The organism is Chryseobacterium sp. IHB B 17019 (assembly GCF_001456155.1).
In the GTDB taxonomy this organism is placed as follows: domain Bacteria; phylum Bacteroidota; class Bacteroidia; order Flavobacteriales; family Weeksellaceae; genus Chryseobacterium.
This window is the reverse complement of sequence record NZ_CP013293.1, coordinates 807402-865072: the sequence shown is the minus strand read 5'-3', so window position 1 is coordinate 865072 and position 57671 is coordinate 807402. Positions and strand designations below refer to the sequence as shown.

Here is a 57671-nt window from a genome sequence, read left to right as displayed (position 1 = left end):
GAACTGCCGAGGAAGAAGAGCAGATCAAGAACGAAACCAAAGCCACCATCAGATGTATTCCTTTGGATGATGATATTGAAGAAGGCGTTTCTTTAATTTCAAGAAAACCATCAACAAGAAGAGTTTTATTTGCTAAGGCTTACTAAAATTCCACTTAATATAATTGATAAATCTTTAAAAATTCTCGTGATTTTTAAAGATTTTTTTTTGAAATTAACATTTAAAGATAATTTTGTTTAAATTTATACAACATTAATCTCAAAATAATTTATTATGTCTTTAAATGTCATTGATTTAATTAAAGGCCAGCTAGGCCCTGCTTTGGTCACTCAGGCTGCATCTCAGTACGGAGAAAGTGAGTCCGGAATTTCGAAAGCAATTGGAGGACTATTACCCGCTGTAGTGGGAGGATTGGCAAACAATTCAAACAACCAGGGTGTCCTGAATGCTATTACAACAGCTTCCTCAAGCGGAATTCTGGGAAACCTGATGGGAGATTCTTCCAACAACACATGGATTTCCGGTTTATTGACCTCTCTTTTTGGAGATAAAGTGAGCGGAGTGGTAAATGCTATTGCAACGTATGCAGGCATCAGCAACAATTCTTCAAGCTCTTTGCTTAATCTGGTTACAGGCGCTACTGTAGGAACTATCGGGAAATACGCTGCTGATAATAATCTGGATCAATCCGGGATTTCAAAACTTCTGGATGACCAAAAAGGGATTGTTTCATCATTGTTACCTGCCGGACTTTCTTTGGCTTCTTTGAATGTAGGAGACTGGGCGGCAAGGTATAAATTCGACAATGATAATGACCAGATCAAAACCCCTTCTCAGGAAGAACCGGCCATAGAAGTTACCAGAAGTACAACGCCTACCGGAACTTTCCCGGACAGAAATACCAATGACGGCGGAGGCTCAATCTGGAAATGGCTTCTTCCGCTTTTACTGTTAATTGCAGCGGCTTATTTCCTTTGGAAGCAATGCGATAAAAATAAAGCAACAACAGTATCGTCTACTACTGATTCTACGGATGTTATCCGCGATACGGCTGCTGCGGTTTCGCCAACAGACACCGCTTCAATGTCAACTTCAGCAACTTCCGGAAAAGTGGATGAAAATATTGATTTAAACGGTACAACCCTTAAAGGCTACAAAGGAGGAATGGAGGATCAGATGATTAATTTCATGAAATCCGGAGCTTATACCAATGCTACCAATGATGATGCCTTAAAAAATCAATGGTTTGATTTTGATCATGTTAATTTTAAAATTGGTAGCGGAAATCAATTGGAAGCAGGTTCGGAAGGACAGCTTCAGAATTTAGTAGCAATTTTAAAAGCTTATCCTGATGCAAAAATAAAAATCGGAGGTTATACAGACAAAACAGGTGATGAAGCCAAGAATGTAAAACTTTCTGCCGACAGAGCCAATTACATCAAAAACTGGCTGGATAAACAAGGAGTTGGCGGACAAGTTCTTGGAGCAGAAGGATACGGAAGCCAGTTTGCAAAAGTAGACGCAACCGCTTCTGATACCGAAAGAGCGAGCGACAGAAAAATGTCTGTAAGATTTGCAAAATAATCTTTCAAATTTAAATAAATACAATCCCGGAAATAATTTTTCGGGATTTTTTGTGTCTTGATTTTTCTGTTTACATTTATTTAATTAAATTTGTTAGTCATTTCTAACATTTATGAATTTAAATTTAAAGCCCGCTTGGCGAAAAGAAAAAACATCACATTCCTTATCTGAGGTTTATTCTTCAATAAAAATCCCCAAAAACGCAAGCTTTTGGAGGAAATATTTAGCATTTGCAGGTCCGGGGCTGATGGTTGCTGTCGGCTATATGGATCCTGGAAATTGGGCGACTGATATTGCCGGAGGTGCTCAGTTTGGGTATGCCTTGCTTTCAGTTATTTTAATTTCAAATGTTTTTGCGATGGTTTTGCAGCATTTATCTGTAAAATTGGGAGTTGTTGCAGAAAGAGATCTGGCACAGGCCTGCAGGGATCATTTTAGCCCTACAACTAACTATATTCTTTGGTTCTTTTGTGAAATTGCCATTGCCGCCTGTGATCTGGCGGAAGTCATTGGTTCTGCGATTGCCCTTAATCTTCTATTCCATATTCCTCTCACGTGGGGAATTGTCATCACAACAGTTGATGTGCTAATTATTCTTCTTCTGCAAGCTAAAGGTTTCCGGTGGATAGAAAGTATTGTCGGTGGATTGATTTTCATCATTTTGGCTTGTTTTATATATGAAATTATCATTTCCCAACCGGCTTTTAATGAAATTTTAGGTGGATTAGTTCCACAAAAAGAAATTATTCAGAATCCTGCGATGCTTTATATTGCCATCGGGATTTTGGGTGCAACAGTAATGCCCCACAACCTATATCTCCACAGCAGTATTGTCCAGACCAGGGATTATACGCGTGACAGAGAGGGAAAGAAAGAAGCGATAAAATTTGCAACTTTAGACAGTACCGTATCTTTGATGCTGGCTTTTTTCATTAATGGAGCTATTTTAATACTTGCCGCTGCTACTTTCCATACTACAGGAAACAAGCACGTTGCTGATATTCACGACGCGTACAAAATGCTGACCCCGATTTTAGGTGCTTCTATGGCAAGTATTGCGTTTGCGATTGCATTACTGGCTTCGGGGCAAAATTCTACCCTCACAGGAACTCTTGCCGGACAAATTGTAATGGAAGGCTTTTTAAATATTAGGTTAAAACCTTGGCTAAGACGGTTAATTACCCGATTAATTGCTGTAATTCCAGCCTTAATTGTCGCCATAATTTACGGCGAAAAAGGAACGACTGATCTATTGGTTTTAAGTCAGGTAATTTTATCAATGCAATTGAGTTTTGCGGTTGTTCCTCTGGTAATGTTTACAAGTGATAAAGCGAAAATGGGTGAATTCGTGAATAAGTCATTTTTGAAAATCTGCGTTTGGATTATTTCATTCGTTATTATTATTTTAAATCTTTACCTTTTGTATCAGACGTTTTTTGGGGAATGATTTAGATTAATTTTAAATTTGGATTTTAGATTATTCATTGCGAACAGACCAGAGGTCTGCAATAAAATTCAGAAGCGACAAAGCAATCCTTTGCTAGAATTAATTCAAGTAATTCATTATTGAAAACCTGAGATTGCTTTGTCGCTTCGCTCCTCGCAATGACTGAAAGGAACACGATTTCTATGGTGGTTGAGGTTCTCGAAGCCACCAATCCTACTACCCTAGCCCCGATTGTAGCATTTGTCTGAGCTCATTTTCTGGGATTTCTGGGCGGCGGCTTTGCCGCCGCCCAGAAATCCCAGAAAATAGCGAGTGCGAAAAGCGGGAAATAGCTCCTAAAAAAATTAACGATCCATCTAATAATTAATCCTTAAATTCTGACTAAATGTCACGGTTTTTTCTTTGGCAGAGTCTTTGTCAAAGAATAATGAAAATAAATATTGAATTATGGAAAATCAGGATATTAACGAAGAAAGCATCAATAATCAGGAAGATACAAACATTCAGAACGAAGCTATATCAGAAGACAATGTGACAGCAAAACCAACTGCAGAGGAACTTTTGGCAGAAGAAAAAGACCGTTACATAAGATTATACGCAGAATTCGAAAACTATAAAAAAAGAACTTCAAAAGAGAAAATGGAGTTTTTCCAATATGCCAATCAGGACATGATGATCTCAATGCTTGGTGTGTTGGATGATTTTGAAAGAGCTTTAAAAGAAATCGCTAAAAACGGTAATCCAACTGACCTTCAAGGTGTTGAGTTGATTTATCAGAAATTCAAAAACAGATTAACTGAAAAGGGCTTAAAAGCAATGGAAGTAAAGGCCGGAGACAGCTTCAACGTTGACTTCCACGAGGCTATTACTCAGATTCCTGCGCCTTCAGAAGATTTGAAAGGGAAAATCGTAGATGTAATCGAAACGGGATATACTTTAGGTGATAAGGTGATCCGTTTTGCAAAAGTAGTTACAGGAAATTAAATTAATAAATGATAAATGATGAGTGATAATTGATGATCAACTTCACTTATTAAATTAAAATATCTTTTATCATTTATCAATAATCAATTATAAAACGACATGTCAAAAAGAGATTATTACGAAGTTCTTGAAATCAGCAAATCTGCATCAGCCGACGAAATAAAGAAAGCGTACCGTAAAATGGCTATCAAATATCACCCTGATAAAAATCCGGGAGATAAGGAAGCTGAAGATAGATTCAAAGAAGCGGCAGAAGCTTACGAAGTTTTGAGTGACGAGCAAAAACGTGCTAGATACGATCAGTTCGGTCACGCAGGAGTTGGCGGAAACGGCGGCTTTGGAGGCGGTGGCTTCGGTGGCGGAATGAACATGGAAGATATTTTCAGTCAGTTCGGGGATATTTTCGGTGGTGGATTCGGCGGTTTTGGTGGCGGCGGAGGTCGTCAGCAGGTGAAAGGTTCTAATTTGAGAATCAGAATCAAGCTGAACCTTGAAGAAATGGTCAACGGAACACAAAAAACCATCAAAGTAAGAAAAATGAAGATGGCGGAAGGTGCCACTTCAAAAACCTGCCCTACCTGTGGGGGTTCCGGAGTTCAAATGAAAGTGATGAACACGATGTTTGGCCAGATGCAGACTCAGACGACTTGTGGAACTTGTCAGGGAATAGGAAAAGTTGCAGATAAAATACCGGCTGGAGCCAATGCTCAGGGTCTTGTAAAGGATGAGGAAGAAATATCAATCAATATTCCGGCAGGTGCAAGAGACGGAATTCAGCTTAATGTAAGAGGAAAGGGTAATGATGCTCCTTTTGGAGGTATTCCGGGGGATCTTTTGGTCATCATCGAAGAGGAAGTTGACAAAGTAATTAAAAGAGAAGGCGATAATCTTCATCAGGAATTGTATATTTCGTTTGCTGAAGCTGCTTTGGGAACGAAAAAAGAGGTTCCGACCGTTGGAGGAAAAGTGAAAATCACCGTTGATCCTGGAACTCAATCCGGAAAAATTTTAAGACTGGCAGGAAAAGGTCTTCCAAGTATTGACAGCTACGGAAAAGGCGATATGTTCATCCATATCAATGTATGGACTCCACAAAAGCTTACGAAAGAACAAAAAGATTTCTTCGAAAAGCAAATGGAAAGCGGAGAAATGATCGCAGAACCTTCCGGGAAAGAAAAAACTTTCTTTGATAAGGTGAAAGATCTATTCAATTAAAATATATTTAAAGGGACTTTTTTAAGTCTCTTTTTTTTTGCATAGATTAAAATGAGAGAGGTGGCTTCAATAATCAAAGCCGCCTCTCTCATTTTAATATAATCTTATTACTTTTTCTTCACCAAAGAAACAACCCCTTTTCCCATAGTGAAAAGCAAAACAGCACCTAATCCTCCTACAAGACCAAGAATAATTTCTTTTAAAATAGTCAGAATCTCATTAGAAGACCATGAAGGTAAAACATGGTGTAGAAATTCTATTCTATGGGCAAAAATACCTCCGGCTACCATGATCAAGGCAATTGTACCGATAATCCCCAAAGCCTTAATAACAATAGGCAAAGCCTTCACCAAAAAATGTCCAAGCTTTCCAAAGAATCCTTTATCATTACTTTTTTTAATTAATTTAAATCCTGCATCATCCATTCTTACGATCAAAGCAACAATTCCGTAAACACCTACAGTCGCAATGAATGCCACCAGGCTCGTTACCAAAATCTGTGTAATGAAAGGGTGATTTTCTTCCAAAACCGTCCCCAAAGCAATGATTACAATTTCAATTGATAAAATAAAATCTGTGGTAATGGCCGATTTTATTTTTGATTTTTCTATATCTTCGTCGCTTTTTTCGTCTTCTATAATTTCTTCCACCACTTCATGACCTTCTTTTTCGCGGTGAAAAAGGAATTCAATAATTTTTTCAACACCCTCAAAAGCCAGATACAATCCTCCCAGAATCAATACGTAATTAATTGCCGGAGAATACAGCCAGTTGAGCAAAAATACAACAGGCAGAATGATCAATTTGTTGATGAATGAGCCCTTTGTGATCGCCCACAAAACCGGAATTTCCCGTGAAGAAAGAAACCCCGTTGCCTTTTCAGCATTTACAGCCAGATCGTCCCCTAAAATTCCTGCTGTTTTTTGGGTAGCTATTTTACTCGTTACAGCCACATCATCCATCAAAGCTGCGATATCATCCAAAATTGCAAAGAAACCAGATGCCATATTTTAATGTTTTTTAATGATTGTTAAAGAGCAAAAATAATTATTTAATTTGGTTAATAATATGATTAAACCGGGTTTATTTAAATTAATTCTTGCTAAAATTTAATCAAATATGATTCTTGTATCTTTTACTCAAAATAATACCGTTTCTACAACAAGTCAAAGACGGAAATAGCTGTGTAATATCATTTTTTTAACTTTAGATTTTAAATTAAATTTCTGTAATTTTATTCTATGAAAAAGCTGATTCTTAAATACCATTTCTTCGTTTTAGGATTGATTGGCTTTGTTTTAAATTCCTGCAATTCGAAATTCAGGGTTTGGGTAGGAACAAATAATGATCAGAAAATCTACAACTTAAAATACGGCGAGCATAAAAAACAGAAAATGGATGTTTTTCTTCCGTCAAGCTACGCTGAAAACTCTCCCGTAATCTTAATTTTACACGGCGGCGGCTGGAAATACGGACGTAAAGAACACATGATCCAGATTCAAAAAATGCTTTTTAAGAATAATATTCCGAGCATCAATATGAATTACAGGCTGGTTTCAAAATCCAAGAAAATTACTTATCGAGAGCAATTGGAAGATATCAATTCCGCTATTTTGAAATTCAATTCCCTGGCTCAAAAAGCTGAGCTTGAACCCAACAATTATATTCTTCTTGGTGAAAGTGCTGGTGGACACCTTGCTTTATTATATGGCTATCAGAATCCCGATCAGATTAAAAAAATAATCTCATTGAGCGGCCCGACAGATTTTTATTCACCGGAATACTTGAATTCTTTTTACTCTAAATATTCTTCTCCAACCGTTCAAAAAGTGGTGGGAGAGAAATTTCATCGCAAGAATTTGTCTGAGGAATTTAAAAAAGCAAGCCCAATCGCTAATATTTCTAATGTCCCTACACTGCTTTTTCAGGGAAATCAGGATTTCCTCGTGAATCAACGTCAGGGATTAGCATTAGACTCGGCCTTAAAAGCGAGAGATATTCCGCATAAGTTAATCTTTATGGAAAATACAGGCCACGCACCGAGGTTTTTCAGCAAAAGAAAAAGAGACAGTATTATTTATCCTAATATTTTAAATTGGATTAAGTTTTAGAAGCTAGAAATTAGAAGTTAGTTGTTGCGTTTGTCATTCTGACGAAGGAAGAATCTCTTTATTCAACAAGACCATCAATAAGAAATCATTTATTACTTAAACAAAAAAATAACCCGCTTCAAAAGCAGGTTATGAGTATAATTTGTAATTAAATCTTATTTGTTTTCTTCTTCGTCTTCATCAAAATTGTGATTTTCATATTTTGAAAAATCCTGTTTTTTCCCGAATAAGAATTTGAAGATTATCGGCAAAGTGGTTACTAAAACAATTACGATAATGATTAATTCTAGCTTTTTCTTTAAATCAATACCAAACTGCTCAATGAATAATTTATCAAGATAATGTCCTGCAAAAATCAACAAGAATGACCATAAAACAGCACCAATAATATTATCCCTCAAGAAATCTTTTTTATCCATCTTCACAATTCCCGCAACAATTGGTGTAAAAGTCCTTACAACAGGTAAAAATCTCGCCATAATAATCGCCAACGCACCATTTTTCTCAAAGAAATCATGAGCCTGATACAGGTATTTTTTCTTGAAAAGCATTGTATCCTGTTTTTTATATAATGCACCTCCGGTTTTTCTTCCGAAATAATAACCTACCTCATTTCCAATAATAGCAGCCACAGCTACCGCCGAAGCTAAAATAAACGTATCAAGAAAATCGCTCCCCGTGGAGCCAAAAGTCTCTTTGATGATATCAACAGCATAAATTCCAGAAACGAAAAGTAAAGAGTCTCCCGGTAAAAAAAATCCTATAAAAAGTCCTGTTTCCGCGAAAATAATAAACAAAATAAGCCAAAATCCTCCAAGTTTAATATAAAATTCCGGATTTAATAAATCTTTCCAACTATTGAAATCTTCCATACGTTTTGATAAGTAACAAAAATAGGATTAATAAACGTCAAATGGAAATATATTATAAGATTTTAACTAAATTTAATCATCCCCTTTACAAGTCCAAATCATCATCTGAAACCGCTGTCCCGTCCGCCATCAGAAACGCTTTCAGGAATGGCGTGATATTTCCGTTCATCACAGCATCAACATCCGAAGTTTCGTATCCGGAACGCACATCTTTCACCAATTTATACGGATGCATCACATAGTTTCTGATCTGGCTTCCCCACTCGATCTTCATCTTATTGGCTTCGATCTCGTTACGCGCTTTCAGACGCTCTTCCAACTCCATTTCATAAAGCCTCGAACGAAGCAACTGCATGGCTTTTTCCTTATTCTGAAGCTGTGAACGGGATTCCGAGTTTTCAATGATAATTCCGGTCGGCGCGTGACGAAGACGAACCGCCGTTTCAACTTTGTTTACGTTCTGACCTCCCGCTCCTGAAGACCTCATCGTTTCAAACGAGATATCTGCAGGATTGATATTGATTTCGATGGTATCATCTACCAAAGGATAGACGTACACTGAAACGAAGCTTGTATGGCGCTTTGCATTAGAATCAAAAGGAGAAATTCTTACAAGCCTGTGAACTCCATTTTCACCTCTCAGGTACCCAAAGGCAAATTCTCCCTCGATTTCCAGCGTAACGGTTTTTACACCTGCAACATCGCCTTCCTGGTAGTTCAGTTCACGGATTTTATAACCTTGCTTTTCCGCCCACATGGTGTACATTCTCATCAGCATGGAAGCCCAGTCGCAACTTTCCGTACCACCTGCTCCAGCTGTAATCTGAAGCACAGCAGAAAGTTCATCACCTTCGTTAGAAAGCATGTTCTTGAATTCTAGATCTTCGATTTTTTCCACTAATTGAGGGAAAGCTGTATCTAATTCTTTCTCAGAATCAGGATCTTCTTTGGCAAAATCTGCTAAAACCTGCAGGTCTTCAAACTGAGTATCGATTTCGTCATACGCTTCCACCCATTTTTTCTTGGAACGAAGCTGTTTCAGGAATGCTTCAGCGGTTTTGGGATTATCCCAAAATTCCGGTGCAGCCGTTTTTTCATCATCATTAGATATTTCTATCTTCTTTTTGTCGATCTGAAGATATTTATGTAAATCATCAATTCTGGATTGAATTTCTTTTATCTGGTCGTTGTTGATCACGAATTTTTATTTTTGCAAAAATAAGGAATTTTATTTCCAAAAGATTTCTGAGCACTTAGATTGTTTTAATTTAAAATAAACATCAAATAACAATTTCAATTAAAAATCAAACTTTATTTTCCCCGTCATTATGCGGAAAACCAATTACTCTTCTCGGTTCTTCCACCACTCTGTAAGTATCCAGCTCGGTTTTCAGTGCTTTAATCCTCATTTGAAACTGATCAAAATTATTAACAATAACATCTCTCAAAAATACCGAAATCTGATCCAGATATTCTTCGGTAAGTTTTCCTTTTGCATCTCTTAATGCTTTATTCAGAAGGCTTTGACTGATTTCTAAATTTTCGTTTTTTGTTTTTTGATAAATGTCTTTAATTCTCTTTTTTAAACTTTGTGTAAAATCAATAATCATTGTATTGCTGAAAACCTTCATCTGGGAAGAGATTTCGTTCCAGAAAGGAATTTTATCGGCTTTGTTCTTTTTGAGAATTTTATACAACAATGAATCTTCTTCAAGCCCTTTCGTTATTGCATATAAAATAATTTCCGAACGTTCGGAAGCATTCGGTGGAAAAACCGGAATTACAACATCAAACCTTCCCGGAGCAAGAATTTCCTCATCAATTTCCGCAATGGATTTTGCCGATCCTACCATCAGTACATCTTCTTTTTCAAACTTACTGATGTAATGGAGAAGAATTTCCTGAGTTTCAAGATTACAGGAAGCAACATCTGTTTCAGCTTTTCTTTCCATCATTATTTCATCAAAATCATCGAGGAAAAGCAGTACTTTTTCGTCCCGCATCATGGTCACCAGAAAATCATTAAAATTGGTCTTATTTCCGTCTACAAAAGAAGTTCCCAGATAATGTTTTTTTACTTCTTTGAATTTATAGTTGATAATTTCCGCAATTTTATTGGCCCAGAAAATTTTACCGCTTCCCGGAGGCCCGTACAAAACGATTCCGGCAGGCTTGTTGATCCCCCAATCCTTGATCTGTTGCGGATTTAAGAAAGGTTCCAGCACACTTGATATATAGAAGAACAAGTCTCTGTACCCAATAAAATCCCTATGTTGAAGGCTCGTTTTCTGTCCAAAATAATTATAGACAAATTGATAATTTCCACCCAGTCTGTTATCAATTCCGTAGCTTGAAATTGATGATTTGAAAAATCCGTTATCAAAAATATTAGGGTTGATTTCCTTAATTGCCTTTTCTACCTTTTCCTTTGGCTGATGAATGGTTTCCGCAATCTGCTCCAAGGTTTTGGTCTTGTCGAGATCTTTTTCGTAAAGTCTTAAAAAATCTACATTTTCGCGGGCAAATTTTTCAAAATCTTTTTTAATCTCAAAATCTGTACTGATACAAACGCCCAGCTCAAGATCAAAATCCTGGATAAATTGTTTTATAGCTTCGGCAGAAACATTAAGTTCTTTCGCCAGTTCAATTAACTTCATAATTACCGATTAATTCAATCAAATTTAGCATTTTTAAATAGTAAATTTTATTGATCTATGATATAATTTGTAACATTTTGTAAATTACATACACTACTACTATGTAAAACAAATTACATGGAAAAAATTTTGTCAGTAAAGAATTTGACTAAAAAATTCAAGAGAATTGCTGTAAACAACATCTCCTTTGATGTAGAAAAAGGTAATGTTTACGGACTTCTGGGACCAAACGGAAGCGGAAAGTCCACCACTTTCGGGATGTTGCTTTCAACCATTAATCCTACCAGTGGCGAATGGTACTGGTTTGGAAAAAGAGGCACCGATCCGGACACCTTAAAAAGAATCGGGGCCATTATTGAGCAGCCGAACTTTTATCCTTATTTAAGCGCAGAAACCAATCTGAAGATTGTAGCCGAAATCAAAGGAACGCCTCAAGCAAGAATTGACGAAGTTTTGAAAACAGTCGGGTTGTTGGAAAGAAAAAAAGATCCTTTCAAAACCTATTCATTAGGGATGAAACAACGTCTTGCCATCGCATCGGCCTTGCTTAACAACCCTGAAGTTCTGATTCTGGACGAGCCTACCAACGGCCTTGATCCTGAAGGAATCATCCAGATCCGGGACATCATTAATAGTATTGCAAAACAAGGAATTACTATCATTATTGCAAGCCACCTTTTGGACGAGATCGAAAAGATCTGCAGCCATGTGATTGTTTTAAAAGAAGGGAATTCCATCTATTCCGGAAGGGTGGATGAAATGACTGCTAACAATGGTTATTTTGAATTAAAAGCAGATAACAACACCCTGCTTCTGAGCGCTTTGGAAGAACTTCAATGGTTTAATTCCATTAATAAGGATGGTGAGATTATCAAAGCCCAGATTCGTGACGACGCTTCGATTTCAGCTTCTGCTTTAAACCAAAAACTGGCTGAAAAAGGTATTTTCCTGTCTCATTTGACCAAGAAAAAAGAATCGCTTGAAACTCAATTCCTTGAACTTGTAAAAAACACAAAATAATCATGATTAAATTATTAAAACTAGAATACTACAAAAATCTGAACTACAGACCGTTCAAGATTTTCACGACCCTTTATTTTGCCATCCTGATCGCATTACTGTTTATCGGTCTGGTTGATTTTGATCTAGGTGGCTCAACAATTAATCTGAAAGAGCAAGGAATATATAATTTTCCGGAAATCTGGAATTTCACGACATGGATTGTTGCTATATTGAAAATTTTCTTAGGATTAATCATTGTCTTCTCGATTTCACAGGAATTCAGCAACCGAATGTTTAAGCAGAATACAATTGATGGATTGAGCAGAAAAGAATTTATCAGTTCAAAATTACTAACAATAAGCATTTTCACGATTGTTTCTACGATAATTGTATTTGGGATCACGATGTTTTTAGGATATCAATATTCGGATACAACGGAATCTGCAAAGGTTTTTGAAGAAATTTTCTTCATCGGAAATTATTTTGTGAAGCTGTTTACTTTCTTTTGTTTCCTGATGTTTCTTTCTATTTTACTGAGAAAATCGGTTTTTGTATTTCTTGCTCTTTTCGTTTTCTGGATTGTTGAAGGTATTTTAACAGCCGTAGAAACCTTCACAAAAGTAAGCGGAATGCAGGGTCCACAGAGAAATGAGGTGCTTCAGAACGATTTTTTCATCACCCATCTTTTACCATTAGAAAGTATGTCCAGCCTTATCCCAAACCCGATGATGAGACTGAATATGCTAAAAATGTTTGGGAAATATGAATTCCACTACCCTACGGAAAGCATGATTGCGTGTCTTGTTTGGTGTGCAATTTTCATATTCGGATCGTATTGGATTTTGAGAAAAAGAGATTGGTAAGGTTTAGAATTGAAAGATTTAAGGATTTAAATATTAAAATTTAAGTGGTTCGGTTTCGGATCACTTTTTTTATTAATTTTATCTAAATGATATCACTGAAAAAAATATATTACGTTCCGGGATTGATAAGTGCTTTATTGATTCCTGTTTTGTTTTGGTATTATATAAGTCCGCATATTGATAAAACGAGTTATAACTTAATTGATATTGGGCTTCCGGCAAAGTTAGTACAGGATAAAAATAATCTTAATTTTACTTTTGAGTCATTAAGAGACTGGAAATATAAAAAGATAAAAGTAGATCCTGCCAAAGCAAAGGAAAACTCAAGACTATATGTTTCCGAAGTAAAAGCTCTTCAAAAAAGAAATGAAAAAAATACAGGAATAGAATTTATTCTTACAAATAAAAACACTTTCGGAGATTTGTATCTTTATTAAATGACATGGCAATTGCAAGACAAGAAACTTACACTATTGATTTAGAAAAGACAGGCCACTTATTTGCTACTATAAACTATATAGATCCAAATGCTAAAGAAGAAAAATTTGGATGCCTTTTGTGTGATGATGTAATTGTCACCTTTGAAGAACCTACTCTGAGAGACAAAATTTATGCTTTTATCAATGGACAATATTATCAAACGTTTTTTGAAGATATTTCTAACCTTCCGAAGGGAACTTTTATAATTATCTTTGGATTTCTCTTATTTTTAAATATATCCATGTTGAGCATTAAAGAAAGGTTCCTATTAAATTAAAAACAAAAAAAAGACTGCCTTTCGACAGTCCTTCAATCACTTTCACATCTACATTATTTCTTCTCTGTTTCGAGTAAAGAAATATATTCTCCGTAACCCTTATCTTTCATTTCTGCTTTCGGGATAAATTTCAGCGATGCGCTATTGATACAGTAACGAAGTCCGCCTTTATCCTCCGGTCCGTCATTGAAAACATGTCCCAAATGTGCATCTCCCGTTTTACTTCTCACTTCAACCCGTGTCATTCCGTGGGATTTGTCCAATTTTTCATCAACTACTTTTTTTGTAATCGGCTTAGAAAAGCTTGGCCATCCACAACCGGATTCAAACTTATCTGTTGAAATAAATAATGGTTCGCCCGTTGTAATATCTACATAAATTCCTTCACGGGTTTCGTCCCAATATTCATTCTGGAAGGGTTTTTCCGTACCGTTTTCCTGGGTTACATTGTATTGTTCGGCAGTTAATTTTTCTTTCAAAACTTTTTTGTCCGGCTTTTGGAATTTTGTTTCCTTTTTTGGAAGCGGGTTTGCATTTCTTGCCATTTCAAAAAGTCCCGGCTCGATGTGACAATAACCGCCCGGATTTTTATCCAGATAATCCTGGTGATAGTCTTCCGCTTTATAGAAATTTTTCAAAGGAATTGTTTCTACAACAACCGGTTTGCTGTAATTTTTAGCCAGTTTTTCAACTTCCGTTTTTACAATAGCTTCCGTTTCCTTATCGGTGGAATAAATTCCTGTTCTGTACTGGTCGCCTCTGTCGTTCCCCTGTTTGTTTAAGCTCGTAGGGTCGATTGTTTTAAAATAAAGGTTAATCAACAGTTTTAAATCCACTTGTTCAGGATCATATTTCACTTTTACGGTTTCCGCAAAACCTGTTGAATGACTTACAACTTCCTCATACGTAGGATTTTGCTTGTTTCCGTTGGCATATCCAACTTCTGTTCCCACAACACCACGAACCTGTTGAAAAAAGTGCTCTGTTCCCCAAAAACATCCCCCTGCAAAATAAATTTCTTTTACATTTTTAGTATCCATATTGGTCTCATTTTCTTTTTTTATTGATGTGGATTTTGACTTTGCATCTCCACAGCTTGTCGCAAAAACTGCTATTCCCAGAAACATTCCGAGTAATATTAGTATATTTTTCATTTTTATCTTTTTATTCATTTTTTTCATTTAAAATCATTAATCCAAATCCTAAAAGCATCAGATCTTTTAAGATGAAAAAATCTGTGATGGGCACTCCATCTACTATTTTCCAAACTCCGGGAGTTGTAAACAGGTAGCTCAGTGTGACCAGAAAAGTGATGATCATCCCGATTCCGGCAAACTTCTTTAGTGATGCAAATTTCACACTAAATAGTAAAAGTAAAGCAATGATAATTTCTATCACTCCGATAGCATTTGACACAGTCTGAATACTGAGAGTTTTATATATCCAAAAAGTAAGAAAGTGGTTTTCTACTAAAGGTTTTATTGCTGCAGCTTCTGTGGGCGTGAATTTGAAAATTCCGATCCAGAGTAAAATAAGTGCCGCCCCGAAAAGTGAAGTGTAATAACCGAGCTTATAAGTCGGGCTCCGTTGGCTGGTCATTGGTGTAGTTCCGTTCATATTTTAAGATTTTGAATTGATACTTTATTATTTTCAAAAGTATAGTCGGAACCATTTCAAAATCCTGACACAATTTTTATTTAATATCTAAATTTCCGAGTATTTTATTTTTAAACCCCTGAATTTCAGAATCATTAACAGTTTGTTTTTCTTGTTCCTGATAAAATTTTCTTTTTAAAATATCATCAAGAATTTCGAGTTTTTCTTTATACGCCCTGCACCATTTACAGATTTTTAAATGCAGGTTAAGTTTCCAGTTCTCTTTCGGAGAAATGTTTTCGGCATTTCGTTTTTCCATGAGTAAAGTAGCTTCACTGCATGGTAAAAATATAATATGTATAATTTTTTTTAACATTTCAATCATTATAACTTTGCAAACCAGTTAAATTCCAGACATTCTCTCAATTGCATTCTGCTTCGCTGTAAGATCTTCCAAAGATTAGTCGTAGAAATATTTAATTCCTGACTCACTTCCGGTGCTTTTTTTTCTTCAAGATAATACATTTTCATGGGGATTTTCCATCTGGAGGGCAAATCCTCAATACAATCTTCCAATGTTTTATTAAAATCTTTATCATCCAGAAGCTCGGTTTCTTTGCTTGAAGCATCCCAATCATTCAGAACATTATTATTTTTCCACGAACCGGTTTCGTCAAAAAAATGATCGAGGTTTATTTGGGGGTCAGATTTATATTTTCTACGGTAAAAATCGGCAACTTTTCTGTTTAGAATTGTCATCAGCCAAGTCAAAGGCTGGCTTTTACCCTCAAAAGAATCAAAAGACGAAACAGCAGCAATAAAAACTTCCTGAACAACATCTTCTGCCTCCACTTTATCCGACAGCAGGTAGACCGCCCGTCTCAGCAATGGCCCTGAGTATTGCTCTACCCAGCTTTTTATCGTTTCATTTTTCGTCATATTAAAACTTTATCTTTTCAGATGGTAACGAAGATAATAAGTTAAACGGAAAAGCGCAAAGTTTTGTTTACTATAATATGAAAACGCTGAGTTGTCACCTGAAAGGATCTCAACAAAGTATTAGGATTATTATGAAAAGATTCTTCCCTTTCAACTGTTGAGATCTTTCAGGGTGACAAACTCTATAGTTGAATCAATGGTGACAGATCGAAAAACGACAAAAACCCTAGCCCCGATTGAAGTGAAAATCCTTTTTTGAAAAAAAAGATTGCAACGGAAAGCGGGAAATAGCTCCTAAAAATGTTTCAAACTATTAAAACAATCTTTTTAAAAGTATTAAATATTTAAAACTAAATCACCTAAAAATAGTAAATTTGCATCTTATCAAAAATTTGTAAAAAGCAAAGCAATCATAATATGACATCACAAGAGATACGTCAAAAATTTTTAGATTATTTTAAAAGTAAAGACCACCTTATCGTTCCTTCGGCGCCGATTGTGCTGAAAGACGACCCTACTCTAATGTTTTCCAACTCAGGAATGACGCAGTTCAAGGATTTTTTCTTAGGCTACAAGACACCTACCGCCTCAAGAATTGCCGATACACAAAAGTGTCTGAGAGTTTCCGGGAAACATAATGATTTGGATGATGTAGGTAGAGATACTTATCACCACACCATGTTTGAGATGTTGGGGAACTGGTCTTTTGGTGATTACTTTAAGAAAGATGCTATTGCTTTTGCCTGGGAATTGTTGACGGAAGTTTACGGAATTCCGAAAGAAAATATTTATGTAACAATTTTTGAAGGAGACGCTTCCGAGAATCTGGAAAGAGATCAGGATGCTTATGACTTCTGGAAATCTCACATTTCGGAAGACAGGATAATCAACGGAAATAAGAAAGATAATTTCTGGGAAATGGGTGCGAGCGGACCTTGTGGACCTTGCTCAGAAATCCATGTTGATTTGAGAACTCCGGAAGAAAAAGCTAAGGTTTCAGGGCTTGAACTGGTAAATAATGACCACCCTCAAGTTGTTGAAATCTGGAATCTCGTTTTCATGCAATATAACCGTAAGGCAGACGGAGAATTAGAAAATCTTCCAGCAAAACATATTGACACAGGGATGGGCTTCGAGCGTCTTTGTATGGCACTTCAGGGGAAGTCTTCCAATTATGACACGGATGTTTTCACGCCTTTAATTGCTAAGGTTGAAGAGCTTTCAGGTAAAAAATACACGGGAATTTTAGAAGACGAAAAAGATATTGCGATCCGTGTTGTGGTAGATCACATCAGGGCGGTTTCTTTTGCGATTGCAGACGGACAATTGCCTTCAAACGGAGGCGCAGGCTACGTTATCAGAAGAATTTTGAGAAGGGCCATTTCTTATTCTTACCGATTTTTAGATAGAAAAGAACCTTTCCTTTTTGAATTGGTTTCAGTTCTTAAAGATCAGATGGGACCATTCTTCCCTGAATTGGGAAAACAAGGAAAATTGGTAACCGAAGTTATTAAAAGTGAGGAAGATTCATTCTTAAAAACAATTGAAAACGGCTTGATCAGAGTTGAAAAATTAATTCAGCAGACAATTGCAAATAACTCGAACGTTTTACCAAGCGAAGAAGTTTTTGAATTATATGATACTTATGGTTTCCCTGATGATCTAACAAGAATTATTGCGGAAGAAAAAGGCTTAACTATCGATGAAGCAGGATTTGAAGCTGAAATGGAGAAACAAAAACTTCGTTCAAAAGCTGATTCTGCTCAGAAAGTTTACGATTGGGTAACTTTAGAGGAAAGAGAAGAAAACTTCGTAGGGTACGACCAAATTGAAGCGGAAACATACATTACAAGATACAGAAAAGTAGAAAATAAAGACGGCGAATTTTATCAGGTTGTGTTGAGCAACTCTCCTTTCTACCCTGAAGGCGGTGGACAGGTTGGTGATAAAGGCGTTCTTGAAAATGCTGTTGAAAGTTTCGAAGTTTTAGAAACGAAAAAGGAAAACGGATTAATTATTTCATTAATCAATGGTCTTCCGAAAGATGCAGGCGCACTTTTCTATGCTAAAGTAAATGCAACCGACAGAAAAAATTCTCAGGCCAATCACTCGGTAACTCACCTTTTACATGAGGCTTTGAGAGAGGTTTTGGGAACTCACGTTGAGCAGAAAGGCTCTTACGTTGGTCCTGATTATCTGCGTTTTGACTTCTCGCATTTTAATAAAATGACGGAAGAAGAGCTGGCTTTGATTGAAGAAAAAGTGAATGCAAAAATCAAGGAAAGTATTGCTTTACAGGAATTCAGAAATATCCCGATTAAAGAAGCGATCGACAAAGGTGCAATGGCTTTGTTTGGTGAAAAATATGGAGACAGCGTAAGAATGATCCAGTTCGGAAGTTCAAAGGAACTCTGTGGTGGAACTCACGTGAAAAATACGAGTGAAATCGGGCATTTTAAAATTACTTCCGAAAGTTCTGCAGCTGCGGGAATCAGAAGGATTGAAGCTATTTCAGGAGATAAATCTGATGAATATTTCAAAGGTTTAGAAAAACAAATGATTGAGCTTTCTCAATTGTTAAAATCTAAAGATGTCGTAAGATCAATCGAGAAATTAATTGAGGAAAATTCTTCTTTAAAATCAGAAATTGAAGCTTTCAAAAAAGAAAAAGCAAAAGGAGAAATCGGCGACTGGAAAAATGCTTACGAACAAAAAGGTGATAAGCAGCTTTTAGTGAGGAAAACCTCTCTGGATGCAGGCTCTGTAAAAGATATCGTGTTCCAGTTGAAGAAAGAAATCCCGACTTCGGTGACAATTATTCTTTCAAATGCAGACGACAAACCGATGATTACCGTTGGTGTTTCCGATGATTTGGCAGCAAGTTACCAGGCAGGGACAATCGTTAAAGATTTAGCTAAAGAAATCCAAGGCGGCGGCGGTGGAAATCCGGGCTTCGCAACAGCTGGAGGAAAAAATCTTGACGGATTAGAAAATGCCTACCAAAAAGCATTAAATATTTAATTATTAATAAAATATGTTACAATCATTTGTTGATTTGGTTTTTTTTGTATCTTACTGATCGTAAAAATTAAATTAACAAATGATGAAACATGCAAATTACTCTTTTGCATTATGCCTCTTTGCAGCCATAATGCTTCTTATTCAATGTAGAAACGAAGACGAATCAGATTCCCAACCATCTGTTCCATCACACGGACAAAATTTCGACAAGCTCATAGCTTACAAAAACAGTGACCATCAGCTTTCGGTCGGCTATTACAGGACGTGGAGAGACAGCGCAACAGCAAGCGGAAATCTTCCCACAATGAAATGGCTTCCGGACAGTCTGGACATGGTAATGGTTTTCCCGGATTATACCCCTGATAATAACCCTTATTGGAACACTTTAAAAAATAAATATGTTCCTTATCTTCATAAAAGAGGAACCAAAGCAATCATTACACTTGGAGATTTGAGCAGTGCAGTAACTACCGGAACCCAGGATTCCATAGGATATTCGTCCTGGGCCCAGGGAATTTACAATAAATGGGTGGGACAATACAATTTAGACGGTATCGATATCGATGTGGAGAGCACTCCAAGTGGCACAACTCTTACCAAATTTGTTGCCGCCACAAAAGCTTTATCTAAATATTTTGGACCGAAATCTTCTACGGGTAAAGCATTTATTTATGACACCAATATGCCTCCAACATCATTCTTTATTCAGACGGCTTCCCGATACAACTACGTATTCCTTCAGGCTTATGGAAAAAACACTTCTTATCTTACAACGGTATCCGGACAGTATGCTCCATATATCAGCATGAAGAAGTTTTTACCGGGTTTTTCATTTTATGAAGAAAACGGTTATCCAAACAATTACTGGAATGATGTGACATATCCGCAAAACGGAACCGGACATGCTTACAATTTTGCAAGCTGGCAACCCGCTTCGGGGAAAAAAGGCGGTGTTTTCTCGTATGGAATAGACAGGGATGCACCATTGATCTCAGCCTACGATAATGTTCTTCGAAAACCTAATTTTAAAGTAACAAAAGATCTCATCAAAATTATGAATCCTTAATTAAATTAAAAACTACCGCTATATTGGGATTTTTCTTTGTTTTGAAAGATAATTCCGATTACAGATCGTATTAATATCAATTAACAAAACTTTTCCAGGACAATAAATATCACTAATTTTACCCAGTTTTTCAAAATGAAAAGGGTTTTATTATTTTTATTTTTCTGGGCATATTCTTTTGGTTTTTCACAATCAAAGATTACTGTTGTTGACGATGTTAATAAAACACCTGTTTCAAACGCAACCATCTCCTGCAAAGGAAAAATCTTAGGCCAAACAGATTCGCAGGGCTTTTTAGAATTCAATACAAAATGTAAAAGCATTCAGATTCAGACTAAAGATTATCAGCCAGAGACAGCCGTTGTAGAAGATGACATCAAAATTTCCCTGCTAAAAAAATCCTCTAAAACTACCTCAATTGAAACGGTAATAATTGAGGATAAAAGTGATCCCAGAGCCTTGGAAATCCTGAAAAAGGTAAATCACCTTTTCAAAGAAAATTCCCCTAAAACACTGGATTCTTACACTTATAAATCTTATGAAAAAGTTTCGTTGGATATTGATGAAGACAGCATCTCGCAATTCAATGAATTTTTTGAAAACAGTAATTTTTTTAAGGAAAAAAGAAAAAAAGATTCATTAAATAATATTTCTGCCCGAAAAATATTTTCAAAAAGTAAATTATTCCTTTGGGAAAGGGCTCAAGAGTTTTTATATTCAAAACCTTACGGCGAAAAAATCAATATTTTAGATAACAGAATTTCCGGTCTTAAACAACCGATCTATGAAATGATCGCCCTTCAGCAAAGCAATAGGGACAAGCTTCCGAATCAATTAAAACAGGAAAACAGAGGTCTTTACAGATTTTTCCTTACCGATACCATTGAAATGGATGGAAGAAAAAATTTCGTCATCCGCTTTAGGGAAGTCAATTATAAAAAAAATGACAAAAAAAGAAAATATAACGGTGTTATCTATATTGACACTGAAACATATGGAATAAAAAAAATCGAAAATTTCAGTAAAAATAAAAACGACGGAATTATTACCAGCACTTGGGTTTTCTTTAACAATAAATGGTTTCTCGCCCACGAAACAGTGAAGCTCAGAATGAGCAATATGGCGATGGAGGAGGAAAAAGAACAGCCGGAAGAAAAGCACGAAAGAAAAAATAAAAGAAGTTTTGGGACCTATGCTTTCCTTACTTCGAGGTATTTTGATTTCAAATCACCCATAGAAAATGATAAAAATGATTTCAAAGGCTATACTTTTTCAGTAAAAAATACAGACGGAAAAACATTAGACCAATATAGAACAGATCCACTAACAGCAAGAGAAAGAAACACTTATACAACCATTGATAGTCTGGGAAAAATCTATAATATTGATACGAAAGCCAGAGTTTTAACAGGTCTGTTAAACGGGCAGATCCGTGTCGGAATTTTGGATTTCGCAGTGGATGAAATTGTGAATTATAATCTGTATGAAGGTTTCAGAGTTGGTTTGAAGGCTAAGCTTAACGAGACATTCAATCCTTATTTTTCACCGGATTATTATTTTGCTTACGGTTTTAAGGATGATAGATGGAAATACGGAATTGGTCTTGACGTGAAAACTACACTCGACAAAAATTCATTTTTCAGGCTCGAATACACCGATGATGTGACGGCTTCCGGAGAATTTTACCGAAGACTCTGGAACTTCAAAATGAGGATGGCCAATTATGGAAATAACTTAAATAATGACAGATATTACCGCTTCCGAAGCGCTTCCCTGTCTTATTTGAACGATGTTACGAACGGTTTGACACTTGTTTTTGCGGCAAGAAGGAATTATGAAGAAGCCATGTTCGATTATTCTTTCAGAAACAGGGGTTCGGCATTCGATAATTTCAGTACTTTATTTACATTAAAATTTTCTCCGAATTCTACCAATATTATGACTCCACAAGGGAAATCCCTGATCGATCAGAAGTATCCTGAACTGTATTTTAATTACGAACAGAGTTATAAAATTTTGGGTGGAGATTTTAATTATACCCGATTTGATGCACTTTTCGTACACAATTTTAAAACTATGTTGGGAACTACGGGATTCAGGTTGTATGGAGGTATGGTTTTCGGAGATGCCCCGATCTGGAAAAATTTTACGATGAACGGACTGGCTTCGCCGAGAAGGGATTTTAATTTCAACTTTACTTCATTTTTGGGATTTGCGACCCTGGAAGGTGGAAAATATTATAATGACAAGTTTATAGCTTATTATTTCACCCATAAACTTCCTTTTTATTTTAAAAGTTTAGGCCAAAATATTTCAAGTTTTGATTTTGTATTAAGAGGTACAATCGGGAATATGGATCATCCTGAATATCATCAGTTCAGGTTCCGGCCGCTGAATCACCTTTATCAGGAAGTCGGGTTGGAATGGAATAATTTTCTTTCAACATATTTTAATTTAGGATTATTTTATAGAGTTGGATATTATGCCACCAGAAATTTTAAACAAAACTTTGCCATTCAGTTTAAATTAAAATTATTAGAATTTTAATTCTGGCTGTCAAAATTCCTCTTCTTTGGAGGGGTGGCGAAAGTTCAAAGAATTTTTAACGAAGTAGTTTACAGTAGAAACAATAGGTAATTAATAATAAAAATTAATGCAAAAAATAGAAATAAAAGCAGAGCAATTCTTCGAATTATTAAGACTAAAAGACACCTCAATGTGGGAAATTTTCTCCCAAATGATTGACGGAAACGAGAAAGAAATCATCTTTCTGGACAATGAAGATAAAATTCTTTTCAATTACTTTCTGCCGGCTACTCAGGAAAAACTTGAAGAAGACAGGAAAGAGTTTTCAAAACAGTTTGCTGATAAATTGTCATATTTAAACTAGTTATGAATTATGAGTTTTTTAAGAAAGTAGTTTTAACTTATAATTCATAACTCAAAACTCATAACTCTAAAAAGTTCATCAGAGTTTTTTTGGTTTCGGCAACATCATGAACTCTCAGGATTTTCGCTCCTTGTTTTAGAACTTCTAAATGTAATTTTTGAGTTTCTTCATTAACATCTAAAGCTGACTTTCCTAGAGGTTTATAAATGAAAGATTTTCTCGAAATACCAATTAACAAAGGAAATTTTTCGAAGCCAAGAAATTCCACTTCATCAATCATTTTCATCTGATCTTCCACTGTTTTCCCAAAACCGAAACCGGGATCAAGAATAATATCATTAACCCCTTTTTCTAATAGTTCCGCTGTTTTTTCAGAAAAATATTGATTCACAGAAAGTGTAATATCAGCGAATTTTATTTTATCATGCATTGTTTCGTAAGAAGGATTTACATGCATCAAAATATACGGCAGTTTTGTTTCCGCGGCTGTATCAAACATTTTATCATCATAATGTCCGCCAGAGATGTCATTAATAATATCAATCCCTTCATTGAAACCAAATTTTACCGTTTCAGCATAAAAAGTATCCAGCGAAATCAGTGCTTCAGGAAATTCTTTTTTAATTAAAGCAATCACATTTCCAATTCTTTCAATTTCCTGATCTGCACGCAGAAACTCTGCATTCGGACGTGTTGACTGTGGGCCAATGTCTATAATTTCCGCTCCTTCTTTCAACAATTTTCCCGCATGCTCCAGAGCAGATTTTTCATTATTAAATTTGCCGCCATCAGAAAAAGAATCCGGAGTAAGATTGAGAATTCCCATGATTTTAGGAGTCGACAAATCGACTAATCTTCCGTTGCAGTTTATTGAGTGAGTATTTGAGTTTGAGAATTTGAGGGTTTGAGGGTTTGAGGACATAGGAGTGATATATATGTTCTTATTGGACATTTTGGATGAGAATTGATACAAAACTAAGAGAAAAATAATTGCCTCGCATAAAAATATCAATAAACACACCGAATGCCCATCACCAGAACTCTACTTTAGTTCTCAAACCTTATATCTACTGCTCTAAATCCCTCTTACTCTCAAACCTAAAAACCCTCTCAAACACAAAATTTCGTATATTTGAAAGATTAAGAGGATTTATGTCAAAAACATCAGTACAGTTCGAGAAAATTATGGGTCAGTGCCGTGAACTTTTCAGTAAAAAATTACAGGATTACGGTGCAGCATGGAGAGTTTTAAGACCGAGTTCCATTACGGATCAGATTTACATTAAAGTCAACAGAATCCGTACGTTACAGATGACTGATAAGAAAATGGTGGATGAAAGTGAAGAAGATGAATTCATCGCAATTGTGAACTACTCGATTATTGGGTTGATACAACTTGAAAAAGGCTTTTCCAATGATTTTAACGAAAATAAAGAAGAGATTTTAAATCTTTACGATAAATATTCCACTGATGCCAAGAATTTAATGGAAAGAAAAAACCACGATTACGGCGAGGCATGGAGAGATATGAGAATTTCTTCCATCACAGATTTGATTTATCAGAAAGTTTTAAGAACAAAACAAATTGAAGATAATCAAGGAGTTACCATCGTTTCAGAAGGCCTTGATGCAAATTATTTTGATATGCTGAATTATGCTGTTTTCTGCTTAATAAAATTCTCCGAAAAAGAGAACAATGTTGAATCCAAAACTATTTAATATGATAAAAGGTTTATTACGTTTCGTTATTGCTGTTATTTTTATTCTTTCAGGTTTTGTAAAAGCGGTGGATCTGGTAGGTTTTTCCTTTAAAATGGAGGAATACTTCTCGCCTGCGGTTTTCAATATGCCTTTTTTTGAGAAATTTGCCCTGCTTTTTTCAATAATTGTTGTGGTTTTGGAGCTGCTTTTAGGATTTATGCTTTTATTAAAATTAAAGCTTAAATTCACTCTTTCAGCATTAATTGCGCTTTGTGTTTTCTTTGGTTTCCTTACATTTTACTCCGCATATTTCAATGTAGTAACGGATTGTGGCTGTTTCGGAGATGCCATTAAGTTTACCCCTTGGGAAAGTTTTATTAAAGATATTGTTCTTTTGGTAGGTTTAATTATCTTATTTATTCTTTATAGAAAAGAGTTTAAGAAAAAGGATGATCATAGCTCTACCACGAAAGATTCTTCCAGTAAATTTAAATATATTCTGTTGGGAATTTTTTCTCTGATTATGATTTTCATTATGTCTCAGGGAATTATGCATGAACCGATGATTGATTTCCGTGATTATAAAATAGGAACGGATTTAAAAGCTGAAAAGGAAAAAATCAACAAAAACCCTTCAGAATACAAAACTTTTTACTCTCTTAAAAATCAGAAAACAGGAGAAGTTTTGAAGGTAAATCAGGACGATTATATTAAAGAAACAAAATATTGGGAGGAAGGTTCGCCATGGAAAATTGAGGAAGGAAAAAATGAATCGGTCTTAATAAAAGAAGGTTATAAATCGGAGATTGTTAAGTTTAAAATCGAGGATCCGACTGGAATGGAAGCTACTGATGAAGTGATCAATGCCCCTAAAGCCATTCTGGTTTTCTCTTATCATCCAAAAGATATTTCACCTGAATTGCTTAAACAGGTTGAGGCTAAAGTTAAAAGTCAGGGAGCGAATGTTGTGTACGGAGTTTCCACCGACCCAAATACTTTTAAGACCGTTAAAAATATGATGATGGACGGAACTGCCATCAAAACCATTGCAAGGAGCAATCCTTTTGTTTTAATTTTACAAAACGGAAAAATTGTAGACAAACAGCCTGCGAAAGACTATGTGAAATAGTTAATTGTGAATGGAAAATGGTCAATTTTGAATTATGGATTTGAATTTTGAATCCGATAACTTTAAACAAAATTTTAAACACTAAACTTAAACTATAAAATTACAAATGCAAAAGTCAAATAAATCGATTGCCGGTTATCATTTATTAATGATTCTTTCCTCTGTGGATGGGGAGTTTGCTCCTGAAGAAGGAATGCTTGTTCAGCAATACTTAGCTGATGAATTTCCTTTTAAAATGGACCTTGATAACGAATTGGAAACCATCGCCCTACTGAAGCCGGAAGAATGGAAAGGTCATTTTGAATTCCATGCTCGTTGTTTTTTTGATGATTCTACGCAAGAGGAGCGTCAGAAGTTTGTACAATTTGCCAAAACCCTGATAAAAGCAGACAATAAGGTAACGGATGAGGAACATTCATTCTATAAGCTTTTGAAAAATCTTTGGAAAATTAATTAATTGAGAAACTAGATATTAGAAGCTAGATATAATTTAAAACTTACTGTAATTCTAGTTTCTAATCTCTAACTTCTATAAAATATAAATCTATGAGAAGAAAAATAGTTGCAGGAAACTGGAAAATGAACAAAAATGTAATTGATGCCCAACAATTAATGGTTCAATTATTAAGCTATAAAAACAATAATGCCACGAACTGTGAGGTCTGGATTGCACCTCCGTCTTTATATTTGATGATGGCGAAAGATATTTTCGAAAAAGACGAAATCGGTGTATTTTCTCAAGATATGAGTGAGCACGAAAGCGGAGCTTATACAGGAGAAATTTCTGCAGATATGCTGGAATCAATCGACGCAACGGGTTCTTTGATCGGGCATTCTGAGAGAAGACAATATCACGGTGAAACAGATTCTCACTGCAACAGAAAGATTAAATTGGCTCTTGATAAAGGTTTAATTCCTGTTTACTGTAACGGAGAAACCCTGGAACAGAGAAAAGCCGGTCAACATTTTGAAGTGGTAAAAAACCAGACTGAAGTTGCGCTTTTCACACTTTCTGCGGAGGAAATTAAAAAAGTAGTGATCGCTTACGAACCGGTTTGGGCTATCGGAACAGGCGAAACGGCAAGTCCTGAACAAGCTCAGGAAATCCATGCCCACATTAGAAATATTATCGCTGCAAAGTACGGACAGGAAGTGGCTGACGAAGTTTCTATTCTTTATGGTGGTTCTGTAAAACCGGATAATGCAAAAGAGATTTTTTCTCAGCCGGATATTGATGGTGGATTGATTGGTGGAGCGGCTTTGAAACTGGAGGATTTTTCTAAGATTATTGAGGCTTTTAATTAATATAGTATAACCAATTATTAGGTTATTATGAAAAGACTTAGTCAATCTTTTAGCGGAGCTTTAAGAACTTTTGCATATTTTATGGCAAGTGGAAGTCAATATACACTTCAAGGAATTGATTATCTATGCCTTTATGGAGAAGAACCTAGTGTAATTGAACAGACTTTTGCAATCTATGTAAATGTAATTGAACTTGATGAGGATGGGCAGGTTTTAAATGCAAAATATGCAGAAAAAAGAGCAACGGATTATATTAGAACCTATTGTGATTCGAGTTTCGTAATTGATCCTCCTTACGAAAACTGGGAAATTGCCTTGTATGATCCTCCTCCATTAAATGATTTAATTCAATATTAATCTTAAAATCGATTTAACGCAAAGATTTTATTATCTTTATTTTAGTAGGCAAGGCAAATAAATCTGCTCGCGAAGCGTGAAAACATAGCTTCATCAAATCAACTTGCTGATTATTCTTTGCTTACTTGTGTTGATTATACTAATTAAACTTGCGTAAAAAAATCTACGAAATTTAAACAAAAATATCACGAATATTTTCACAAATAAGCCACAAAATTAGATATGCAAATCCATATAATCTTCGGAAAATAAGTCTAAAACAAAAGCGGCGGCATCGAAGATGCCGCCGCTCCTTTACAAAATCTAATTATTGAATATCGACTATATACATCGTTCCTTTATCCTGTTTTCCTGTTTTAGGAAGAATTTTCGTTTTTGGGTTCCCGTTTCCATCGTCTGCAACTCCAAAATCATCATCATTGAAAATTGCCAGTTTATTATTTCCCAAATACACAATTCCTTCAAATTTATCATGCTCGTAACCCAGTTTTGCAACCAGATCAACAGCTAAAGTCTTCGTAACAGGCTTCAATCCTGTGGTGTTGATTTCATCCCAGGTGCTTTGCTCGAGCGTTTTCCCGTTGATTTTCATACCGTCAACGGCTGTAAGATCAGTTCCTGAAACATCGGAAGCATTGGAAAGATTAATTCTATACACTTTTTTAAGTCCGCCCACCGAACCGAAATTTCCGTCCCTTTCAATGACTAAAAATTCCGTATTGCTGATTGGGGTGATATCGCAAACAGAATCCGAAGCACCGCCGTCCTGTTTGTATAAATATTGTTTGGTCTGTCCTGTTGCAAGGTCAAAAGTTACAATTCTCGTTAAAGTTGTATTGGTTGCCAAAGCTTTTGTAGGAACATACATTGTCGACTGCATCGTACCTACCAGCATTTTTCCGTCTGGTGTCATGCACATTCCTTCCATTCCGCGGTTGGGTCTTCTTTTTGCGAAAACAGCGGGAAGTTTTCTGGCTCCTGTGTTTACACCAATCGGGCTAATTCTCTCCATTTCTACTCCATCTGCACTGTAATGAACCATGTGTGGTCCGTACTCATCAGAAACCCAGAAGGTTCCATCTGCAGCGGCAACGATACTTTCACTGTCTAAGCCGTAATTATCAGTTCCTAAAACACTTCCGTCTGCTGCATAGGCAGTTTCTCCTGTGCTTCCCATTCCGGCGGGATTTGGAAGACCGGTGATCAGTTGTCCGGAAGGATTTTTAAGCTTAATATATTTAAGCACTTCTATATTTCCGTCTGCATTAATTTTAAAATGCATGATTGTCGGTGTAAAGTTTGGAACTAAGATTTTAATACCGTTTGAATAGGCTACATTCGGGCCACGATCGGTAATTACATAAAACTCTCCCTTCCTTGTGGGATGCGCTGTTGCTCCGGAACCGAAACCTCCGTTGATAACGTTTACTCCGTTCAGAGTCATCAGGGTTGAAAAAGGGAATTCCTGCGGAAGTTTGGAATAATTAATCTCCTGATTATTTACATTATCATCATTACAAGCTACCAACGCAACAACTGCAAGTAAAGGTAATAAGAGTTTTTTCATGTTCACTTTTTATTGGAAGCGAAAGTAGATATTGATTGTAAACTGATCTTGAATTTAATAACAATTGTACTTTAATTTTACTCAAAAAAGACTTAGATAAAATCTAAGCCTTGTATAATTAACTTTAGTTTGAAATTATATGGTCTGATCTTCATGTTTTCCTTCCATGATCTCTTCAACCATTTTAGCATTGAAAGCAGGAAGATCTTTTGGGGTACGGCTTGTTACCAATCCATTGTCCACTACTACTTCACTGTCTTCCCAGTTGGCACCCGCATTTTTCAGGTCTTTACTGATGGAGTTTACGGAAGTCATATTTCTTCCCTGAACCACTTCCGCATTGATTAAAATCTGTGGGCCATGACAAATCGCTGCCACGGGCTTCTGTTGCTCAAAAAAACCTCTGACAAAAGACAAAGCTGTTTCATTGGTTCGTAATTGATCCGGGTTGATAACGCCGCCCGGCAAAACCAAAGCATCATAATCTGAAGCATTGGCCTCATCCAATGTCTTGTCGACGTTGTATTCCTGTCCCCAGTCTTTTTCGGCCCAGGATTTTATTGTTCCGGATTCCGGGCTGATGATATCCGCTGTCCAGCCTTGCTGCTCAAGGTGTTCTTTTGGTGATCTCAATTCACTTTCCTCAAAACCGTTTGTGGCTAAAATTGCAATTTTCTTTGACATAATTGTATGATTTTAAGTGTTGTAACTTTTTTAGTGGAAAAACAATGCCGTTTACGAAATATAAGTTTATAAAAATTGTTAAAAAAAATCGATACGCGAATGATCACGCGCAAAAAATTCCCCTTCTCTGGGAGTGGCGAAAATTCGTAAGAATTTTTGACGGGGGTGGTTTGAAAGTGTATGACTGTCATTCATAGCATCACCTAACACCCTAGCCGCGATAGTAACGGTTACCCCACAGCAGGAGCTGGCTCTGAAAGAATGCGGCTGCGCGAGGAGTATGAGTGGATAGCGCGAAACAGCTCCAAATAATTAAAAAAATAAAACGCACCAACATTTGTCAGTGCGTTTCAATTGATATTTTTTAAAGAAAATTATTTTTTCTCTTTGGTTGATCTCTGTAAAACCTCATCTACCATTCCGAAGTTTTTTGCTTCCTCAGAAGTCATCCAGTAATCTCTGTCGGAAGATTTTTCTACCCATTCATAAGTTTGTCCGGAATGTTCGGAAATGATCTCGTAAAGCTCCTGCTTTAGTTTCAACATCTCTCTCAGGTTGATTTCCATATCCGAAGCAACACCTTGTGCACCTCCTGAAGGCTGGTGAATCATCACTCTTGAGTGCTTAAGCGCAGAACGCTTACCTTTTTCTCCTGCAACCAGTAAAACCGCTCCCATTGAAGCTGCAATACCTGTACAGATAGTCGCTACATCCGGCTTGATGATCTGCATCGTGTCATAGATCCCTAATCCCGCATAAACACTTCCACCAGGGGAATTGATATAAATCTGAATGTCTTTTGAAGGATCTGCACTTTCTAAGAATAAAAGCTGCGCCGTAACGATATTTGCCACCTGATCATCGATTCCTGTTCCCAGGAAGATAATTCTGTCCATCATCAAACGGGAGAAAACGTCCATCTGGGCAACGTTCAACCTTCTTTCTTCCATGATGTACGGTGTAAGATTCGTTGGGCCATACATTCCCATATACTGATCGGTAACCAAACCGCTGTTTCCTAAATGCTTTACAGAGAAGTCTCTGAATTCTTTTTTAATGTCCATATTTCTATTGTGTATATTAAATTTTACAAAGTTTAAATTACAACTTTTATTCCTAAAATTTTATAGGACTTTTTGTCATAATGCTGATTATTTTAAGATGTAATCTCAACTTATCTGTCAGTATAAATCCCTGTAATAGCCGAATAATTTAAGATTTTTGCCAATTCTGTCGAAACCAAAGTAAGCATGTGAATTTTCTTCAGCAGTTCAAAATACTTTTCTTCATTAGAGTCTGCGTGCTCGGAGAGTTCTTTTTTAGTTTTTAAAATCAGGAAATTCACATATCTGAACTTATGAATCAAAATATCACCGGCCACTTGCTCGGGCATTCGATCTCCATAATTTGGCGAGTCTATATTTCTTGTTTTCCAGTCATTCAATTCACTGTAGATATTCATAGAACTGACGGCGGCTTTACTCAGCTCTTCATCCATTAACCCGAAGAAAAAGTTTCCTTTCCTCAATTCTTCCTTTTCAATGCCTTCTTTGATGTATTCTACAATCCTTTTATTCAATTCTACCTGAAATTCATAGCCGTCTTCTTCAAAATGGTGTAAAATTTCCTCAATTACCGTAATGTCATATTCCTGATGATCGGGAGTAGTCCTGTGGAGAACAATATCGCCGTAATTCAGCATATGGTTGATCAGTTCGTTTTCAAGCTTAGTAACGTTAAAGATAATCGGGTCAACATCTTCCTTACTTTCACTTACAATTTCAAGCTTTGCCGGCTGGGCTTCCGCTCTGGACTGGGCTTTTTGTGTCTGATTCTGAATTATTTGCTTCTGAACATCCAATTCATTAAACAAACTCTGCTCAGACAACCCGAATTTATTGGAAACTTCTTTAAGGTAAACTTCTCTTTTTAAAGCATTCTGAACAAAACCTACAGATTTTACAATATCCCTGATCGCTTCCGCTTTTTTTATAGGATCATTTCCAACTTCTTTTAAAAGGATCTCAGCTTTAAAATCAATAAAATCCATCGCTTCATTTTCGATGAATTTTTCAACATATTCCTGAGGATGCTTTCGGGCGAAAGAATCGGGGTCATCACCGTCCGGGAAAAGCAAAACACGGATATTCATACCTTCCGTCAGCAACATGTCAATACTTCGGAAGCTGGCCTTGATACCGGCATTATCACCGTCGAAAAGGATAGTAACATTTTCCGTTAATCTCTTAATAAGCTTAATTTGTTCCGTCGTTAAAGAAGTTCCTGAACTTGCCACTACATTCTCAATTCCGGACATGTGAAGCGAAATCACGTCCATATATCCTTCCACCAAAAGACAGACATTTTTTCTGGAAATTGCCTGTTTGCTTTGATTTAATCCGTAAAGAACATTGGATTTATGATAAATTTCCGTTTCCGGAGAGTTGAGATATTTCGCGGTTTTGACATTACTTTTAAGAATCCTCGCTCCAAAACCAAGTACTCTTCCGGAAAAGCTGTGAATCGGGAAAATAACCCTTTCCCGGAAACGGTCAACACCTGTCGGTGTGTTTTCAGGGAAGATGGAAAGTCCGGATTTTTCAAGAGCTTCCTTAGAATATCCTTTTTCTAAAGCATACGCCGTAAAAGCATTTTTCTGCTCTGGAGAGTATCCCAGTTGAAACTTTCTGATGATATCATCTTTCAGTTCACGCTCTTTAAAATACGCTAAACCAATACTTTTCCCTTCCTCAGAATCCCAAAGCGTTTCCTGGAAATAATTATTCGCAACCTCATGGATTTTGTACAGTACATCTCTTTCAGTGTGAGCCTGCTTTGCCTCTTCAGAAAAGTCTTTCTGATCTTCTTCAATCTCAATTCCATACTTTTTTGCCGCATGGCGAAGGGCTTCGGGATAGGTAAAATTTTCAATTTCCATTAAAAAAGAAATGGCCGTTCCCCCTTTTCCGGTCGAAAAATCTTTCCAAATCTGCTTGCTTGCAGAAACTACAAAACTCGGTGTTTTTTCATCATGAAACGGACTGAGCCCCTTAAAATTAGACCCTGCCCTCTTCAACTGCACATATTCTCCCACAATCTCTTCTACACGGATCGTTGAGAATATTTTGTCTATGGTCTGTTTGGAAATCATGATGTAAAAATAAGAATATGTTTTTTTATTTCTAAGGATTTAAATTTTAAAACAATAGCAAATAACCTGAAAAATTAGATATAAAAAAGATAATTAACTAATAATAAGCCATTTAGAATGTCTATGCGACTGTATCATGGAATCAATAAAAATTGCAACATACTATCAACCAATTTTTTAAAATAAAAAACCAAACGAATCCCAAATTGCGCTGATTTTCAGATACTTAAATTTATTTTAACTTTCATCTAAATAAATTTTGGGTACTTAAATATATCCAAAAAAACTGATTAAAACACAAATTATTTTTTAAGAATTCAAAGTTGAACCATCAAAAATAATTAAGATGAAAAAAATTACTTTTAAATTTAGAAAATGGGCATTTTTGACTGCTTTTCTTTTAGCATGCTCCTTTATTAATGCCCAAAAGAGTACGCGGGATTACCCGCTAGGAACCAATGTTGAATTTTTGAATCAGCTGCAGTCAAAATTGAAAACAACAGGTAATGAAAAACCAAACTTAATGCTTTATGTATCAAATAAAGAAGCATTACAATCCATGGTAAATTATCAGCATAGCAAAGACGATATATTGCATCTTGAAGGTGAAGTACAAGGAAATACTCCGGGAACTTTTAGAATTATAATTAATAAAAATCAATTGGAAGGCAATATTATATTTCCTCAAAATAAAAAAGCTTACAGCTATTATTCTGATACTAAGGGAAATGCATTTATAAAAGAGATGGATATTAATAAAATCGTTTGCGTAGATTTTCACGTTCCTACAACGGCTTCTTTGGTGGAAAAAAGCCAAAAGAGCACCCCCAATGTCAGTATTTCCAATCTGCAAAGTTTTCCCGGAGCTGCAGGATGCCTATTACTTGATTTTGACGGCCACACTGTTCCCAGCGGAAGCGGATGGAATGGCGGAAATCCTATTGTAGCGCTACCTTCAGGAATGAGCGATGCCAATATTTTGGAAGCCTGGGAGATTGTTGCTGAAGATTTCAGGCCTTTCAACCTGAATGTAACCACTGATGAGAATGTTTATAACAGCTATCCTCAAAACAAAAGGCGAAGATGCGTCATCACTCCTACCGACATTGTATCTCCGGGAGGTGCGGGAACTGCGCTTATCAACAGCTTTTCTTCGTTAAGCGATCTTCCGTGTTGGGTATTTACGTTATCATCCGGTATTTACGGGAAAATCGTGGGCGAGATTGCTTCTCATGAATTTGGTCATACATTTGGGCTCTATCACGACGGACAGGGCCAATATGCTTATTATTCAGGCAACGGAAACTGGGCCCCGATCATGGGAGTAAGCTATTATAAAAACGTAACGCAGTGGAGCAAAGCCGAATACTCGAATGGGTCAAATCATGAAGATGATCTCGCCATTATTTCCAATCCATCAACAAACGGAGTTGGTTACAGACAAGATAATCAAGGAGATACATTCTCGACAGCGTCTTATCTTACGACTTCTGGTGAGCTGGTAGAAGCGTCACAAAATAAAGGAATTATTGACCATACTAATGATGTTGATATGTTCTTGTTTCATGCAAACGGAGGAACGATTACATTAAAAGTACAGGCTTCGGAACGACACAGTGACCTGCTGCTGAAAGTACAGCTATACAACAGCCAGCATGTTCTGATTTCTTCATACACCGGAAATCCAATGAATCTCGGTGATCCTGTTGTTATTACTACAACCTTAGCTGCAGGCGATTATTATCTCGCCATCAGCGGAACCGGTGAGGGAACTCCCGATACAGGATACACGAACTATGCCTCACTTGGACTTTACAGTATTTCAGGAAACATCCCGAAAATTGGATTTTTAGGGGTTAATGAAATTGAAAATGTAAGTGTTTATCCCCGTGTCGTTAAAAATGAATTCACCATCGACCCGAAAAAAGGAAATTATGAAGTTCAGATTTTAAATAGCCTAGGACAGCTTTTATATAAAAAAATGATTGCTAATCAGACCCATCAGGTTCCGTTTTCCGACAAACCGATCGGGATGTATTTCGTCATCGTAAGAAATGCGAAAACCGGTTACCAGAAATCATTCAGCATTATTAAGCATTAAAATAAAAACTGCCTGTATTCTAAAAATTACGGGCAGTTTTATGTTAATTAATTTACCTCAAATCATTAAACTATTAAGATTATTAAAATATAATAAATTACTACACTTAAAAAGAATTGCCTGAATTTTAATTTTCAGTAATTTTGAATTTGAAAAAACACTCGAAAGATTAAATAAATAATGAAATACACGATCCATAAAATCGAAGACTGGCAGGAAATAGTAGACAAAATTATTCCCCAGCTGGAGCACAATATTCTTTTATTAAAAGGAAATCTTGGGGCAGGAAAAACTACTTTCACCCAATTTTTGCTTAAAAATCTGGAAAGTAAGGATGAAGTCAATTCTCCCACCTATTCTATTGTTAATGAATACAATACACCGAAAGGGAAAATTTATCATTTCGATTTATACCGGTTGAAAAACATCGAAGAAGTCTATGATATCGGCATTGAAGAGTACCTGGATAATGCTTTTCTCTGCATCATCGAATGGCCGGAAGTGTACGAAGAAGAGCTTTACGGACTTAAGTATCATGAAATGAGCATCATCAATACCGGACAAAGCAGAGAGATATCATTCGAGTAAATATTATGTATCTTTGCTGTTGAATTTCATTGTAAAATAACTATCTGTAAGAACGTAACAATTTAAAGGATGAGTACTACAAATATTTTTACTCCTTTTACCGAAGAGGAACTGATGCCGAAAGAAGAAAAACTGGAAGTTATCAGAAAAGGAAAACAATTCAGCATAGGAATCCCAAAAGAAACCTCTCTGAATGAAAGAAGAACTTGTATCACACCCGATGCAGTACAGGTTTTGGTAGAACATGGCCATGAAATTATCATAGAATCAGGAGCCGGGGAAGGTTCATTTTTTACAGATTTACAATACTCTGAATCGGGTGCAAAAATCACCAATGATCCGAAAGAAGCATTTTCTCAGGATTTGATCTTAAAAATCAATCCTCCTACAGAAGTGGAAATTGAGTATATGAAACCAAATACGTATCTGGTTTCGGCACTTCAAATTAATTTGAGAGACAAAGATTATTTCCTGAAACTTGCAGAGAAAAAAGTCAACGCCATCGCCTTTGAATTCATTGTAGATGAGTATAAGCAACTAGCGTTGGTAAGGCTTGTAGGAGAAATTGCAGGAACAGTTTCCATACTCTACGCTTCCGAACTTTTAGCCTTATCAAATGGATTGATGCTGGGCGGAATTACAGGAGTACGACCGGCGGAAGTAGTGATTTTAGGAGCAGGAATCGTTGGAGAATTTGCCACAAAAGCCGCCATTGGTTTAGGCGCCAGTGTAAGGGTTTTCGACAATTCACTTTCAAAATTAAGAAGGCTTCACACTTTGGTAGACAGCAGGGTTCCGACATCAATTATAGACCCAAAAGAGCTTGGGAAAGCCATAAGAAGAGCAGATGTTGTTATCGGCGCACTTCCAAGGCTGAATATGACGCCTATCGTGACCGAGGACATGGTCATGAAAATGAAAAAAGGCAGTGTCATTATTGACATCACCATCGACAACGGAAAAGTCATTGAAACGTCCGAGCTTACTACCATGGAAGAGCCTTATATCATCAAACACGGCGTTATCCACTGCGGACTTCCGAACCTTACTTCAAGAATGCCGAGAACTACTACTAAAGCAATCTCTAATTTCTTCCTTTCCTATATTTTAAATTACGACGAAGAAGGCGGTTTCGAAAACATGCTGGTTCGCAAAAATGAAATGAAACAGAGCCTTTATATGTACAAAGGCAGACACACCAAAAAAATCATCTGCGACCGTTTCGGGCTTACTTATCACGATATCAATCTTTTAATTTTCTAATGAAGAAACTCAAATTCTACTTAATCGGGCTTATTCCGGGGCTTATTATCGTATTTTTTATTTTAAACAAAAAAGGTGCTAGCTGCAGCGGCTATTTGCCTAACAGCCGCGTTATTGCGGAAACTTTGTCTAAAGATTTTAAGTATTCCAAAAGTTTTAAAACGGAAATGAATGCTTTAAAAATTGATGAAAAATTCCTTAAGGATAGCATTATCACAAAAGGAAAAGTAGATTTTGACAAAAGCCACGCACAAAAAAAACCGTGTCCTGATTATCTTCTCACCTATCCTGAAAAAAATCCGACATACGAAATCACGTTTGAAAAATGTGAGGAAACCACAATGATGAAAACTCTGAAAAAACTTAAATAAGAAAAGCTAATTTCTATTCTATGGAAGGCAATTACTACATGATTCAAGATTATCTGATATTCATTGGAGTATTTGTCATTTTCTTTTTTTTGACGGTTGGCATTTATTTATTTAGTCAAAATCACAAAATTAAGAAAAAAAATACCAAGCTTTCGCAAACCAATAAAATAATTGAACAAAGATTAAACGAAGTTCAGCTCGAGCATATTGGCACAAAACTGAACCCGCATTTGTTTAAAAACATTTTAAATTCTGTTCAGTCGCATGCTTACCAGACCTATATGTCTTTGGATAAACTGGCAAACGTCCTGGATTATATTTTATATGAAAGCAACAACAAGTTTGTGAGTCCAAAAGAAGAATTAAATTTCGCTTTAAGTTTAATTGAAATTAATAAAATCAAGGTAAATCCACTTTTTGATTTCAGAATTAAATTTAAAATTAATAAATCGGATGAAATTTACGAAGAGAAAGTTTTTGCTCCGTTGATTTCAGTTGACCTTATTGAAAACGCTTTTAAACACACAGATTTCCTGGCTCAGGATTCATTTATTTCCATTCAGATGGAGCTTGAAAATGGCATTTTCACCATGAAAGTAAGCAACAGAGCATCATTGAAAAATGTGCTGGAAAAAGAGAAAAGCGGTTTCGGAAGTCAATCTCTGGATCAGCGGCTGAAAATGATTTACAATAATTTTTATTCTCTTCAAAAGAATTCAAAAAACGGTATCTTCACTGCGGAATTAACAATCAATTTAGGAGAATTCTATGATAAAATGCGTTATTCTTGACGATGAGCTATTGGCAATCAGCTACCTGAAACTTCTATGTGAACAAATTGAAAACGTGGAAGTTGTAAAAGCTTTTAATGATCCTAAAATATTCTTAGCCGAAATTGAAAATATTGATTGTAACGTCTGCATTTTAGACATTGAAATGCCGGGAATGAATGGCCTGCAAGTCGCAGAACTCATTTCATCAACAAAAAAAATCATTTTTACGACCGCTTACAAAGAATATGCAGCCGAAGCTTTTGACCTGAATGTCGTGGATTATGTAAGGAAACCCATTAAGAAAGAAAGATTGATGCAGGCATTTGAAAAGACAAAAAACCTCCTTCAACAGCCTCAGAAAAAGGACTTTATCGAATGGAATACCAATATCGGCAAAACCACTATTTTCACCAGCCAGATCATGTATATCAAGACCTCCGAGATCGACAGCCGCGATAAAGATATTGTCCTGAATGACGGAACAGCCATTGTTTTGAAGAATCTAAGCTTCAAACACCTTTTGGAAATGCTTCCTTCCAAAGATTTTGCACAGGTCAACAAAAAAGAAATTATTGCTTTATCTTCTATTAAAATTTTCTCGACCAACGAAATTATTACAAGCATTTCCACCGAAGGAGAGAATTTTTTAAAGCTACAAATCGGGGATGCTTACAAAAATTCGCTGATGGAGATGTTTGGTAAATAAAATACCGTTTTACTTTTAATGCAGAATTTATCCTTTTCGTTACATTTTCAAAGGAATAGTATTTATCATAATTTTATTCTCACCAACTTTGCAAAAATTATGAAGTTATGAACTTGGCGAAATACAGAAACTTAATTTTCTATGTCATTACGATAGTATTTTTTTCATGCCTGATGTACTGGTTTTTTGTTGAGGGAAAAACACTGGAAATTGGTGAAAACATCGCCCCGGCCAAAGCTACCGGCTCGACTATGTGGGAAAACTTCGCAGATTCTTTTATGGTGAACCTTCATCATCCTTTGGCACTTCTTCTTGCACAAATTGTTACCATTATCCTTGTAGCAAAGCTTTTCGGATGGGTTTGTGTGAAGCTGAAACAGCCATCAGTAATTGGAGAAATGATAGCAGGTATTGTTTTAGGTCCATCACTTTTCGGATTATATTTTCCGGAACTTTCAGCTTTTATTTTTCCTAAAGAATCTTTAGGTAATTTACAATTTTTGAGCCAGATTGGTCTTATTCTCTTCATGTATATTGTCGGGATGGAGCTTGATCTGAGCGTTCTGAGAAAAAAAGCGCACGATGCCGTGGTGATCAGCCATGCAAGTATTATCATTCCGTTTGCATTGGGAGTTGGGTTATCTTATTTTATTTATAAAGAATTTGCTCCGGACGGGATCCAGTTCAGTTCTTTTGCTTTGTTTATAGCTATTGCCATGAGTATTACGGCATTTCCCGTGTTGGCAAGAATTGTTCAGGAGAGGAATTTACATAAAACAAAAATAGGAACCGTTGTTATTACCTGCGCTGCAGCGGATGATATTACAGCCTGGTGTATTTTAGCCGCTGTGATTGCCATTGTAAAAGCAGGATCTTTTTCAGGGTCGATATTCGTTATTCTGATGGCTATTTTGTATGTTTTTATCATGATAAAAGCAGTAAGGCCGTTTCTCAGTAGAATCGCTGAATCTCAAAAAGGAAAAGGTTTTATCAGCAAAGCACTCGTTGCTGTATTTTTCCTAATTCTGATTATATCATCTTATGCAACGGAAGTTATAGGTATCCACGCGCTTTTCGGAGCATTTATGGCGGGAGCTATTATGCCGGAAAACGTAAAATTCAGAAATCTTTTCATTGAAAAAGTTGAGGATGTTGCACTGGTTTTATTACTTCCTCTTTTTTTCGTATTTACAGGTTTACGAACTCAGATCGGCTTATTAAATGACCCCCATCTCTGGAAAATCGGCGGATTCATCATTTTGACCGCTGTTACCGGAAAATTCATAGGAAGTGCACTTACGGCAAGATTTTTAAAAATAAGCTGGAAAGACAGTCTCACCATTGGTGCATTGATGAATACGAGAGGTCTTACCGAACTTATTGTTCTTAACATTGGGTATGATCTCGGAGTTTTAGGTCCGGAATTGTTTGCGATGCTTGTGATCATGGCATTATTTACGACTTTTATGACGGGGCCTTGTCTTGACCTTATCAATTATTTTTTTAAAGGAAAAAAATCAATGTTAGAAGAAGATCAGGAGGATCATGATGCCAAATACAGGATTCTTTTATCCTTTGAAACCGCAAAATCAGGAAGCATCCTTTTGAAACTTGCCGATAACCTTACCCATAAAATGAACGGCAACAAAAGCGTTACCGCCATGAATATTGTCCCTGTTGATGAGCTCCATGCTTTCGATATAGAGGATTTTGAAAAAGGGCAGTTTAAGCATGTGGTTGAAACTTCTCAGGAACTTAAGCTGGAAATCACTACCCTTTTCAAGGCCTCTACAGACGTGGAAAACGACCTTACAAGCATTACCAATAAAGGAAATTACGATCTGCTTTTAGTGATGCTCGGAAAATCGATGTATGAAGGAAGTTTACTAGGCAGACTTTTAGGTTTTACTACAAAAATCATTAATCCCGAAAAATTATTAAATACAGTAAAAGGAAAAGGGAATATTTTCAACAATTCTGCTTTTGATGATCTTACTTTTCAGGTATTGGATAAAGCTTCAATTCCCGTAGGAGTTTTGGTGGAAAAAGATTTCACTTCCGCAGACAGGGTTTTTGTTCCTATCTTTAATTTAAGTGATTTTTATTTACTTGAATACGCTAAAAGACTGATTAACAATAATAATTCCCAGATTATAATCCTTGATGTTGCAGGACAGATCAGAAATAATATTGAGGTAAAAGAGCTGATAAGAAGTATCGAACAAGTCGCGCCTAATCACATCACTTTATATAACGAAAAAAAGATTGAGAAAGAATTTCTTAATTCTCAGGACTTAATGCTCATCAGCAGTAAAAGCTGGAAAAACCTGATCGACACGAAAAGTCTGTGGCTATCGGATATTCCGTCGACATTGATTATCAGCAATCCGTAGAATGTGGAATGGTGAATTTTGCTTTTTTAATTTCATTAAAAAAAAATCGCTATCTTCGCTTCGTGATTACAGATAACAGAACATATTATTATGGAATTTTTAACTCAGATTTGGGATAAGGATTTCTAATATACATAGTACAACCTCGTCCTTGGGCGGGGTTTTTTATTTTAAAATTAAAAGATGAAAATAAGTATAATTGGTGTAGGACTGATAGGAGGCTCAATTGCCTTAAAATTAAAACAGAAAGGTATCGTTGATTTTATCTACGGAATTGACAATAATAATGAACACCTCAGCGAAGCATTAAATTTAAAAATAATTGATGCAAAAGTAGACCTGGAATATGGGATCAAAAATTCTGATCTGGTAATTCTTGCAATTCCTGTGGATGCTGCGAGAAAATTACTGCCGAATGTTTTGGATTTAATTTCGGAAAATCAAACGGTAATGGATGCAGGATCAACAAAGTCTGGAATTGTAAATGCGGTAAAAAACCACCCGAAAAGATTAAGATTTGTAGCTTTTCACCCGATGTGGGGAACGGAAAACAGCGGTCCGGCATCTGCCGTTTCAGAAAGTTTCTCAGGAAAAGCAGGAGTAATCTGCAATAAGGAAGAATCTGATAAAGACGCATTGAACCTTGTTGAGAAAATCGTAGAAGCCCTTGATATGCACCTGATCTATATGAATGCCGAAGATCATGACGTACATACGGCCTATATTTCACATATTTCTCACATCACTTCTTACGCGCTGGCAAACACCGTTTTGGAGAAGGAACGTGAAGAAGAAACGATTTTTCAGTTGGCGAGCTCCGGTTTTTCGAGTACGGTTCGTCTGGCAAAATCTCACCCTGAGATGTGGGTGCCTATTTTTAAACAAAATAAAGAAAACGTTCTGGATGTTTTGAATGAACATATTTTTCAGCTCAAAAAATTCAAAGCTGCTTTGGAAAAAGAGAATTTTGAGTATTTAGAAGAATTGATTTTGAATGCTAATAAGATACGGGGGATTCTTGACAAGAAATAAATTTCTTTTGTCTTGAAACAAAAGAAACAAAAGTTCAAGACTGGAAACTTTCACTAAAAATTAAAATTTAATCCTAAAATCCCCAAAACTTGCGCGATAACTAGATATGTTCTTCGATTCAAATTCTAGTCGCGCTTCAAACAGTGGGAATTTTTTAACGGATTAATTTTTAATTTTCTTAACGCTTCAGTTTCCTAGGTCGTTTTTGGTCATAATTAGGTGTAATATAAATTACTCATTACCAATTAATTATTATTAACATTCTGGTACGTTCACTGCAATCGCTAATCCGCCTTCGGAGGTTTCTTTGAATCGGTCGCTCATTGAAAGTGCAGTTTCCCACATCGTTTGGATTACCTGATCTAAGCTTACTTTTGCTTTTGTAGGATCACTTTCCAAAGCAATATTTGCTGCAGTAATTGCTTTTATGGCGCCCATCGTATTTCTTTCGATACAAGGAATCTGAACCAAGCCTTTGATCGGGTCACAGGTAAGGCCCAAATGGTGTTCCATAGCGATTTCAGCGGCCATTAAAACCTGACCAACACTACCGCCAAGAATTTCCGTAAGACCTGCTGCAGCCATTGCTGATGAAACCCCTACTTCCGCCTGACATCCACCCATTGCAGCTGAAATGGTAGCATTTTTTTTGAATAAAGTTCCGATCTCGCCAGCCACCAGAATAAATCTCACAATATCATCATCGCTGATACGATCCGTAAAAGCCTGAGAATACATCAAAACCGCAGGAATAACCCCACTCGCACCATTGGTGGGCGCCGTTATAATTCTTCCGAAGCTTGCATTTTCCTCGTTTACGGCCAGTGCAAAACAGGAAATCCATTTATTGATATTAGTGAAATTTTCCTCGGCATCAACAACCTGCTGGAACCATTCATCTTTATTTTTATAGATTTTATCGCCCAGTAATTTTCTGTTAATTCCGGCTGCTCTTCGGGTAACGTTCAATCCGCCGGGAAGAATTCCTTCTTTATTGACTCCTTTATAAATGCATTCTTTGATCTGCTGCCAGATGTAAAGTGCTTCCTTTCTGGTTTCTTCTTGGGATCTCCAGCTTTCTTCATTAATTAAAATTAAATCTGAAACTTTATTTAATCCTAATTTTTCGCAGTATTTTGCAATATCGGAAGCTTTATGACAAGGATATAATGTACGGACACATTGTTTTTGTATAGAGTTTTTTTCCTGACTTGCAATAAATCCTCCGCCTACAGAATAAAAATCCTGAACAAGCTCGGTGCCATCTTCAAAAACAGCTTTGAAAATCATTCCATTCGGGTGAAAATCAAGGGATTTCTGCATATTCAGAATCAAATGATGCCCGTAAATAAATGGAATCTCTTTCTCACCTCCAAGATTAAGGATCTGAGTACTTTTGATTTTTTCTATTTTTTCATCAATTTTTGTAGTATCAATAATTTTAAAATCTTCACCATTTAGTCCCAACATCCCCGCAATATCGGTTCCGTGGCCGATTCCGGTTTTAGCCAGAGAGCCAAAAAATTCGAGAAAAACTTCCTTCACCTCAGCGATTGATCTTTCTCTTTTTATAATTCTGATAAATGCAGAGGCTGCATTCCAAGGCCCCATCGTGTGTGAGCTAGACGGGCCTATTCCTACTTTAATAATCTCAAAAACCGATATTGATTCCATATGAATAATTCATCATTTTCCAACTACAAAGATACGCTATAAATCAAATAAAAATCATCAATATGCAGGTTGTTCACCGTAAATTTTAATGTGCAGTAATAAAATAGTACCACTTCAATAATACTTGAAATTAAAAAATAATTCATGATAATCAAATCATTAAAAATTTAAGTATTAATGCAGTATTAGATTTATCAACATCCAGTGATATTTTTGAATTTAGTTAAATCTGAGAGTAACAAAGTAAAAGTTCCCTACTTAAAATACACAAATAAAAACTTAAGCATGATTAACAAGTACATTGATCTCGTAAAGAATACTGAGAAAAAAGAAAAAGAAGCACTACTACGGAAGTCTTCCGAAGATCCGTTCGTTACTGTGAAATCAAAACTTGCAAGCTACCTCTTACAGATAGAAATGAGAAGCTCAGGTCTTTTCTGCTGTGAAAAGTATCCGGATTCCCTACCCGGGACAGATTATTATCAACTAAAAATCATTACCCTCGAGGAAAAAGAATACAAATTATCTGTACAGTCCTACTATAAAGGTAAGAAAATCTATGTTTATATCAAGCTGTCTAAAAATAACAATACAGAATCCGTAAGTAGAGACTTGCCTATGTCTGTTTTTATGAAAACTAATTTCGAAAAGCATTTAATTTCTCTTCTTAAGCAACTTGATGATCCTGAAAAAAAACCTGAATATCGTGCAAAAGAAAATAGCTTAAACCCAATAAAATGGTTGAATACTTTAATTAAAAAATATATTTCCACTCCTAAAGAGATCTGAAATTGCAGTAAAAAATATTTACCAATCTACCTTTTCCTCATGCTGGGAAAGGTCTAAACCCATATTTTCTGATTCTTCTGAAACTCTTAATGTAATAATGCTATTCGTGATTTTATATAAAAATAATGAACCAAAGAATGCAAAAAAAGAAACAAGAACCAAGGCGATTATATGATGAGAGAATACTTCCCAGCCACCGTGAAGAAGGCTTGAATTTTCACCGTGGGCAAAAATAGCCGTCAGAATCATTCCCATAATTCCGCCAACGCCGTGACAGGCGAAAACATCAAGGGTATCGTCGATCTTTTGCAGTGCTTTCCAGTTGAGCATTACATTAGAAACGATCGCAGAAATAAATCCGATAAAAAGGCTCTCCGAGACCGAAACAAAGCCACATCCCGGAGTAATGGCCACTAATCCTACTACTGCCCCGATGCAGGCTCCCAAAGCCGAAATTTTCCTTCTATTAATCCTGTCGAAAAATATCCACGTCATCATGGCAGAAGCAGAAGCAATAGTCGTTGTACCAAATGCTGTGGCTGCCGTTGCATTTGCACTTAAAGCCGAACCCGCATTGAATCCGAACCATCCAAACCAAAGCATTCCTGTTCCCAATAAGACAAAAGGAATATTTGAAGGTTTATGGTGAGGGTTTTTCCTGTTTCCCAACATGATAGCTCCCGCGAGAGCTGCAAAACCGGCGCTCATATGAACGACTGTTCCGCCGGCAAAATCTTTAACCCCGAAATATTTATTTAAAAGTCCGTCCGGATGCCAAACCATATGACAAAGAGGCGTATAAATAAAAATGCTGAAAAGCACCATGAATAAAAGGTAGGAGATAAAACGTACCCTTTCCGCAAAAGATCCCGTAATAAGTGCGGGAGTGATAACGGCAAATTTCATCTGAAACAGAGCAAAAAGAATAAAAGGAATTGTAGGAGCCATTGTTTTATGAGGCAAAACGCTTACACGGCTAAAAAACGGATAGCTCAGGGGATTACCAATGATTCCGTAATGCTCACCATTAATCGTAAAGCCTATAGAATCTCCAAAAGATAAAGAAAAACCAACAATAACCCACAAAATAGAAATGACACCTAATGCTATAAAACTCTGCAGCATGGTAGAAATTACATTCTTCTTCCCCACCATTCCTCCGTAGAAAAATGACAAACCGGGAGTCATTAAAAGAACTAAGCCCGCCGCAGCCAAAATCCAGGCCACATCTGCACCTACAATTTTATCTTCAGATAAAAATTCTCCTGTATTCGGAAAATCAACAATGGGGCTCCAGAATAATCCGCCAACAGCAATAAGGGCGATGAGGGAGAATGCGACAATCCATTTTAAGCCTACAGTCATAAAAATTATATTTAACCCTATCAAAATTAAATATAATTTTCTATAAAAAACATATTTTTATTATTTCACCCCCTAAAATTTTATTTCTAAATAAAAATTAAATACAATTAATTAAATATTTCCCCTAAAATTTTAGACACTTCTTTATATTTTGTAGCAGGAAAAAGATGTGTACCCCCTTTTATGATATAATTGGGTTTTGAATTTTTTACCGGAAAAACAATATCCCTGTCTCCTAAAATCTGAATAACCTCCGGGTTTTCTTCAAATCTCCATTCTGAGATCCTTTCAATGGACCATTTCAGATAATACGGATCTTTTACGGTGAAATATTGCAGAAGCTTAGGATTTTTGGGATCAAATAATTTCCTTACTACAGAATAGGCGTTTGTAGTTTTATCATTAAAGAACCTTAAAGGCAATATTTTTGGAATTTTGGTGACCTCACCCACTCTTATCAACCTGGATTTTTCTTTATCGGATTTTATACTTCCCATAATGACTACTTTCTGGGCCGGTTTGAGCTTATTAATTTCCTGAACCATAATCCCTCCAAAGGAATACCCTAAAAGATAAAAAGGTTCCGAATCATCCACTTTTTCGGCCATCCTTTCTACATATTGGGAAAAAGTTTCATTTTGAAGCGGAATGAGCCAATCTATAAAAACAACTTCATGATGTTCCGGAAACTGTAATTTTTCCAGCACTTTAAAATCTGCTCCAAGACCGCTTACTACGTAAATTTTCATGGTACTAAAATAAGAAAAAGCACCAAAACGATGCTTTTCCTTAACAAATATTATAGTCTTTTTAATTTTTCTGGGAAGAAATCCTGGTGACACTATCAATAGATAAAAGAGCAACAGGATCGGAAGATACCCACTCTATAATATATCCGCCTCCTGTTCCTAAAGGCGGCGGAAGGCTTGCTCCATCAGCAATTGTGGTAAAATTATACACCAAAACACCGCTTGTTTTGTTGGACGGTATCACGGCGCTTGCTTCTGACCTGAATCCTGAGGACGGATTCCTCAATATAAACCTGATATCCTGGCTTGAAGCGTTTGAACCTTTGGTATAATTGATAATAATCCTCCATTGATGTACCTGCCCCATCACAGCATTTTCAATAAACTGATTGTTTTTAAAAATTTTCGCATCAGAAGGCGGCGAATTATCCGGCCAGCTCGTCGTAGGCGAAGAAGCATAACTTAAAGGTGTAGAATACATAACCTGTTTTGTCGTGTTAGCAGGAACATTTGTCCAGGTCGGTAATGTTCCGCCTCCGCCACTGATTTTCACAACGCCCTCGTTGGATTTTGTTTGTTCTTTACTGTACATCAAGGTGCTCCAGTTGACCCCGTCAAAATAACGGATGGTTTTGTTTGTAGAGTCATAAACGAGCATACCTTCTACGGGAGCTGCAATAATATTGGGGTTCGGCAATCTTGGGATTACCATAGTAGAATTTGTGGAAACAATATCCAGGACTCCCTTTGGGTTTGTCGTGTTTATTCCCACCTGAGAATACACTCCTACTGATGAAGTAAGAGCAATGATAATGATTTTTTTTGTCATAGATGCGTATTTGTTAGTTATTCAAATGACACATCTTCATGAATATTAAGTGCTACAAATATGCAGTAAATATTTTAATTTAAATCGATTTAATCGCTGTTTACGTTACATTCCTTGAAATGTTGAAAAGTTTTAATTTAAACTCAGAACCAACTTATTAAATAAAACAGAAATCATAAAATATAATTAAAACGATATCAAAAAAAAGAGTGATCTCCTACGAAATCACTCTTTAATTTTATCAGAAAGGCAAAAACCTTATTTTTTCTTCTTTACAGGAGTCCTGTTTTCGTTATCCAATTTTTCCGTAGAAATTCTGAACTGGATGTCCATTTCGTTTTTAATGAAATAATCTTTCAGTGAAGATTGGTAGAATACTTTGAAATCTCTTCTGTTCAATGAGAATTTAGCAGACTCGATCACTACTGTAAACTGAGTAATATAGACGTTTGCAGGGAAAGTAATCGTTTTTCTCACTCCTTTTATCGTAATATCTCCGTAAACCGTAGAGTTGAACTCGCTGTTTGCCAAAGGAATAATCTTCGTCAAATGGAATTTCGCAAGAGGAAATTTCTTAACCTCGAAAAAGTTTGTGCTTTTAAGGTCATTTGTTAGTTTTACCATATCTTCATCCTGGCTTGAAACATCTCCGGCCATGAGAGACTTCATGTCGATCACAAATTCACCGTCTACCAAAACTGTTTTATCGAAAGTAAATTTTCCGCTTTTCAGCTTTACCGTTCCGGAATGTGTTGTAGGAACTGTTTTTACAACCTTGTAACCCCACCATCTGATTTCTGATGACGTTACCTTTACCACTTTATCTCCTTTCTTTTGTGCGAAAACAAATGATATGCTTACACACATCATAGCAAACAATAGTAATCTTTTCATTCTTTTTTATTTACAATTCAACAAAAATAAAAAAAAGTGTAGAACTTCTACACTTTTAGCAATCTTTTTTTGATTAAATTATTTTGCTGTTACTTTTACAAGCATATCAAAGTCATCTTTCACAAGAACGTCCTGCATGGTAGATTTGTAAGCAACGTCGAATTTTTGTCTGTCAATCGTGAATTTATTTGAAACTAAGCTCACTACTCCTTTGCTGTAAGAAATTTTTGCAGGGAAGGTAACAGGGTTTGTTTTTCCTTTTACCGTCAGATTTCCGGTTACTAAAGAATTGTAGATTTTATCGCTGTTTTTCTTTACTCCTGTAATTTTGAAAGTAGCTGTCGGGAATTTTTCAACTTCGAAGAAATCTCCGTTTTTAAGGTGACCGTTTAGTTTCCCCTGGTATTCTCCTGTAAGGTCTGTTGCGTTGATAGAAGTCATATCAAGAACGAAAGAACCTCCAACTAATTGATTTCCTTTCATTACCATATCACCGGATTTTACTTTTACAGTTCCGTTGTGAGAGCTTGATTCAGATTTTGCGATTTTGTATCCCCACCACTGCACGTCAGAAGCTACTACTTTTTTTGTTTGTCCGAATGCTAAACCACCAGCTAAAACTGCTAATAAAAATATTTTTTTCATTTTGAATAAAGTTATTTACTTGTTTTGTTATTTACTGATGCAAATGTAGCTCAACTTCCTGATAGATTTTGTTGATGTACATCAATAAAATCAATTATTTTCATAAATAATGTCATAAAAAAACTCCGAAGAAGCTCGGAGTTTATATTTAATCTTGATAATAAGCAGTATAGAGTGCCGCACCATTGAGTGCCGTATGATTTTGTTTGATCAGGTATATCGGGATGTTTCTGAGCATCTCTTCCATTTTGTCGCTGATCTTGAATTTTTCATAAAACTTATCCTTATCCATATAATCTCTGATCGTTTGAGGAATATCCCCGGAGATTAGTAATCCACCGGTTGCTTTCAGCTTCAAAGTCAGGTTATTAGCCTCTCTTGCAAGGAATTCAAGGAAAGTGTCCAAAGCAATTTTGCATATCAAAATATCATCCTCAACAGCTGCTTTGAATAATTCTTCAACAAAGTTTCCGTTCGAGAATCTATCGGCAAGCCATTCCGGTTCCGGATGTCTCTTTACATCTCTTAAAAACCTGTAAATATTGAATAAGCCTGTTTTGGAAAGTACATTTTCCCAGCTTACAATTCCGTAAAGGTTGTTTAAGAACTGATAAAACTCCACCTCCACATTGGTTCTCGGAGAAAATTCCGAATGACCGCCTTCCGTAGCAAATGGCCTTAAATATTTTCCGTCAAAAAAATATCCCGCTTCACCCAGCCCATTTCCCGGAGCCAAAATAGCTACGTTTCCGTTTTCAAGGTGTCCGCTGGTATAAATTGGGTCCAGATCGCTGTCTTCCAGAAGCGCCATTCCGTAGGCAGAAGCTTCAAGGTCATTCAGCATATCTACTTTTTCAAACCTGAAATCTCTTGTGTATTCTTCCACATCAAGGCTCCAGCCCAATCTTGCGGGATGGCTTTTCCCATTGATTACAGGTCCCGGAACTGCCATTCCTAATCTTTTCACATCTTCCAGCTGGTTATCCTCAATAAACTTCTTTAGAATATCAGCAAAAGAAGCGTAATCTTTAGTTGGATAATTATTTTGGATTTTAATCTCAAGACCTCCGTTACTGGAAACAAAATAGCCTAAACTTGTAATATCTTCACGAAGGTTTGCGCCAATGATAGAAACGTTATCATTGCTACCGTTTTTTACTCCTGGTAAATAAAGTGGAAATTTTGGATTCAAAATCATAACCTCAAATTTTATCAAATATAATAATAGTTTTCGTAAATCCGACAGGTAAAGAAAAAACCTTTTCAAGTTTCTGAAAAGGTTTGGTTAATAATTGCTTATATTTAAATCTAACTACTTTCCTAATGGAATATTGTAAGAGAATCCAACCCCAATGTTACCCACATTATAGTCCTGATTCGGCAAATCGCCCTTATCTCCTACAAATACTTTCTGATACTGCACAAAGAAATTCCAGTCTCTGTTGTGATAGCCGATCTCCGGCTTGATATAGAACCCTCCGTCCGGTCTGTCCAGTGCATTGTTTGATGCTACTTTCTCGTCACCTACAAGGAAACCGTATCCTAAGTCTGTCCCGAAGTAAAATCCTGTCTGTTTAGGATAAATTCTGATCAAAGCACCTACAGGAATTACCCCTACATCATTATTATTATATCCGTTGTTTTCTTTTCCAAAATAATGAGTATATCCTGTCGCAATACCTAATCCGAATCCCGGAGTAATAAGGTTCTGATACGCTACATCTACTCCCACAGAAGCTGAAACATTGTCTGCAGGAACCGCTAAACCAGCATTAGCACCCACCTTGATCATATTGTTCATCTGTGCACTTTGTGCGCTTACAACGCCGGCTGTTAAAATTCCGGCAAGCAAAATTGCCTGTTTAAACATTTTCATAACTCTGATTTTTAATTTTACTAAGCTGGAAGATGTAAAAATCGTGCCAAGGACAGGCATTTCCTTCACTTTAACATTAATAAAATTCGCAAAATAATGACAATCAATTAATTAAATTTAGTTAAAATTTAAATGACTGTTTAAAAAATTCTGAATTTTAATTGTAATTTTAAATAAAAAAAGCAAACGAAAAAAGCAGCTGCGGGATTGATTTTTGTAATATTAACAATTCTTAACCGTAGTTATCTTTAACCTTCTTCACTTAACAACATCAAAAAAAAAAGTATTAAAAATGACTCCATCCCTCATTAATAATAAACATCTTCTTTGGCGCGCAGGCTTTGGTGCAGGAATTAATCAGCTTGAAGACCTGGGAAATAAAGACGTGAAAACACTGCTCAATGATTTACTAAAGGAAGAAACCTTTCTTTATATAAATTATGACACCCCCGATGTGGAAACCATCGACTACATGAATGACACATCTCCCGCCGAAAAGAAAAAACAGACCCAAAAAATTCAGAGAGAGCAAAACCTTGAGCTTAACCTTAATTTTCTCGATAAAATGGTCAACAGCAAGGAACAGATGAAGGAGAAAATGGCGTTTTTCTGGCACGGACATTTTGCTTCAAGGGTTCAAAATCCAAAATTTAACAGGCAGATTTTAAATGTCATCAGAAAAAATGCTTTGGGGAATTTCAAAGATCTTTTGTTTGAGGTAAGTCAAGCTCCGGCGATGCTCAGCTTTTTAAATAATCAACAGAATAAAAAAGATCACCCTAACGAAAATTTTGCCCGTGAAGTCATGGAATTATTTACGATGGGACGAGGAAACTACACCGAAAAAGATATTCGGGAAGGCGCAAGAGCCTTTACAGGATGGGGTTTTGACAAGGAAGGGAATTTTGTAGAAAGAAAAAAACAACATGACGAGGGAACAAAAACTTTTCTTGGGAAAACCGGAAATTTCACGGGAAAAGATGTTTTAGATATTATACTTGAACAAAAAGCAACGGCAAAATTTATTACCACAAAAATTTATAAATTTTTCGTTAATGAAAATGTTGACGAAAGTATTGTTAATAAGCTAAGCGAGAATTTTTACCAATCCGGTTATGACATCAAAAAACTTATGACAGAAATCTTTTCAAGCTCATGGTTTTATGACAAAAAAAATATCGGAAACAGGATAAAATCGCCGATCGAACTCATGGCCGGAATGATGAGAACTCTTCCGATGAATATTCAAAATCCGGAAAACCTTATTGTTTATCAGAAATTATTAGGTCAAATGCTTCTTTATCCACCGAATGTTTCAGGTTGGCCCAACGGAAAATCCTGGATTGACAGTTCAACTTTAATGTTGAGGCTTCAAATTCCTCAGATTTGGTCGGGTTTACGGCCTTTGGAATATACTCCGAGACCGGACGACGATATCGAAATGGGAATGAAATCCCGCGAAACGGCTTTAAACAAAACCTTCAAAAACCCGAATATCACCATCGACTGGACGCGTGTGGAAAAGGCTTTCAGCGGTAAAAAGGTTGAAGATTATTTAATTCAGAGCTCAAAATCCCTGGATATGAATTCCGTGAAGAATTTTTCGGATAACAGTGTGAAAATGAATGTCATTAATCTCATGTCAACACCAGAATATCAGTTAATGTAGACTTTAGGTAGCAGGTGGCAGATTTTAGGCCTTAGCTTAAAATCACTGCGAGAACTGCAACCTATCATCTTTAACCTAAAACCTAACCTTTATGTTAATCAAAAGAAGAGAATTCCTAAAAATAAGTTCATTAGCTACCGCATCGTTGTTGATGCCGAATTTCCTGAAGGCTATGACATTCGATGAAGCATTGGAACCGAATCAGAAAATTTTGGTGGTGCTCCAGTTTACCGGTGGAAATGATGGTTTGAATACGATTATTCCGACTAAAAACGATATTTATTTTAAAGAAAGAAATAATATTGCCATCAAAGATTCTTTACAGCTGACTGATGAAGCGGGAATTAACCCTGCCCTGGCTTATTTCAAGGAACTTTATGATAGTGGTGAGCTTTCTGTGATGAATAATGTCGGGTATCCCAATCCTGATAAATCACACTTCCGAAGCATGGATATCTGGCATTCTGCAAGCAAAAGCGATGAATATCTGGAGACAGGCTGGCTGGGAAGATTTTTAGATGAAGAATGCTACCGTTGCGAGCATCCGACCCAGGCTCTGGAAGTTGATGATATGCTAAGTTTAGCCTTAAAAGGTGAAAATAATAAAGCTTTCGCTTTTAAAGATCCGAAAAGACTGTATCAAACAAGTCAGGAAAAATACTTCAAATCCTTGTATGATCATCATCATGACGATGAAACGGTTTCTTATCTGTACCAGACTTTGGGATCAACCATCAATAATGCTGATTATATTTTTGAAAAAAGTAAAGCAAAAAAAACAGAACAAACATACCCGAACTCTCAATTGGGAAAAGATTTCAAAACGGTTGCATCATTGATTAAATCTGATATTAATACAAGAGTTTACTATCTTTCCGTGGGAAGTTTTGATACCCATGTCAATCAAAATGAAAGGCAGAAAAAATTATTCGGTGATATCAATGAGGCTGTAAAATCTTTTGTTGCCGACATGAAAAGTAACGGACTTTTTGATGATATTTTATTAATGACTTTCTCGGAATTCGGTCGCCGTGTTGCCCAAAATGCAAGCAATGGAACTGATCATGGAACAGCCAATCAAATGTTTTTTATCAGTGGCGGATTGAAAAAGAAAGGGCTTTTGAACACACTTCCCGATTTGCAACATTTGAATGAAGGAGATTTAATTTATTCCGAAGATTTCCGAAAAGTCTATGCAACCATTCTTAAAAACTGGCTGAAAGCAGATTCTTCTAAAGTGCTTGGCTGGAAGAATGGAGTTTATGATTTTGTGTAATATTGTGGCGGCTGAGACTCTCGAAACCACATTCTAAAAAAAGAGGCTGCTCAAAAATGAACAGCCTCTTTCTATAATCTAAATTTAAAACTACTCCCAATTCTGAACAGGAATCTGTTTCTTGTCTTCTGCTGGTTTTTTATTCAGTTTTTCTGATATTTTTTTAACAATAAATTCGATAACTAAAGGTGCTACAATGGCAAGTACTGCTTTTAATATTCTTGATTTCATAATGTTTATTTTAAATAATAATTACAATTTTTAAGCCATTGCTTCATTATGTATTAAAATTTTAACATCCATTAGATACCTCATCTTCAGGAATAATTAAATTTTCGTAATTCTTTACTCCCGCTTTAAATTTTTCTTCCATCCTTAGCCGTAATTTTCTCGGCTTATGAACGATCAGGCATTCTCCGAAACCCAGTAGAAGCCGCTCCAGTTCGTAGTTAATTTGCACACAGATCTTAAAAACCGTTCCCTTTTCCGTTTCGCTGATAATTTCCTGGCTTTTATGTAAAGGTTTGGTTTTCACATATGGTGCATTGGAAGAATCAACAAAAAAAACAACATTTCTCGGAGCCATCGTTTCGGAAACCGTTACTCCTACAATATCTTTAAAATATTCGTCGCCATCGAGATCTTTATCAATATATTCAATCTTTTCTTCAATTGTAATACTTTCCATTCTGTCCAACGCCAGATTGTACATTTTCCCTTTATGAAAACAAATTAAAAACCAACGATTATTAAACTCCTTTAATAGCTGCGGATGAACCACATAATTACTGGATTCTCTTGCGGTAAAACTTTTGTAAAGGATATTTAAAACTCTTTTATTCAAAATTGCATCATATAGAATATCAATATGTTCCAATCCTTTCAGCTGTTCATTTTTATCCAAATGAATAATCGATTTCTGACTTCTCGCATGAATGGAATCTTCCAGTTTCTGAATCACCCCATTCATTTCTTTAAACATCGAAAAATCCTTGAATTGCTTTAAAATCTGCACCGCATTATTCATCGCTTTCAGGTCACTTTCATTCACCGAAATATTATGAATACTGTAATCCGGATCGCTGTAGCGGTAGTATTTTTTGTCATAAACTTCAATCGGTGCTTCATAACCGAACTTTTCACTGCGCATATTCTGCAGATCAAGCTGCACCGTTCGTTTGCTTACGAAAGATTCTTTGCCTTCAAATTCAAATAGAGCTTCGGAACATTCGTCGATTAAATCTTCCAGAGTATATTTCCGATATTTGTTTTTAAGGCACTTATCTAAGGTTTTGTAGCGGATAAGGGCATTTTTGTTTGATGACATAATGTTGTATCTCTTACTATTTAATTTTCAAAACCACTTTGTCATTCTGACGAAAGGAATGGATTACTTCTTCGCTAAAGCTTCTCCTTCAAAAGAAATCCCGTCCCAGCCGAACTCCATAAAGTTTCTGATGTTTTGGTGATCCGTTCCTTCAGGATTTTTTAAGACATCTTCCGTGTAAAATTCTCCGAAAAGCTTCAGCGTATCTTCTTTCGGCAAATTATTCAATTTAGCAAAACTGAAAACTTTGCACGAACCATTATTTTGATCGGCTTCATTGACTGTATTTCCGTTTTTAAATTTTGTCGGGGTAAAATTGTAGTTTTCATCGATATGTGCAATAACATCTTTAAACTGAATAGTTTCAGGAGAGTTTTTTACTTGTTCTAATAACATTTTAATAATTTTTATCAAAAATAATCAAAATAATTTCATCTGCGCAAAAACATTGCATACTTGTACTCTTACTTTGCATCATCAAAATGAAATAAAAATGGAATTTAACGGAAATAATTTAATAGAATTAGGATACAGACCAGCAAAATGGTTCAAATATGCTATCGCACATATCAACGAAAATAATTTAGACGAAAATCAGATCACGGAATATTTGGAACAATTCAAACAACCGGAATTGCTTCCGCTTTATGAAACAGCAAAAGATTTTGTAATCAATATCAGAGCTGAACATGAGAGCGAAAACGATAACGTGGAAAAAGTAATCAATACGATGAAAGTTTTGATGAAAACTCCGACTTTGGTTGCAGGTGCGATCATGCCGGATGCTTGCCCGACAGGTCCTGAAGGTCAGATTCCCGTTGGTGGAGTTGTTGTGGCGAAAAACGCGATTCACCCGGGGTTTCATAGCGCGGATATCTGCTGCTCTGTAATGTTGACCGATTTTGGAAAAGCTGATCCTAAAGAAGTTTTGGACGCTGCTCATTCTGTGACGCATTTCGGATATGGGGGAAGACCGAGAGGTGAACAAATGAAAATGTCTCAGGAATTGATGGATGCTTTCAGGGAAAATTACTTTTTAAATGACGAGAAATTAATCAGCATTGCGCGTTCTCATATGGGAACTCAGGGAGACGGAAACCATTTCCTGTTTGTCGGAATTTCTAAAAATACAGGAAATACCATGTTGGTTACTCACCACGGATCAAGAGCACCTGGTGCCGCTTTATACGATAAAGGAATGAAGGTTGCGAATAGATTCAGACAGGAAATTTCACCGGAAACTTTGAGAGAAAACGCATGGATTCCTTACGAAACCGAAGAAGGAAAATCCTATTGGGAAGCCCTTCAATTGATAAGAACATGGACAAAAGAAAACCATACTTCCATTCATGATGCAGTTTTAAATAAACTTAAAATCGAAAAACAAGATAGATATTGGAACGAACATAATTTCGTTTTTAAAGATGGAGATTTATTTTACCACGCAAAAGGAGCAACGCCTTTAGATGATAAATTTATGCCGGATATTACGGGTCCAAGACTGATTCCGTTGAATATGGCAGAACCGGTTTTGATTGTTCAGGGAAAAACAAATGAAAGAAATCTCGGTTTTGCGCCACATGGAGCAGGAAGAAATTTCAGCAGAACACAACATAAAAGATCATTAGCACATAAAACGATCGAAGAAGTTTTTGCAGAGGAAACAAAAGGGCTTGACGTTCGATTCTTCTCCAATGAAATTGATATTTCCGAACTTCCTACAGCTTATAAAAGCGCCAAAAACGTAAGAGCTCAGATTGAAGAATACGAACTTTGCGAGGTTCTGGATGAAGTGATGCCTTACGGATGTATTATGGCGGGAGATGTTCAGAAGAATGCGCCTTGGAAGAAAAAGAAAAAGTTTAGAAAAGCTTAATTACAAAACTAATAACCGGCCTTATAGGCGTAAAAACCTGTAAGGTTTTATGAAAACTTTTTAATAAAGGCAGGAGCAGTAGCTCAGATGGTAGAGCAACAACCACTTTCCGCTATTGGCAAAAAAAGTTCCTTGAGTATGTGTGTCGCAGGTTCGAGTCCTGCCTGCTCCTCAAAATAATGAAAATGTTTGTATTTAACGATTAATTATTTTCATTAGTTCAAAAAAAATTAAGGCAAAGAAAGTTCCTATTGATTTCCCACATTTACTTTCCGCCTTTTTAAGAAATTCTAAGGCAAAGGGAGTTCCTATAATTGGAAAAATACTCCCCGCCTTTTTGTAAAACTATAGGTAAAAGGAGTTCCTATAACATTCACTTTAAAGAAAACTACTCCTCACTTATTTTTTTAAATTAAAAACAATGAAAACATTAAAATTATTCAACGCTGTTTTAGCCCAAAAATCTGATGCGAAAGCATTTATTTCTGATAACGGCTTTATCATTGAGCCTCAGGCAATGTGGGCAAAAAAAGAAATTATTTCCTATTATGCCAAAGAAAAGCTTAATGGAAATGAC

Annotated in this window: 56 protein-coding genes and 1 tRNA gene (2 of these 57 cut by a window edge); 33 read left to right on the top strand and 24 right to left on the bottom strand. The window is 36.2% G+C overall.

Annotated features, from left to right (window positions below):
- The 5 genes from proS to dnaJ all read left to right on the top strand — a co-directional run.
- Positions 1-146, top strand: partial view of a proline--tRNA ligase gene (gene proS / locus ATE47_RS03915; RefSeq protein WP_062160725.1) — the 3' portion only. 1330 nt of this gene lie to the left of the window's left edge; 146 of the gene's 1476 nt are visible here — the last part of the coding sequence; the start codon falls outside the window, past its left edge; it ends in the stop codon at positions 144-146.
- Between the two features lie 127 nt (positions 147-273).
- Positions 274-1584 (top strand): OmpA family protein, encoded by a 1311-nt coding sequence (locus tag ATE47_RS03910; protein ID WP_062160724.1) that lies wholly within the window; start codon positions 274-276, stop codon positions 1582-1584.
- Between the two features lie 112 nt (positions 1585-1696).
- On the top strand, positions 1697-3031 hold the full coding sequence (locus ATE47_RS03905) for an Nramp family divalent metal transporter (RefSeq protein ID WP_062160723.1): 1335 nt from the start codon (positions 1697-1699) through the stop codon (positions 3029-3031).
- Positions 3032-3478: 447 nt separating this feature from the next.
- Positions 3479-4015 carry a nucleotide exchange factor GrpE gene (locus ATE47_RS03900; RefSeq protein WP_062160722.1) on the top strand — a complete coding sequence of 179 codons (537 nt, stop codon included), beginning with the start codon at positions 3479-3481 and terminating at the stop codon, positions 4013-4015.
- 99 nt (positions 4016-4114) lie between these two features.
- On the top strand, positions 4115-5230 hold the full coding sequence (gene dnaJ / locus ATE47_RS03895; RefSeq protein WP_062160721.1) for a molecular chaperone DnaJ: 1116 nt from the start codon (positions 4115-4117) through the stop codon (positions 5228-5230).
- A gap of 107 nt (positions 5231-5337) precedes the next feature.
- Here the strand turns inward: dnaJ and ATE47_RS03890 are convergent, their stop codons facing one another.
- A complete protein-coding gene (locus tag ATE47_RS03890) occupies positions 5338-6237 on the bottom strand; it encodes a DUF808 domain-containing protein (RefSeq protein ID WP_062160720.1) in 900 nt (299 codons plus the stop codon).
- 234 nt (positions 6238-6471) lie between these two features.
- On the opposite strand from ATE47_RS03890, the gene ATE47_RS03885 reads away from it, so the two are divergent.
- Entirely contained in the window at positions 6472-7341 is an 870-nt protein-coding gene (locus ATE47_RS03885; protein WP_062160719.1) for an alpha/beta hydrolase, read from the top strand.
- Between the two features lie 155 nt (positions 7342-7496).
- Here ATE47_RS03885 and ATE47_RS03880 read toward each other — a convergent pair whose 3' ends face one another.
- From ATE47_RS03880 to ATE47_RS03870, 3 genes are all read right to left on the bottom strand, one after another.
- Positions 7497-8213: a DedA family protein gene (locus ATE47_RS03880; RefSeq protein WP_062160718.1), complete on the bottom strand. Its 717-nt coding sequence runs from the start codon at positions 8211-8213 to the stop codon at positions 7497-7499.
- A gap of 85 nt (positions 8214-8298) precedes the next feature.
- Complete coding sequence (gene prfB / locus ATE47_RS03875; protein WP_062160717.1) at positions 8299-9411, bottom strand: peptide chain release factor 2; 1113 nt, start codon at positions 9409-9411, stop codon at positions 8299-8301.
- A gap of 106 nt (positions 9412-9517) precedes the next feature.
- On the bottom strand, positions 9518-10870 hold the full coding sequence (locus tag ATE47_RS03870; RefSeq protein WP_062160716.1) for an ATP-binding protein: 1353 nt from the start codon (positions 10868-10870) through the stop codon (positions 9518-9520).
- Positions 10871-10987: 117 nt separating this feature from the next.
- Between ATE47_RS03870 and ATE47_RS03865 the strand changes: the two genes are divergently transcribed.
- The 4 genes from ATE47_RS03865 to ATE47_RS19020 all read left to right on the top strand — a co-directional run bounded on the left by ATE47_RS03865 (position 10988) and on the right by ATE47_RS19020 (position 13492).
- On the top strand, positions 10988-11890 hold the full coding sequence (locus ATE47_RS03865; RefSeq protein WP_062160715.1) for an ABC transporter ATP-binding protein: 903 nt from the start codon (positions 10988-10990) through the stop codon (positions 11888-11890).
- Between the two features lie 2 nt (positions 11891-11892).
- On the top strand, positions 11893-12735 hold the full coding sequence (locus tag ATE47_RS03860) for an ABC transporter permease (protein ID WP_062160714.1): 843 nt from the start codon (positions 11893-11895) through the stop codon (positions 12733-12735).
- Between the two features lie 86 nt (positions 12736-12821).
- Positions 12822-13172 carry a hypothetical protein gene (locus ATE47_RS19025; RefSeq protein WP_150114775.1) on the top strand — a complete coding sequence of 117 codons (351 nt, stop codon included), beginning with the start codon at positions 12822-12824 and terminating at the stop codon, positions 13170-13172.
- Between the two features lie 5 nt (positions 13173-13177).
- Positions 13178-13492 carry a hypothetical protein gene (locus ATE47_RS19020; protein ID WP_150114774.1) on the top strand — a complete coding sequence of 105 codons (315 nt, stop codon included), beginning with the start codon at positions 13178-13180 and terminating at the stop codon, positions 13490-13492.
- Between the two features lie 53 nt (positions 13493-13545).
- On the opposite strand, the gene msrB is transcribed toward ATE47_RS19020, so the two are convergent.
- From msrB to ATE47_RS03835, 4 genes are all read right to left on the bottom strand, one after another.
- Positions 13546-14646, bottom strand: coding sequence for a peptide-methionine (R)-S-oxide reductase MsrB (gene msrB / locus ATE47_RS03850; protein ID WP_062163440.1), 1101 nt, complete (start codon positions 14644-14646; stop codon positions 13546-13548).
- Between the two features lie 10 nt (positions 14647-14656).
- Positions 14657-15109, bottom strand: a complete 453-nt coding sequence (locus ATE47_RS03845) for a DUF417 family protein (protein WP_062160713.1) — start codon at positions 15107-15109, stop codon at positions 14657-14659.
- A gap of 76 nt (positions 15110-15185) precedes the next feature.
- A complete protein-coding gene (locus ATE47_RS03840; RefSeq protein WP_062163439.1) occupies positions 15186-15464 on the bottom strand; it encodes a hypothetical protein in 279 nt (92 codons plus the stop codon).
- 8 nt (positions 15465-15472) lie between these two features.
- Positions 15473-16027 carry a sigma-70 family RNA polymerase sigma factor gene (locus ATE47_RS03835; RefSeq protein WP_062160712.1) on the bottom strand — a complete coding sequence of 185 codons (555 nt, stop codon included), beginning with the start codon at positions 16025-16027 and terminating at the stop codon, positions 15473-15475.
- Between the two features lie 417 nt (positions 16028-16444).
- Between ATE47_RS03835 and alaS the strand changes: the two genes are divergently transcribed.
- From alaS to ATE47_RS03815, 4 genes are all read left to right on the top strand, one after another.
- Positions 16445-19048 (top strand): alanine--tRNA ligase, encoded by a 2604-nt coding sequence (gene alaS, locus ATE47_RS03830; RefSeq protein WP_062160711.1) that lies wholly within the window; start codon positions 16445-16447, stop codon positions 19046-19048.
- Between the two features lie 79 nt (positions 19049-19127).
- A complete protein-coding gene (locus tag ATE47_RS03825; protein ID WP_442857079.1) occupies positions 19128-20114 on the top strand; it encodes an endo-beta-N-acetylglucosaminidase family protein in 987 nt (328 codons plus the stop codon).
- Positions 20115-20249: 135 nt separating this feature from the next.
- On the top strand, positions 20250-22661 hold the full coding sequence (locus ATE47_RS03820) for a hypothetical protein (protein ID WP_062160710.1): 2412 nt from the start codon (positions 20250-20252) through the stop codon (positions 22659-22661).
- 106 nt (positions 22662-22767) lie between these two features.
- Entirely contained in the window at positions 22768-23004 is a 237-nt protein-coding gene (locus ATE47_RS03815) for a hypothetical protein (protein ID WP_062160709.1), read from the top strand.
- Positions 23005-23062: 58 nt separating this feature from the next.
- On the opposite strand, the gene folP is transcribed toward ATE47_RS03815, so the two are convergent.
- A complete protein-coding gene (gene folP, locus ATE47_RS03810) occupies positions 23063-23926 on the bottom strand; it encodes a dihydropteroate synthase (protein WP_062163437.1) in 864 nt (287 codons plus the stop codon).
- Positions 23927-24156: 230 nt separating this feature from the next.
- Between folP and ATE47_RS03805 the strand changes: the two genes are divergently transcribed.
- The 5 genes from ATE47_RS03805 (at position 24157) to ATE47_RS03785 (ending at position 27496) form a co-directional block, all read left to right on the top strand.
- A complete protein-coding gene (locus tag ATE47_RS03805; protein WP_062160708.1) occupies positions 24157-24723 on the top strand; it encodes a DUF1599 domain-containing protein in 567 nt (188 codons plus the stop codon).
- A gap of 1 nt (position 24724) precedes the next feature.
- The gene (locus tag ATE47_RS03800; RefSeq protein ID WP_062163436.1) at positions 24725-25834 is read left to right on the top strand and encodes a BT_3928 family protein; all 1110 of its coding nucleotides are present in this window, start codon (positions 24725-24727) and stop codon (positions 25832-25834) included.
- A gap of 106 nt (positions 25835-25940) precedes the next feature.
- Entirely contained in the window at positions 25941-26291 is a 351-nt protein-coding gene (locus tag ATE47_RS03795; protein WP_062160707.1) for a tellurite resistance TerB family protein, read from the top strand.
- An 89-nt stretch (positions 26292-26380) separates the two neighbouring features.
- Complete coding sequence (gene tpiA / locus ATE47_RS03790) at positions 26381-27139, top strand: triose-phosphate isomerase (RefSeq protein WP_062160706.1); 759 nt, start codon at positions 26381-26383, stop codon at positions 27137-27139.
- A 27-nt stretch (positions 27140-27166) separates the two neighbouring features.
- Positions 27167-27496, top strand: coding sequence for a DUF7677 family protein (locus tag ATE47_RS03785; protein WP_062160705.1), 330 nt, complete (start codon positions 27167-27169; stop codon positions 27494-27496).
- 307 nt (positions 27497-27803) lie between these two features.
- On the opposite strand, the gene ATE47_RS03780 is transcribed toward ATE47_RS03785, so the two are convergent.
- From ATE47_RS03780 to dnaG, 4 genes are all read right to left on the bottom strand, one after another.
- Positions 27804-29063 (bottom strand): esterase-like activity of phytase family protein, encoded by a 1260-nt coding sequence (locus ATE47_RS03780; protein ID WP_062160704.1) that lies wholly within the window; start codon positions 29061-29063, stop codon positions 27804-27806.
- A gap of 135 nt (positions 29064-29198) precedes the next feature.
- Positions 29199-29747, bottom strand: a complete 549-nt coding sequence (locus ATE47_RS03775) for a type 1 glutamine amidotransferase domain-containing protein (RefSeq protein ID WP_062160703.1) — start codon at positions 29745-29747, stop codon at positions 29199-29201.
- Between the two features lie 374 nt (positions 29748-30121).
- Positions 30122-30811, bottom strand: a complete 690-nt coding sequence (gene clpP, locus ATE47_RS03765; RefSeq protein WP_062160701.1) for an ATP-dependent Clp endopeptidase proteolytic subunit ClpP — start codon at positions 30809-30811, stop codon at positions 30122-30124.
- A 110-nt stretch (positions 30812-30921) separates the two neighbouring features.
- The gene (gene dnaG, locus ATE47_RS03760) at positions 30922-32898 is read right to left on the bottom strand and encodes a DNA primase (protein WP_062160700.1); all 1977 of its coding nucleotides are present in this window, start codon (positions 32896-32898) and stop codon (positions 30922-30924) included.
- A gap of 346 nt (positions 32899-33244) precedes the next feature.
- Here dnaG and ATE47_RS03755 point away from each other — a divergent pair, with 346 nt between their 5' ends.
- From ATE47_RS03755 to ATE47_RS03720, 8 genes are all read left to right on the top strand, one after another.
- Positions 33245-34999 carry a T9SS type A sorting domain-containing protein gene (locus tag ATE47_RS03755; RefSeq protein WP_062160699.1) on the top strand — a complete coding sequence of 585 codons (1755 nt, stop codon included), beginning with the start codon at positions 33245-33247 and terminating at the stop codon, positions 34997-34999.
- A 180-nt stretch (positions 35000-35179) separates the two neighbouring features.
- On the top strand, positions 35180-35587 hold the full coding sequence (tsaE, locus tag ATE47_RS03750) for a tRNA (adenosine(37)-N6)-threonylcarbamoyltransferase complex ATPase subunit type 1 TsaE (protein ID WP_062160698.1): 408 nt from the start codon (positions 35180-35182) through the stop codon (positions 35585-35587).
- 69 nt (positions 35588-35656) lie between these two features.
- Entirely contained in the window at positions 35657-36850 is a 1194-nt protein-coding gene (locus tag ATE47_RS03745; protein ID WP_062160697.1) for an alanine dehydrogenase, read from the top strand.
- Positions 36850-37221: a hypothetical protein gene (locus ATE47_RS03740; protein WP_062160696.1), complete on the top strand. Its 372-nt coding sequence runs from the start codon at positions 36850-36852 to the stop codon at positions 37219-37221. The genes ATE47_RS03745 and ATE47_RS03740 overlap by 1 nt, the downstream gene beginning before the upstream one ends.
- A gap of 20 nt (positions 37222-37241) precedes the next feature.
- On the top strand, positions 37242-38012 hold the full coding sequence (locus ATE47_RS03735) for a histidine kinase (protein WP_082632474.1): 771 nt from the start codon (positions 37242-37244) through the stop codon (positions 38010-38012).
- The gene (locus tag ATE47_RS03730; protein ID WP_062160695.1) at positions 37990-38700 is read left to right on the top strand and encodes a LytR/AlgR family response regulator transcription factor; all 711 of its coding nucleotides are present in this window, start codon (positions 37990-37992) and stop codon (positions 38698-38700) included. The genes ATE47_RS03735 and ATE47_RS03730 overlap by 23 nt, the downstream gene beginning before the upstream one ends.
- 107 nt (positions 38701-38807) lie before the next feature.
- Positions 38808-41093, top strand: a complete 2286-nt coding sequence (locus ATE47_RS03725) for a cation:proton antiporter (protein ID WP_228376317.1) — start codon at positions 38808-38810, stop codon at positions 41091-41093.
- Positions 41094-41276: 183 nt separating this feature from the next.
- Positions 41277-42125, top strand: coding sequence for a prephenate dehydrogenase (locus tag ATE47_RS03720; protein WP_062160694.1), 849 nt, complete (start codon positions 41277-41279; stop codon positions 42123-42125).
- Between the two features lie 255 nt (positions 42126-42380).
- On the opposite strand, the gene ATE47_RS03715 is transcribed toward ATE47_RS03720, so the two are convergent.
- Positions 42381-43799, bottom strand: coding sequence for an L-serine ammonia-lyase (locus ATE47_RS03715; protein ID WP_062160693.1), 1419 nt, complete (start codon positions 43797-43799; stop codon positions 42381-42383).
- A gap of 285 nt (positions 43800-44084) precedes the next feature.
- Here ATE47_RS03715 and ATE47_RS03710 point away from each other — a divergent pair, with 285 nt between their 5' ends.
- A complete protein-coding gene (locus ATE47_RS03710) occupies positions 44085-44588 on the top strand; it encodes a hypothetical protein (protein WP_147297014.1) in 504 nt (167 codons plus the stop codon).
- 18 nt (positions 44589-44606) lie between these two features.
- On the opposite strand, the gene ATE47_RS03705 is transcribed toward ATE47_RS03710, so the two are convergent.
- From ATE47_RS03705 to ATE47_RS03675, 7 genes are all read right to left on the bottom strand, one after another.
- On the bottom strand, positions 44607-45953 hold the full coding sequence (locus ATE47_RS03705) for an ammonium transporter (RefSeq protein ID WP_062160691.1): 1347 nt from the start codon (positions 45951-45953) through the stop codon (positions 44607-44609).
- A 107-nt stretch (positions 45954-46060) separates the two neighbouring features.
- Positions 46061-46702: an alpha/beta hydrolase gene (locus ATE47_RS03700; protein WP_062160690.1), complete on the bottom strand. Its 642-nt coding sequence runs from the start codon at positions 46700-46702 to the stop codon at positions 46061-46063.
- Positions 46703-46763: 61 nt separating this feature from the next.
- The gene (locus ATE47_RS03695; RefSeq protein ID WP_062160689.1) at positions 46764-47531 is read right to left on the bottom strand and encodes a hypothetical protein; all 768 of its coding nucleotides are present in this window, start codon (positions 47529-47531) and stop codon (positions 46764-46766) included.
- A gap of 258 nt (positions 47532-47789) precedes the next feature.
- Entirely contained in the window at positions 47790-48425 is a 636-nt protein-coding gene (locus tag ATE47_RS03690) for a YceI family protein (RefSeq protein ID WP_062160688.1), read from the bottom strand.
- A gap of 78 nt (positions 48426-48503) precedes the next feature.
- A complete protein-coding gene (locus tag ATE47_RS03685) occupies positions 48504-49070 on the bottom strand; it encodes a YceI family protein (protein ID WP_062160687.1) in 567 nt (188 codons plus the stop codon).
- Positions 49071-49218: 148 nt separating this feature from the next.
- Positions 49219-50268, bottom strand: a complete 1050-nt coding sequence (locus tag ATE47_RS03680) for a glucokinase (RefSeq protein ID WP_062160686.1) — start codon at positions 50266-50268, stop codon at positions 49219-49221.
- Positions 50269-50382: 114 nt separating this feature from the next.
- Complete coding sequence (locus ATE47_RS03675) at positions 50383-50946, bottom strand: hypothetical protein (protein ID WP_062163433.1); 564 nt, start codon at positions 50944-50946, stop codon at positions 50383-50385.
- Between the two features lie 292 nt (positions 50947-51238).
- On the opposite strand from ATE47_RS03675, the gene ATE47_RS03670 reads away from it, so the two are divergent.
- Positions 51239-52615 (top strand): DUF1800 domain-containing protein, encoded by a 1377-nt coding sequence (locus tag ATE47_RS03670; protein WP_062160685.1) that lies wholly within the window; start codon positions 51239-51241, stop codon positions 52613-52615.
- Between the two features lie 91 nt (positions 52616-52706).
- The gene (locus ATE47_RS03665; protein ID WP_062160684.1) at positions 52707-53891 is read left to right on the top strand and encodes a DUF1501 domain-containing protein; all 1185 of its coding nucleotides are present in this window, start codon (positions 52707-52709) and stop codon (positions 53889-53891) included.
- Positions 53892-53981: 90 nt separating this feature from the next.
- On the opposite strand, the gene ATE47_RS19155 is transcribed toward ATE47_RS03665, so the two are convergent.
- From ATE47_RS19155 to ATE47_RS03655, 3 genes are all read right to left on the bottom strand, one after another.
- A complete protein-coding gene (locus ATE47_RS19155; protein ID WP_181898036.1) occupies positions 53982-54122 on the bottom strand; it encodes a hypothetical protein in 141 nt (46 codons plus the stop codon).
- 61 nt (positions 54123-54183) lie between these two features.
- The gene (locus ATE47_RS03660) at positions 54184-55218 is read right to left on the bottom strand and encodes a helix-turn-helix transcriptional regulator (RefSeq protein ID WP_062160683.1); all 1035 of its coding nucleotides are present in this window, start codon (positions 55216-55218) and stop codon (positions 54184-54186) included.
- 63 nt (positions 55219-55281) lie between these two features.
- Positions 55282-55614, bottom strand: coding sequence for a HopJ type III effector protein (locus ATE47_RS03655; RefSeq protein ID WP_062160682.1), 333 nt, complete (start codon positions 55612-55614; stop codon positions 55282-55284).
- A 97-nt stretch (positions 55615-55711) separates the two neighbouring features.
- Here ATE47_RS03655 and ATE47_RS03650 point away from each other — a divergent pair, with 97 nt between their 5' ends.
- From ATE47_RS03650 to ATE47_RS03640, 3 genes are all read left to right on the top strand, one after another.
- The gene (locus ATE47_RS03650; RefSeq protein ID WP_062160681.1) at positions 55712-57094 is read left to right on the top strand and encodes an RtcB family protein; all 1383 of its coding nucleotides are present in this window, start codon (positions 55712-55714) and stop codon (positions 57092-57094) included.
- 72 nt (positions 57095-57166) lie between these two features.
- Positions 57167-57266: transfer RNA gene (locus ATE47_RS03645), tRNA-OTHER, on the top strand.
- A gap of 249 nt (positions 57267-57515) precedes the next feature.
- Positions 57516-57671 carry the 5' portion of a hypothetical protein gene (locus ATE47_RS03640; protein WP_062160680.1) on the top strand. 1599 nt of this gene lie beyond the right edge of the window, so 156 of the gene's 1755 nt are visible here — the first part of the coding sequence; it begins with the start codon at positions 57516-57518; its stop codon lies beyond the right edge, outside the window.

Coding starts and splice junctions, on each gene's coding strand:
- ATE47_RS03910 (WP_062160724.1), top strand. CDS start 274: ATGTCTTTAAATGTCATTGATTTAATTAAAGGCCAGCTAGGCCCTGCT.
- ATE47_RS03905 (WP_062160723.1), top strand. CDS start 1,697: ATGAATTTAAATTTAAAGCCCGCTTGGCGAAAAGAAAAAACATCACAT.
- ATE47_RS03900 (WP_062160722.1), top strand. CDS start 3,479: ATGGAAAATCAGGATATTAACGAAGAAAGCATCAATAATCAGGAAGAT.
- dnaJ (WP_062160721.1), top strand. CDS start 4,115: ATGTCAAAAAGAGATTATTACGAAGTTCTTGAAATCAGCAAATCTGCA.
- ATE47_RS03890 (WP_062160720.1), bottom strand. CDS start 6,237: ATGGCATCTGGTTTCTTTGCAATTTTGGATGATATCGCAGCTTTGATG.
- ATE47_RS03885 (WP_062160719.1), top strand. CDS start 6,472: ATGAAAAAGCTGATTCTTAAATACCATTTCTTCGTTTTAGGATTGATT.
- ATE47_RS03880 (WP_062160718.1), bottom strand. CDS start 8,213: ATGGAAGATTTCAATAGTTGGAAAGATTTATTAAATCCGGAATTTTAT.
- ATE47_RS03870 (WP_062160716.1), bottom strand. CDS start 10,870: ATGAAGTTAATTGAACTGGCGAAAGAACTTAATGTTTCTGCCGAAGCT.
- ATE47_RS03865 (WP_062160715.1), top strand. CDS start 10,988: ATGGAAAAAATTTTGTCAGTAAAGAATTTGACTAAAAAATTCAAGAGA.
- ATE47_RS03860 (WP_062160714.1), top strand. CDS start 11,893: ATGATTAAATTATTAAAACTAGAATACTACAAAAATCTGAACTACAGA.
- ATE47_RS19025 (WP_150114775.1), top strand. CDS start 12,822: ATGATATCACTGAAAAAAATATATTACGTTCCGGGATTGATAAGTGCT.
- ATE47_RS19020 (WP_150114774.1), top strand. CDS start 13,178: ATGGCAATTGCAAGACAAGAAACTTACACTATTGATTTAGAAAAGACA.
- msrB (WP_062163440.1), bottom strand. CDS start 14,646: ATGAAAAATATACTAATATTACTCGGAATGTTTCTGGGAATAGCAGTT.
- ATE47_RS03845 (WP_062160713.1), bottom strand. CDS start 15,109: ATGAACGGAACTACACCAATGACCAGCCAACGGAGCCCGACTTATAAG.
- ATE47_RS03840 (WP_062163439.1), bottom strand. CDS start 15,464: ATGTTAAAAAAAATTATACATATTATATTTTTACCATGCAGTGAAGCT.
- ATE47_RS03835 (WP_062160712.1), bottom strand. CDS start 16,027: ATGACGAAAAATGAAACGATAAAAAGCTGGGTAGAGCAATACTCAGGG.
- alaS (WP_062160711.1), top strand. CDS start 16,445: ATGACATCACAAGAGATACGTCAAAAATTTTTAGATTATTTTAAAAGT.
- ATE47_RS03825 (WP_442857079.1), top strand. CDS start 19,128: ATGATGAAACATGCAAATTACTCTTTTGCATTATGCCTCTTTGCAGCC.
- ATE47_RS03820 (WP_062160710.1), top strand. CDS start 20,250: ATGAAAAGGGTTTTATTATTTTTATTTTTCTGGGCATATTCTTTTGGT.
- ATE47_RS03815 (WP_062160709.1), top strand. CDS start 22,768: ATGCAAAAAATAGAAATAAAAGCAGAGCAATTCTTCGAATTATTAAGA.
- folP (WP_062163437.1), bottom strand. CDS start 23,926: ATGTCCTCAAACCCTCAAACCCTCAAATTCTCAAACTCAAATACTCAC.
- ATE47_RS03805 (WP_062160708.1), top strand. CDS start 24,157: ATGTCAAAAACATCAGTACAGTTCGAGAAAATTATGGGTCAGTGCCGT.
- ATE47_RS03800 (WP_062163436.1), top strand. CDS start 24,725: ATGATAAAAGGTTTATTACGTTTCGTTATTGCTGTTATTTTTATTCTT.
- ATE47_RS03795 (WP_062160707.1), top strand. CDS start 25,941: ATGCAAAAGTCAAATAAATCGATTGCCGGTTATCATTTATTAATGATT.
- tpiA (WP_062160706.1), top strand. CDS start 26,381: ATGAGAAGAAAAATAGTTGCAGGAAACTGGAAAATGAACAAAAATGTA.
- ATE47_RS03785 (WP_062160705.1), top strand. CDS start 27,167: ATGAAAAGACTTAGTCAATCTTTTAGCGGAGCTTTAAGAACTTTTGCA.
- ATE47_RS03780 (WP_062160704.1), bottom strand. CDS start 29,063: ATGAAAAAACTCTTATTACCTTTACTTGCAGTTGTTGCGTTGGTAGCT.
- ATE47_RS03775 (WP_062160703.1), bottom strand. CDS start 29,747: ATGTCAAAGAAAATTGCAATTTTAGCCACAAACGGTTTTGAGGAAAGT.
- clpP (WP_062160701.1), bottom strand. CDS start 30,811: ATGGACATTAAAAAAGAATTCAGAGACTTCTCTGTAAAGCATTTAGGA.
- dnaG (WP_062160700.1), bottom strand. CDS start 32,898: ATGATTTCCAAACAGACCATAGACAAAATATTCTCAACGATCCGTGTA.
- ATE47_RS03755 (WP_062160699.1), top strand. CDS start 33,245: ATGAAAAAAATTACTTTTAAATTTAGAAAATGGGCATTTTTGACTGCT.
- tsaE (WP_062160698.1), top strand. CDS start 35,180: ATGAAATACACGATCCATAAAATCGAAGACTGGCAGGAAATAGTAGAC.
- ATE47_RS03745 (WP_062160697.1), top strand. CDS start 35,657: ATGAGTACTACAAATATTTTTACTCCTTTTACCGAAGAGGAACTGATG.
- ATE47_RS03740 (WP_062160696.1), top strand. CDS start 36,850: ATGAAGAAACTCAAATTCTACTTAATCGGGCTTATTCCGGGGCTTATT.
- ATE47_RS03735 (WP_082632474.1), top strand. CDS start 37,242: ATGGAAGGCAATTACTACATGATTCAAGATTATCTGATATTCATTGGA.
- ATE47_RS03730 (WP_062160695.1), top strand. CDS start 37,990: ATGATAAAATGCGTTATTCTTGACGATGAGCTATTGGCAATCAGCTAC.
- ATE47_RS03725 (WP_228376317.1), top strand. CDS start 38,808: ATGAACTTGGCGAAATACAGAAACTTAATTTTCTATGTCATTACGATA.
- ATE47_RS03720 (WP_062160694.1), top strand. CDS start 41,277: ATGAAAATAAGTATAATTGGTGTAGGACTGATAGGAGGCTCAATTGCC.
- ATE47_RS03715 (WP_062160693.1), bottom strand. CDS start 43,799: ATGGAATCAATATCGGTTTTTGAGATTATTAAAGTAGGAATAGGCCCG.
- ATE47_RS03710 (WP_147297014.1), top strand. CDS start 44,085: ATGATTAACAAGTACATTGATCTCGTAAAGAATACTGAGAAAAAAGAA.
- ATE47_RS03705 (WP_062160691.1), bottom strand. CDS start 45,953: ATGACTGTAGGCTTAAAATGGATTGTCGCATTCTCCCTCATCGCCCTT.
- ATE47_RS03700 (WP_062160690.1), bottom strand. CDS start 46,702: ATGAAAATTTACGTAGTAAGCGGTCTTGGAGCAGATTTTAAAGTGCTG.
- ATE47_RS03695 (WP_062160689.1), bottom strand. CDS start 47,531: ATGACAAAAAAAATCATTATCATTGCTCTTACTTCATCAGTAGGAGTG.
- ATE47_RS03690 (WP_062160688.1), bottom strand. CDS start 48,425: ATGAAAAGATTACTATTGTTTGCTATGATGTGTGTAAGCATATCATTT.
- ATE47_RS03685 (WP_062160687.1), bottom strand. CDS start 49,070: ATGAAAAAAATATTTTTATTAGCAGTTTTAGCTGGTGGTTTAGCATTC.
- ATE47_RS03680 (WP_062160686.1), bottom strand. CDS start 50,268: ATGATTTTGAATCCAAAATTTCCACTTTATTTACCAGGAGTAAAAAAC.
- ATE47_RS03675 (WP_062163433.1), bottom strand. CDS start 50,946: ATGAAAATGTTTAAACAGGCAATTTTGCTTGCCGGAATTTTAACAGCC.
- ATE47_RS03670 (WP_062160685.1), top strand. CDS start 51,239: ATGACTCCATCCCTCATTAATAATAAACATCTTCTTTGGCGCGCAGGC.
- ATE47_RS03665 (WP_062160684.1), top strand. CDS start 52,707: ATGTTAATCAAAAGAAGAGAATTCCTAAAAATAAGTTCATTAGCTACC.
- ATE47_RS19155 (WP_181898036.1), bottom strand. CDS start 54,122: ATGAAATCAAGAATATTAAAAGCAGTACTTGCCATTGTAGCACCTTTA.
- ATE47_RS03660 (WP_062160683.1), bottom strand. CDS start 55,218: ATGTCATCAAACAAAAATGCCCTTATCCGCTACAAAACCTTAGATAAG.
- ATE47_RS03655 (WP_062160682.1), bottom strand. CDS start 55,614: ATGTTATTAGAACAAGTAAAAAACTCTCCTGAAACTATTCAGTTTAAA.
- ATE47_RS03650 (WP_062160681.1), top strand. CDS start 55,712: ATGGAATTTAACGGAAATAATTTAATAGAATTAGGATACAGACCAGCA.